General features: G+C 38.6%; 49 protein-coding genes. 9 read left to right on the top strand and 40 right to left on the bottom strand.

Features of this window, described 5'->3' with window-relative positions; genetic code table 11:
- Window positions 1–166 precede the first annotated feature (166 nt).
- The 5 genes from N782_RS13160 to N782_RS13140 all read right to left on the bottom strand — a co-directional run bounded on the left by N782_RS13160 (window position 167) and on the right by N782_RS13140 (window position 3,522).
- Window positions 167–1,051, bottom strand: coding sequence for a superoxide dismutase (locus N782_RS13160; protein WP_036820815.1), 885 nt, complete (start codon window positions 1,049–1,051; stop codon window positions 167–169).
- A gap of 58 nt (window positions 1,052–1,109) precedes the next feature.
- Entirely contained in the window at window positions 1,110–1,616 is a 507-nt protein-coding gene (locus tag N782_RS13155; RefSeq protein ID WP_036820804.1) for a DUF3907 family protein, read from the bottom strand.
- Between the two features lie 77 nt (window positions 1,617–1,693).
- Window positions 1,694–2,107: a hypothetical protein gene (locus tag N782_RS13150; RefSeq protein ID WP_036820801.1), complete on the bottom strand. Its 414-nt coding sequence runs from the start codon at window positions 2,105–2,107 to the stop codon at window positions 1,694–1,696.
- A gap of 70 nt (window positions 2,108–2,177) precedes the next feature.
- Window positions 2,178–2,777 carry an SMC-Scp complex subunit ScpB gene (gene scpB / locus N782_RS13145; RefSeq protein WP_036820798.1) on the bottom strand — a complete coding sequence of 200 codons (600 nt, stop codon included), beginning with the start codon at window positions 2,775–2,777 and terminating at the stop codon, window positions 2,178–2,180.
- A 1-nt stretch (window position 2,778) separates the two neighbouring features.
- A complete protein-coding gene (locus tag N782_RS13140) occupies window positions 2,779–3,522 on the bottom strand; it encodes a segregation/condensation protein A (RefSeq protein ID WP_036820796.1) in 744 nt (247 codons plus the stop codon).
- Window positions 3,523–3,730: 208 nt separating this feature from the next.
- Here N782_RS13140 and N782_RS21065 point away from each other — a divergent pair, with 208 nt between their 5' ends.
- Complete coding sequence (locus N782_RS21065; protein WP_084103087.1) at window positions 3,731–3,820, top strand: YjcZ family sporulation protein; 90 nt, start codon at window positions 3,731–3,733, stop codon at window positions 3,818–3,820.
- Window positions 3,821–3,941: 121 nt separating this feature from the next.
- The gene (locus N782_RS13135) at window positions 3,942–4,466 is read left to right on the top strand and encodes a DUF309 domain-containing protein (RefSeq protein WP_036820793.1); all 525 of its coding nucleotides are present in this window, start codon (window positions 3,942–3,944) and stop codon (window positions 4,464–4,466) included.
- Between the two features lie 72 nt (window positions 4,467–4,538).
- Here N782_RS13135 and N782_RS13130 read toward each other — a convergent pair whose 3' ends face one another.
- The 24 genes from N782_RS13130 to N782_RS13015 form a co-directional block, all read right to left on the bottom strand.
- Window positions 4,539–4,898: a GNAT family N-acetyltransferase gene (locus N782_RS13130; RefSeq protein ID WP_036820791.1), complete on the bottom strand. Its 360-nt coding sequence runs from the start codon at window positions 4,896–4,898 to the stop codon at window positions 4,539–4,541.
- Between the two features lie 368 nt (window positions 4,899–5,266).
- Window positions 5,267–5,728 (bottom strand): site-2 protease family protein, encoded by a 462-nt coding sequence (locus N782_RS13125; RefSeq protein ID WP_036820789.1) that lies wholly within the window; start codon window positions 5,726–5,728, stop codon window positions 5,267–5,269.
- Window positions 5,729–5,845: 117 nt separating this feature from the next.
- Window positions 5,846–6,280, bottom strand: a complete 435-nt coding sequence (locus N782_RS13120; protein ID WP_036820786.1) for a peptidylprolyl isomerase — start codon at window positions 6,278–6,280, stop codon at window positions 5,846–5,848.
- A 19-nt stretch (window positions 6,281–6,299) separates the two neighbouring features.
- Window positions 6,300–7,601 (bottom strand): diaminopimelate decarboxylase, encoded by a 1,302-nt coding sequence (lysA, locus tag N782_RS13115; RefSeq protein WP_036820783.1) that lies wholly within the window; start codon window positions 7,599–7,601, stop codon window positions 6,300–6,302.
- Window positions 7,602–7,772: 171 nt separating this feature from the next.
- A complete protein-coding gene (locus tag N782_RS13110) occupies window positions 7,773–9,239 on the bottom strand; it encodes a spore germination protein (RefSeq protein WP_036820780.1) in 1,467 nt (488 codons plus the stop codon).
- Window positions 9,223–9,798: a stage V sporulation protein SpoVABEA gene (gene spoVAEA, locus N782_RS13105; protein WP_036820778.1), complete on the bottom strand. Its 576-nt coding sequence runs from the start codon at window positions 9,796–9,798 to the stop codon at window positions 9,223–9,225. The genes N782_RS13110 and spoVAEA overlap by 17 nt, the downstream gene beginning before the upstream one ends.
- 6 nt (window positions 9,799–9,804) lie before the next feature.
- Entirely contained in the window at window positions 9,805–10,155 is a 351-nt protein-coding gene (gene spoVAE, locus N782_RS13100) for a stage V sporulation protein AE (RefSeq protein ID WP_036820775.1), read from the bottom strand.
- Window positions 10,155–11,174: a stage V sporulation protein AD gene (gene spoVAD, locus N782_RS13095; protein ID WP_036820772.1), complete on the bottom strand. Its 1,020-nt coding sequence runs from the start codon at window positions 11,172–11,174 to the stop codon at window positions 10,155–10,157. The genes spoVAE and spoVAD overlap by 1 nt, the downstream gene beginning before the upstream one ends.
- A gap of 11 nt (window positions 11,175–11,185) precedes the next feature.
- On the bottom strand, window positions 11,186–11,641 hold the full coding sequence (gene spoVAC, locus N782_RS13090; RefSeq protein ID WP_036820769.1) for a stage V sporulation protein AC: 456 nt from the start codon (window positions 11,639–11,641) through the stop codon (window positions 11,186–11,188).
- A 15-nt stretch (window positions 11,642–11,656) separates the two neighbouring features.
- Window positions 11,657–12,073, bottom strand: a complete 417-nt coding sequence (locus N782_RS13085) for a stage V sporulation protein AB (RefSeq protein ID WP_272913647.1) — start codon at window positions 12,071–12,073, stop codon at window positions 11,657–11,659.
- A complete protein-coding gene (locus N782_RS13080) occupies window positions 12,054–12,686 on the bottom strand; it encodes a stage V sporulation protein AA (protein ID WP_036820764.1) in 633 nt (210 codons plus the stop codon). Before N782_RS13080 ends, N782_RS13085 begins: the two co-directional genes overlap by 20 nt.
- A 569-nt stretch (window positions 12,687–13,255) precedes the next feature.
- Window positions 13,256–14,011 (bottom strand): RNA polymerase sporulation sigma factor SigF, encoded by a 756-nt coding sequence (gene sigF, locus N782_RS13075; RefSeq protein WP_036820762.1) that lies wholly within the window; start codon window positions 14,009–14,011, stop codon window positions 13,256–13,258.
- A gap of 12 nt (window positions 14,012–14,023) precedes the next feature.
- Complete coding sequence (spoIIAB, locus tag N782_RS13070) at window positions 14,024–14,467, bottom strand: anti-sigma F factor (protein WP_036820760.1); 444 nt, start codon at window positions 14,465–14,467, stop codon at window positions 14,024–14,026.
- Window positions 14,467–14,820, bottom strand: a complete 354-nt coding sequence (gene spoIIAA, locus N782_RS13065; protein ID WP_036820754.1) for an anti-sigma F factor antagonist — start codon at window positions 14,818–14,820, stop codon at window positions 14,467–14,469. Before spoIIAA ends, spoIIAB begins: the two co-directional genes overlap by 1 nt.
- A gap of 104 nt (window positions 14,821–14,924) precedes the next feature.
- Window positions 14,925–16,091, bottom strand: a complete 1,167-nt coding sequence (locus tag N782_RS13060) for a D-alanyl-D-alanine carboxypeptidase family protein (protein ID WP_036820751.1) — start codon at window positions 16,089–16,091, stop codon at window positions 14,925–14,927.
- Window positions 16,092–16,580: 489 nt separating this feature from the next.
- Window positions 16,581–17,888: a pyrimidine-nucleoside phosphorylase gene (locus N782_RS13055; protein ID WP_036820748.1), complete on the bottom strand. Its 1,308-nt coding sequence runs from the start codon at window positions 17,886–17,888 to the stop codon at window positions 16,581–16,583.
- Between the two features lie 39 nt (window positions 17,889–17,927).
- The gene (locus N782_RS13050; protein ID WP_036820745.1) at window positions 17,928–18,743 is read right to left on the bottom strand and encodes a purine-nucleoside phosphorylase; all 816 of its coding nucleotides are present in this window, start codon (window positions 18,741–18,743) and stop codon (window positions 17,928–17,930) included.
- Between the two features lie 13 nt (window positions 18,744–18,756).
- Window positions 18,757–19,932: a phosphopentomutase gene (gene deoB, locus N782_RS13045; protein ID WP_036820742.1), complete on the bottom strand. Its 1,176-nt coding sequence runs from the start codon at window positions 19,930–19,932 to the stop codon at window positions 18,757–18,759.
- Between the two features lie 92 nt (window positions 19,933–20,024).
- A complete protein-coding gene (xerD, locus tag N782_RS13040; protein WP_036820812.1) occupies window positions 20,025–20,912 on the bottom strand; it encodes a site-specific tyrosine recombinase XerD in 888 nt (295 codons plus the stop codon).
- Between the two features lie 6 nt (window positions 20,913–20,918).
- On the bottom strand, window positions 20,919–21,137 hold the full coding sequence (locus N782_RS13035; RefSeq protein WP_036820740.1) for a YqzK family protein: 219 nt from the start codon (window positions 21,135–21,137) through the stop codon (window positions 20,919–20,921).
- A gap of 322 nt (window positions 21,138–21,459) precedes the next feature.
- Window positions 21,460–21,915: a ferric iron uptake transcriptional regulator gene (fur, locus tag N782_RS13030; RefSeq protein WP_036820738.1), complete on the bottom strand. Its 456-nt coding sequence runs from the start codon at window positions 21,913–21,915 to the stop codon at window positions 21,460–21,462.
- Between the two features lie 117 nt (window positions 21,916–22,032).
- Window positions 22,033–22,671, bottom strand: coding sequence for a stage II sporulation protein M (spoIIM, locus tag N782_RS13025; RefSeq protein ID WP_036820735.1), 639 nt, complete (start codon window positions 22,669–22,671; stop codon window positions 22,033–22,035).
- Between the two features lie 92 nt (window positions 22,672–22,763).
- On the bottom strand, window positions 22,764–23,930 hold the full coding sequence (locus tag N782_RS13020; RefSeq protein ID WP_036820732.1) for an endonuclease Q family protein: 1,167 nt from the start codon (window positions 23,928–23,930) through the stop codon (window positions 22,764–22,766).
- Between the two features lies 1 nt (window position 23,931).
- The gene (locus N782_RS13015) at window positions 23,932–24,480 is read right to left on the bottom strand and encodes an NUDIX domain-containing protein (protein WP_036820809.1); all 549 of its coding nucleotides are present in this window, start codon (window positions 24,478–24,480) and stop codon (window positions 23,932–23,934) included.
- A gap of 147 nt (window positions 24,481–24,627) precedes the next feature.
- On the opposite strand from N782_RS13015, the gene N782_RS13010 reads away from it, so the two are divergent.
- Complete coding sequence (locus N782_RS13010; RefSeq protein ID WP_036820729.1) at window positions 24,628–25,548, top strand: aldo/keto reductase; 921 nt, start codon at window positions 24,628–24,630, stop codon at window positions 25,546–25,548.
- A 275-nt stretch (window positions 25,549–25,823) separates the two neighbouring features.
- On the opposite strand, the gene N782_RS13005 is transcribed toward N782_RS13010, so the two are convergent.
- Both N782_RS13005 and N782_RS13000 read right to left on the bottom strand, forming a co-directional pair.
- The gene (locus tag N782_RS13005) at window positions 25,824–27,179 is read right to left on the bottom strand and encodes a cytochrome P450 (protein ID WP_052111334.1); all 1,356 of its coding nucleotides are present in this window, start codon (window positions 27,177–27,179) and stop codon (window positions 25,824–25,826) included.
- A 185-nt stretch (window positions 27,180–27,364) separates the two neighbouring features.
- Window positions 27,365–28,819 carry an aldehyde dehydrogenase family protein gene (locus N782_RS13000; protein ID WP_036820726.1) on the bottom strand — a complete coding sequence of 485 codons (1,455 nt, stop codon included), beginning with the start codon at window positions 28,817–28,819 and terminating at the stop codon, window positions 27,365–27,367.
- 226 nt (window positions 28,820–29,045) lie between these two features.
- Here N782_RS13000 and N782_RS22100 point away from each other — a divergent pair, with 226 nt between their 5' ends.
- Window positions 29,046–29,159 carry a putative holin-like toxin gene (locus N782_RS22100; RefSeq protein WP_337193957.1) on the top strand — a complete coding sequence of 38 codons (114 nt, stop codon included), beginning with the start codon at window positions 29,046–29,048 and terminating at the stop codon, window positions 29,157–29,159.
- Window positions 29,160–29,329: 170 nt separating this feature from the next.
- Here the strand turns inward: N782_RS22100 and N782_RS12995 are convergent, their stop codons facing one another.
- Genes N782_RS12995 through N782_RS12985 form a run of 3 tightly spaced genes read right to left on the bottom strand, consistent with a single transcriptional unit; the run spans window position 29,330 to window position 30,421 of the window.
- The gene (locus N782_RS12995) at window positions 29,330–29,851 is read right to left on the bottom strand and encodes a GrpB family protein (RefSeq protein WP_036820724.1); all 522 of its coding nucleotides are present in this window, start codon (window positions 29,849–29,851) and stop codon (window positions 29,330–29,332) included.
- Window positions 29,848–30,090: a YqkE family protein gene (locus tag N782_RS12990; protein ID WP_052111333.1), complete on the bottom strand. Its 243-nt coding sequence runs from the start codon at window positions 30,088–30,090 to the stop codon at window positions 29,848–29,850. The genes N782_RS12995 and N782_RS12990 overlap by 4 nt, the downstream gene beginning before the upstream one ends.
- Window positions 30,074–30,421: an iron-sulfur cluster biosynthesis family protein gene (locus tag N782_RS12985; RefSeq protein WP_036820719.1), complete on the bottom strand. Its 348-nt coding sequence runs from the start codon at window positions 30,419–30,421 to the stop codon at window positions 30,074–30,076. Before N782_RS12985 ends, N782_RS12990 begins: the two co-directional genes overlap by 17 nt.
- Before the next feature lie 215 nt (window positions 30,422–30,636).
- Between N782_RS12985 and N782_RS12980 the strand changes: the two genes are divergently transcribed.
- Window positions 30,637–30,885 (top strand): HPr family phosphocarrier protein, encoded by a 249-nt coding sequence (locus N782_RS12980; protein WP_036820718.1) that lies wholly within the window; start codon window positions 30,637–30,639, stop codon window positions 30,883–30,885.
- 123 nt (window positions 30,886–31,008) lie between these two features.
- Here the strand turns inward: N782_RS12980 and N782_RS12975 are convergent, their stop codons facing one another.
- From N782_RS12975 to N782_RS12960, 4 genes are all read right to left on the bottom strand, one after another.
- Window positions 31,009–31,428 (bottom strand): VOC family protein, encoded by a 420-nt coding sequence (locus N782_RS12975; RefSeq protein ID WP_036820715.1) that lies wholly within the window; start codon window positions 31,426–31,428, stop codon window positions 31,009–31,011.
- 75 nt (window positions 31,429–31,503) lie between these two features.
- Window positions 31,504–32,775, bottom strand: a complete 1,272-nt coding sequence (locus N782_RS12970; RefSeq protein ID WP_036820712.1) for a Y-family DNA polymerase — start codon at window positions 32,773–32,775, stop codon at window positions 31,504–31,506.
- 637 nt (window positions 32,776–33,412) lie between these two features.
- Window positions 33,413–34,195 (bottom strand): SDR family NAD(P)-dependent oxidoreductase, encoded by a 783-nt coding sequence (locus N782_RS12965; RefSeq protein WP_036820709.1) that lies wholly within the window; start codon window positions 34,193–34,195, stop codon window positions 33,413–33,415.
- Between the two features lie 18 nt (window positions 34,196–34,213).
- Window positions 34,214–35,176 (bottom strand): MBL fold metallo-hydrolase, encoded by a 963-nt coding sequence (locus N782_RS12960; RefSeq protein ID WP_036820706.1) that lies wholly within the window; start codon window positions 35,174–35,176, stop codon window positions 34,214–34,216.
- Between the two features lie 276 nt (window positions 35,177–35,452).
- Here N782_RS12960 and N782_RS12955 point away from each other — a divergent pair, with 276 nt between their 5' ends.
- Complete coding sequence (locus N782_RS12955; protein ID WP_036820704.1) at window positions 35,453–36,991, top strand: AbgT family transporter; 1,539 nt, start codon at window positions 35,453–35,455, stop codon at window positions 36,989–36,991.
- Between the two features lie 81 nt (window positions 36,992–37,072).
- On the opposite strand, the gene N782_RS12950 is transcribed toward N782_RS12955, so the two are convergent.
- Complete coding sequence (locus tag N782_RS12950) at window positions 37,073–38,692, bottom strand: M20/M25/M40 family metallo-hydrolase (protein WP_036820701.1); 1,620 nt, start codon at window positions 38,690–38,692, stop codon at window positions 37,073–37,075.
- Window positions 38,693–38,905: 213 nt separating this feature from the next.
- Between N782_RS12950 and N782_RS12945 the strand changes: the two genes are divergently transcribed.
- The 3 genes from N782_RS12945 to N782_RS12935 all read left to right on the top strand — a co-directional run bounded on the left by N782_RS12945 (window position 38,906) and on the right by N782_RS12935 (window position 41,052).
- Window positions 38,906–39,649 carry a glycerophosphodiester phosphodiesterase gene (locus N782_RS12945; protein WP_036820698.1) on the top strand — a complete coding sequence of 248 codons (744 nt, stop codon included), beginning with the start codon at window positions 38,906–38,908 and terminating at the stop codon, window positions 39,647–39,649.
- 133 nt (window positions 39,650–39,782) lie between these two features.
- Window positions 39,783–40,199 carry a universal stress protein gene (locus N782_RS12940; RefSeq protein WP_036820695.1) on the top strand — a complete coding sequence of 139 codons (417 nt, stop codon included), beginning with the start codon at window positions 39,783–39,785 and terminating at the stop codon, window positions 40,197–40,199.
- 292 nt (window positions 40,200–40,491) lie between these two features.
- Complete coding sequence (locus tag N782_RS12935; protein ID WP_036820693.1) at window positions 40,492–41,052, top strand: DUF7010 family protein; 561 nt, start codon at window positions 40,492–40,494, stop codon at window positions 41,050–41,052.
- A 238-nt stretch (window positions 41,053–41,290) separates the two neighbouring features.
- Here N782_RS12935 and N782_RS12930 read toward each other — a convergent pair whose 3' ends face one another.
- Window positions 41,291–41,854, bottom strand: a complete 564-nt coding sequence (locus tag N782_RS12930; RefSeq protein ID WP_036820690.1) for an NUDIX hydrolase — start codon at window positions 41,852–41,854, stop codon at window positions 41,291–41,293.
- Between the last annotated feature and the right edge of the window lie 866 nt (window positions 41,855–42,720).

The raw sequence follows: 42,720 nt of genomic DNA, 5'->3' as shown, positions 1-42,720 counted from the left end.
CCCAACCCTAATGATTTTAAAGTATCGGACCTATCCCAATATATCTCGAATCCAAGTCTTCAACATAATGGGGCTATAGTTAAATAAGTTACTACACCTCTAATAGGCTCAGAACAATATATCCTGAGCCTGTTATGTGCCACTAGTCTTATGTTTTTTTTAGAACCTAATACAAACTCCAGATTAAGTCCTTTACACTATTATAACGATTAGCTACATCATCCCAATTAACGATATTCCACCAATTCTTCACATACTCCCCACGTTTGGTTTGATATTGAAGATAATAGGCATGTTCCCATACATCTAATACAAGAAGAGGTACTACGTCCCATAATGAAAACATTTGGTGTTTTTCAACGGTTTGAATAGCTAATCTACCAGAGCGCATCTCCCAAACTAATATTGCCCATCCTACCCCTTCAACCGACTTGGCAGCATCTGAGAATTGTTTCTTAAAAGCTTCAAAACTACCAAAGTCTTTATTGATTTGCTTCAGCAGATCTCCCTTTGGTTTACCGCCACCATTTGGCTTCATATTAAACCAAAATATCGTGTGTAGAAAATGACCTGACCCATTAAATGATTGTTCCCGTAACCAATGCTTGATTAAGTCATCTTTATTGGTCTTTCTTAGTTCAGCTAACTTCTTTTCAGCCTTGTTCAACCCATCAACGTACGATTTGTGATGCACATCATGATGTAGACGCATTATTTCTTTTGAAATATATGGTTCTAGTGCATCATAAGCATATGGCAAAGGAGGAAGCTTATGCTCTCCTATGGGAACTGATTTCGTTGCTCGCTCTTTATTATAATAGGTAGCCAAGCTTTGTAGTAACTTTTGTCCCTCCGCTTGAAGGTTGTTCATTTCCTCTTTGGATATCTCATCTTGTTCTAATGCTTCCTGAATCCCTTTTTTCCACTGTTTCATTTGTTTATTCCATTTTGTTTGATTTTCTTCAGACATGTGAGTGCTGTTTACTTTTTCTTCAACTTCATCAGCCCAATTTAACAACGAATGTAGGTATTGTTTTTTTGCTGTTAGCATACCATCACCTCGCCCTATCGTATGCCCATCGCCCACTAAAAGTGAAAACGCTCCTCATCTAAGATGAGGAGCGTTTGTTCTTATCATTCTTTTGATTAAAATAGTCTGCTTCATAGAACGCTAAAGCTTCTCTAATTTGTTGAAAACCACCTTCTAATTCGTTCATTAATTTTCTTAATATATATGGTGGTTGATGGAAATATGTTATCGCATTCTTACCTGTATAAGCTGCTCTACTATCCTCTCTCCATGCATCACTCTTCGGAGAGAAAAATTCCATAATACATTGGTGATAGATCCCATATAACGTTTTCTCCGCGGCAGGTCTATGAAAAGATTGGGAATTCAAAAGGCGTTGCACTTTCTCATAAGCTTCATCACAAAAGACCTCTAATCGTCTTAAAGATTTTAACAATAAAGCGTAATAACCTTTGTTATGACTGCCCTCTTCCTTCAGCAATTGTTGAATAGAATATTGATTAAGGAAATCACTAATTTTTCGGAGAGAAGTATCCATCACATCTCTTACTTCCTCCAATTGAGTGAGAACCAATTGGTCATTCATCATTAAACCTCCCAAAGGGTTTCATATTACTATTATTATATGGCTTTTCACAGAAAAATACAGGGTTTTTGCACAATTTATCCTTGAATAAATTCTAATGTAGATTCTAAATCAAATCGATTCCCTTCCGATAGCGTCACACAAACGCTTTTAAGGTTATCCCAATGAATACCTTCAAAAAGGGCATTAAAATCTTCTTCTTGATTAATGTAAACTCGATTTCTATTTTTGTATTCAGGATATTTAATAAGTGCGACTAAAGCTACAATATCCCTCAAGTAAAAAGTAGCATGCTCTAAAGTTAGAATAGGGTCTGTTTCAAATGGTGTTAATGTAGATAGATTCGTTTCAAAATATCGGACATATAATATACGAAGCGAATGTTCTTTTCCTTTATCTACATACGTTATCTCCGATTGATTAAAAAAGTCTTCTGGTGAATTTGGTTTTTCTTTCTCTAATTCAATTCCGTTACATGCAATAATTTGCATTCAATCATTCCCCCTATTCATGACAAACTTTGTACATACTTATTCTTCCCGAAGTGAAAAAATCCTTTATTTAGAAAGGTTCTTTGTCAGAATCTACATTTTCTTGAAATGATTCAAAGAAGAGATCTGCTTCATCTTCCACATCTTCATTTTCTTGTCCTTCTGGTAGGGGAGGAAGCTCCTCTAATGAGGTCAATCCGAAATATGTCAGGAAGTCAGTAGTTGTCCCATATAAAATAGCACGACCTAACCCCTCTTTTCGACCTCTTTCTTCTACTAGAGACCGATTTAATAAAGTTTGTACAGGTCCATCACTTTTCACGCCTCGAACTTCTTCTATCTCCGTTCGAGTAATAGGCTGGTTATACGCTACAATAGCCAACGTTTCTAAAGCAGCCTGGGATAGTCTAGAAGCATGAGGAGAATCGATTAGTCGTTGATAATAGGCTGCATGTTTAGGCTTTGTGGTTAAATGATAATAGGCTTTCGATTGCATAATCGTTATGCCTCGACTATCTTGTTCATAGTCTTGTTTCAACTCATCTAATACCAACTGAACCGTTTCCATCTCTATTTCCATCACTTCTGCAAGCTGTTTTTGAGTCATTCCTTCATCCCCGGAAACAAATAACAAACCTTCAGCAATTGCTTTATATTGCTGTGTGTCCATATTACTCCTCCAATTTATATACAACTAGTTCTTCAAAATGTTTAGACTGTTCACATAAAATTTCTCTATTTTTCATTAGTTCCAAAATAGCAATGAACGTTACCACAATATGAGACCTTGTGGGTTGAGGAAACAAGTCAAAAAATCGAAGACCATGAGGAGTACTCTTTATTTGTGACATTACCTCATCCATACGCTCTTGTATTGGGATTTCTTGACGTTGTACTCTCGTCTCTAGTGGTTGCTCCCATTTCTTTTTGTTGAGTAGCTTTTGCATGGCGCCAATCATATCATAGATTGTGATATCACCTTGGGTCATAACAGGTTTTGCTTCTTTATCCTCGGTTTCTATTTGTTGAGGAGGTCTTGTATAAATCTGGTTTGCTTCCTCTTCTTTATCTTTAAGTTCTTGTGCCGCTTCCTTATATTTTCGGTACTCAATTAAACGCCGCATTAATTCTTCTCTTGGATCTTCTTCCTCATATTCTTCATCTTCAACCTCTAGCTCTTGATTAGGTAAAAGCATTTGACTTTTTATGGCAATCAATGTCGCAGCCATTACTAAATATTCACTAGCTATATCTAATTCTAATTGTTGCATTGTATGGATATATGCCATGTACTGTTCAGTAATTTCGGCTACTGGTATGTCATAAATATCGATTTCATAATGGTTGATTAAATGAAGCAACAGATCCAAGGGACCTTCAAAGGCGTCAATTTTAACCGTATAACTTTGGTTCATATGCCTTTCCTTTCTAGCTTCTTTCTAGCGAATTATACCGTTTTACACCTCTTATGATAAAACAGTTTTATCTACTTAGAATAAAAAAATCACTTTATTAGTGGAAACGCCCATACACATATGACGTTTCCCTCATATGGTAATACCGTAAGATAAATGTTATCAAAAAAACATTTATCCGTTAACAGAAAAAAGGAGGAATTCAAAGATGAGTGGATACGGTTATGGTGGCGGATTCGCGCTAATCGTTGTATTGTTTATTCTTTTGATTATCGTAGGTGCAAGCTGGTTATACTAAGTAACACCATGCGCGTTAAGCTTTGCTTAACGCGCATTTTATTTTGACGGTTCTTTGCCTATGTATGATAAACTATAAAATGATTCTATCAAATGTACTTTAGTAAAGGGAGCTTTTTTTTATGTATGATCAAGCCTATGTGGACTACCTTGCACATTTTCATGGAACAAGAGATTATTTCGAATGTCATGAACTTTTAGAGGATAGATGGAAGGAAGAAACCCCTTTAGATAGACAGGCTGTCTGGGTAGGCCTGATTCAGTTGGCTGTAGCAATGTATCATTATCGCCGAAACAATCATAAAGGGGCAATGCGTACAGCTCAGAAAGCTCAAACCATTCTTCTTAAGAAACAGAATCTCCTTGATAAATATGGGTTAGACCAACACAAAATGAAGGAGTTCCTCGAAAACCTTATGCACAAACTTGAATTAGACAAACCATATGAAAGTATGAATCTCCCCATTAAAGATGAACATCTTTTATCTGCTGTGCACGAGCGATGCACCGAGTTAGGTTGTACCTATGGAGCACCAAGTCCCCTTGAGGATACAGAGCTTATCCATCGTCATTCACAGAGAGATCGTTCTGATGTAATTGAAGAACGGAAGCGTCAATTACAAAAAAGAGAAGAAAACCGATCATAATCATTTAGTCTAAGGTGAAAAAAATGCCAGTTCCTATCGGATAGGAGCTGGCTTTATTATAGTACATTTCATTTATTTAGCTTTAGCATCACAGTGTTCAATAAATGCCTCTGTTCTTGTGTTTGAGCATACTGAATATTTGGTTCCTAGTTGATTATTCACAGCTTCAACCATCTTCTTTCCAATTCCCATATTCCGATGAGATGGATTAACTGTGATGTGTTGTATAACTGCTTGTTCTTGATTTTCATCAACTTGAACACCAATAGCACCTAGTATATCTTCTTCTTTCCATAAAAACAATTGCCATCTCTCATTGGTCTCATACTCTTTTATAGTGCCGATCAACTTTTTTACATCTTTTTCTTCCGGCATAAATGATAAAAGACCCATGGCAATTTTTTCAAAACTCTTTTTATATCGAATTAACATATTTACCCCTCGCTATGAAAAAAACTTCCCTATCATGGAGAGCAGAAAAATAATGGCAACTGCAGCCATTAACCAGAAGAGCTTTTTTTCTTAATTCTCGCTATTAATAACGTAACAACCTTACCAAAAATAAGAGGTACCAACTGTACTTTACGAGTCGTTTTATAAACTAGATTATACTCTTCAGTGTCTTCCTATTCAATGACAAAGAATATCCAGTACAGAATTCCCCACGTCATACTTATACTTAAGAGTATGAGAAAGAGTATCCAGTTTTTCTTCTTCACCCTCATCACTCCTCCCTTATTATAACGACATTTACACATAATGCAAGCCCTTTTATCCTATCTCAAAATGAGTAGAAAAGGTTACCTGTAAGAAGAGAAAATTCGTTTCCATAAAGCTTCAGCTATTACATAGCCGTCTGATTTTTTTTTAGCAAACTTAAACGGAATCAAGTTCATTGTTGTAAGCCATAGATTGAATGCAATAAATAGTGAGAGATATGGATGTTCGACAACATAAAACATTAAATAACCAAGAAGTACAAGTAGGGCATTAATAAGTGGCCCTGCCCCAGATATAATAGCACGTTCAGACAGAGTATGTTCAGGATCACGCTCATAAGCTGCTAAAGCTCCTAAGAAGATAAACAAATTAATAGTAATGGTAAAAACACCTTGTTTGCGCTCCCATAAACTTGGACCTAAACCAAGTTGGATGTATATATAACTAGATTGAAAGAAATAAGCAACAATTCCATGTGCTAACTCATGTAAGAACAAGCTTAGAGGAGCAATGACAAATAAGAGTAATACAAAAAAATCCATGCTTCTCTCCTTCCACATATAAAATCAAGTCCTAGGTATGTAGCTTGGGATTTCTTTTCATAAAAGCATTAATCCCTTGAGAATGCAAAGAAAAAGAGTAAGTCACAATGACTTACTCTACTCTTCTGCTACCGTGACTTTATTCATAACATCGCCGACGCGAACGCGGTCAATAATGTCTAAGCCTTCTGTTACCTGACCAAAAACGGTATGTCTTCCGTCAAGATGTGGTTGAGGAGAATGAGCAATAAAGAACTGGCTTCCACCAGTATCCTTACCAGCATGCGCCATAGATAAGGCACCTCGTTGATGCTTATGTGGATTTCCTTCTGTTTCACATTTTATAGTGTAACCAGGTCCACCACGACCTGACCCTTCTGGGCAGCCTCCCTGAATAACAAAATCAGGTATTACACGGTGAAAAGATAATCCATTATAGAAACCAGAATTAGCTAGTTTCTCAAAATTCTCAACTGTACCTGGTGCAGCTTCCTCATACAAATCAAAAACAATTTTTTCTCCATTTTCGAACTCTATTGTTCCTTTTTTCATAGTTATTTCCTCCTCTTTACTAGGGACGTTCATAGGATAGATCGAGTCTAGTCACCTCTTGGTATGATTCACGTTGTATAACTAGTTGATGATGACCATCTTCTACGAATACTACAGCGGATTTCGGAAATCGGTTATAGTGATTACTCATTGAATATCCATAGGCACCTGTACTAAAGGTAGCCAATACATCTCCGCTTTCTATAGCTGGAACGTCTACATCCCATATTAACATATCTCCAGATTCACAGCACTTTCCAGCAATAGATACAGTTTGGTGTATGGGTGCATCCATCTTATTCGCAACAGCAGCTTCATATCTAGCGTGATATAAAGCAGGTCGAAGGTTGTCCGTCATCCCACCATCTACCGATACATACGTTCGCACATCTGGGATATGTTTAATCGCACCCACAGTATATAGGGTAACACCTGCATCTCCAACAATTGCTCGACCAGGCTCTATCCAAATCTCAGGCAGTGTGAAGCCATACTCCATTGATTGCGACTTCACTTCCTTTACTAGCTCTTTCACATATGTTGTAAGTGGTAATGGTTCATCTTCGTCCGTATATTTTATACCAAATCCTCCGCCAAGATTTAGAACGTCTGGAGTATATCCGTGCTTTTCTTTCCAGTTCCCCAATGCTTCAAACAGCTTTTTTACCGCCATAATAAAACCATGCGTCTCAAAGATTTGCGATCCGATATGACAATGAAGTCCTTTTACATGAATACGATCACTTGCTTGCAACTGTAATAATGCTTGTTCAGCTTGACCATTCCAAAGATCAAACCCAAATTTGGAATCTTCTTGACCAGTAAGAATATAATCATGGGTATGCGCTTCAATACCAGGTGTAACACGAAGTAGCACATCCATTTGTTGCTCATATTTGGTTAACAACTCTTTTAGTAATTCAATCTCAAGGAAGTTATCTACTACGATACATCCAATGCCTTCCTTTATAGCCATTTCTAGCTCATCCATACTTTTATTATTTCCGTGTAGGTGTATGCGTTCCTTAGGAAATTCTGCCTGGATGGCAGTATGCATTTCTCCTTGTGATACCACATCTAGGCTTAAGCCTTCTTGTTGAGCAACTTGCAGCATAGCTACGGAAGAGAAAGCTTTTGAGGCATACGCCACTTGTGCTTGAACACCTAACTCCTTAAATGTTTGAACGAAGCTTTGAGCGTTCTTTCTTATTTGTTCTACATCATAGACAAAAAGAGGTGTCCCATATGTATTAGCTAAATCTACAGCATCAACACCCGCTATAGTTAGATGCCCTAGTTCATTGCTTTCTGTTCGATTCATGCTTACCCACTCCCATTAAACGATCTAATCTACATTATTCTCTCTATATTATATAAAGAAACACGTTTATACTACAAAAAGAAGGCAGTCCTCCTGCCTTCTTTCCTTTTACGCACTGAAAGATTAAAATCAATTTATCATACCATGCGTTTTTATTCAATATGGAATTACCTATTTGCGGTAATCGTTTCGAGGGTGAACGATACTTGGTCGTTTCTTCGATAACGGTACTGATACTCTAAATAATATTTGCATCAATGCCATGAAATTAAATGGTATAAACGGCCAAAAGTATGGAGTATTTAATGAATTTGTTCTAGTTAACATTAGGATATAAAGTGTACATCCAATCATAAATCCTTTTACTCCAAAGAGCGCAGTAATGGTGATCAACAATAGTCGACTAATTTTATTTGCAACACTAAGTTCATAACTAGGTGTAGAAAAGGAACCAATTGCCGCAACGGAAACGTATAAAATAACTTCAGGAATAAACAATCCCACATCAATCGCAATTTGACCGATTAACACCGCTGCTATTAATCCCATAGCAGTTGAAAGTGGTGTTGGGGTATGAATCGCAGCAATCCTTAAAAACTCTATACCTATATCAGCTAAGATTAATTGTATGATAACCGGCACATTGCTTTCATCTTGAGGTCCAATATACTGTAGGTTAGCTGGTAGTAGCGTTGGATCCATAACAAACAACATCCATAATGGCAAAAGAAATAGGGACGCAAAAATTCCAAAATAACGGATCCATCGAACAAACGAACCGACAATTGGTGTTTGTCGATACTCCTCTGCATGTTGTACATGATGAAAGAACGTTGTAGGTGTTATAATCATACTTGGACTTGTATCCACCATGATTAACACGTGGCCTTCAAAAAGGTGGGCTGAAGCAACATCTGGCCTTTCTGTGTACCGTACTAATGGAAAAGGAATCTTTCCTTGTTTTACGATAAATTCTTCGACCGTTTTATCAGCCATGGAAAGACCATCTGTATCAATTTGTTTTATTTCATGTTTGATTAGATCAATTAAACCAGGGTCTGCAACATCTTTTAAATAGGATATACATATATCTGTCTTAGAGCGTTCTCCAACTTGAAAAATTTCATGCCGTAAACGTTCATCTCGTACTCGTCGTCTTGTAAGAGCAGTGTTTTCAATTATGTTCTCTGTATATCCGTCTCGACTACCACGTACTACTTTTTCTGTATCCGGTTCACTTGGAGAGCGACCTGGATAGGAACGAACATCAACGATGAAGGCATCTGTGCTTCCATCAATAAAGATAACAATTAAGCCCGAAAGCATTTGAGTAATGGCATCATTCATGGAAGTAGCTTTTCGAACTTGTTGATGAACAAGCCTGTTTTCTATGATAGAAACCAATTTAGAGCGGTTATGTCTCTCTACATCATTGATCTCAACCAACTTTTCCATTATTTCTATGATGTATTCCGTATCACATAACCCTGTTAAGTAAAATATATCAACTTCGCGTTCGAATATAATTATTTTTCGAAAACCCAAGTCAAAAGAAACACCTACACCAGCATGTTCCTTCATGAATTTTTCGGTATCTTTTAGATTTTTAAAGATGGGAGTATCACTCTGAGATTTCATTTTCCTCAGCCCTTTCCAGAATTAACTCAATTGCTTTTCTCGTAATGGGGGCCCCTTTTTTTATATCATCTTTACCTCTCATCTTCCCTATATCACCAATGGCAACGATGGTAGGGATTGATAATTGGTCCAAACAGTAAACCGTATCCCCGCTTATCCTCCCCACTTCCATTTCAGGTATTCCTTCTTTATCAACACCAAAAGGAACTAATTCCCCGTCACCATCAATAGCGAAATCAAAACGAGACCATTCTCTAAATTTTGTATGAGATGCGACAGCGATTGCACCAATAATTTGAACGGACTCGTTAGTTGCTATTTGCTCTAATAGTTTCTCTCCTGGCCCTATACCAGGAATACCAGCATCATCAAACAAAACATAAACTGGTTCACTTTTAGCAGATTTTATAGAAGCAAGTATCTCATGTTCAGAAGCCGTAGTTGGATTAGCGGAAAGATGGGCTAAACAGGTGCCGCCTAAAGTTTCCGACAAGGAAAGAAGTACCTTCCGAGCATATTCATCTCCATCTGTAACAACAATTACTTTTTTGGCATGCATGTCCATCTACCCCTTTGGTTTAAAAATAACAGCCACTAGGAAACCAAATAAGATTGCAGAGGCAATACCTACAGATGTTAAATGAAAGATACCCATTGCGATTCCCATGAATCCATTTTCCTCAGCCTGTTCCATCGCCCCGTGAAGTAAAGAATGACCAAAGCTTGTTATCGGAACCGTAGCGCCAGCTCCAGCAAACTCAATTAACTTATCGTATATATCAAAACCATCTAATACAGCACCAGCTACAACAAATGAGGACATCACATGTGCAGGGGTTAGCTTAAAGATATCGAAAAGAATTTGCCCAATAACACAAATACCTCCCCCTACAACAAAAGCCCATACATAATCCATTATTGTCCGCCTCCTTCTGACCTCATCAGTACCACACCATGAGCAATGGTTGGAATCGTTTCCTTTTGCTGAACCATGGTTGGACTCATAAGAGCACCTGTTGCAACAACAAAAATCTTGTTATAACGTCCCTCTTTTAGAGCTTGGACAAGGTGACCGTAAGTCACAACTGCTGAGCAGGCACAGCCGCTTCCTCCTGCAAATACTTGTTGGTCACTGTTATACACCATTAATCCGCAATCATTGTAGAGTTGATCTATTGTGTAGCCATCTTCTTTCAACATATCCTTTAGTATGACACTACCTACTCCTGATAAATCTCCTGTAACAATTAAATCATAGTCCTCTGGTTTTCTTCCTGTATCTTCAAAGTGTGTTTTGATTGTGTCATATGCAGCAGGTGCCATCGCTGACCCCATATCAAATGGATCCTTTGTGCCATAATCCATTACTCTTCCTATCGTTGCACATTCAATTCTTATTTCAGATTTCACTTTTGAAACTAAAGCTGCACCAGCACCGGTAACAGTGGAAGTTGCTGTTTTCGGTTTTTGTCCGCCATACTCTGTTGGATATCGAAACTGTCGCTCTGCAGTAGCATTATGACTGCTCACTGCTGCAATAACATGATTTGCAAATCCCGCATCAATGAGGGCACTTCCTACAGCTAACGTCTCCATCGAGGTCGAGCATGCTCCAAACATACATAAAAAAGGAATGGATAAAGATCTAGCGACATAATTGGACGTCACATTTTGGTTAAGTAAGTCCCCTGCTAAAAATAAATCAATTTGATCTTTCGACATATTTGCCTTTGATAAACAAACATCTATAGATTCACTCATCAATCGTCTTTCAGCTAGTTCCCAGTTCGCCTCTTCACAATGTAACTTATCATGGCTAATATCGAACGTATCCGCAAGCGGTCCTTCCGCCTCTTTAGGCCCAACCGCCGTCCCAGTTGAATTTAAATATAAATAATTCTCATACATCCAAGTTTGTTTTCCAGCTTTGCGCATCACCATTCCTCCTACATGATTGCTTGAAATACATATCTAATAATACCTACGATATAAGCCGCCACAACTCCAAATACGATAACAGAGCCTGCAAGCTTGAATAAATTTGTAGCCACACCTAGAACTAAACCTTCACTTTTATGTTCCAAGGCCGCACTCGTTATAGAATTAGCAAATCCCGTAACAGGAACAGCTGAACCTGCTCCTGCAAATTGAGCAATTTTGTCATACACTCCAAACCCAGTTAATAATGCTGATAATAAAATTAGAGTAGTAACAGTTGGATTCCCTGCTTCTCGTTCTGTCATATTAAACAAATCCATGTATAGACCCGTTAAGAACTGTCCAAGTAAACAAATACTTCCGCCCACTAGAAATGCTCTTAGACAATTTCCAATTAAACTCGGCTTAGGTTGGTATTCTTTAACCGTTTTGTCATACTGCTGTTGATTGAATTTTTCACTCATATGATACACCTCAATTTAGTTTACAAAGATAGTCCATTGAAACAAGGAACCGAAAATCTTTCCTAGTACAATCGCCATTAAAAACCATAATAGACTTTTTTCCATTCCAATCCGTCTCGCTAAAATAGGAAATACATTTAATACTTCCGTTAAAGCAGCCGCTAACATTCCAATAAAAACTCCATGGAATCCACCCCAAATTGCTAGTATGATTACCGGAAAAGAAACGGGAATATCATCGAAAGATAGAAGAGTACCAAATAATACACCTAGAACCACACATAGTTCATACAACCTTGTGTACCTAGCACTCTTACTTAGTTGAACAAGCCTTGGTATAATACCTAACACAGTAAGAAATGCTACGAAGCCAGCTCCTACCGCTAACCCAGAGGCTAAGCCGATAAAAGATTCAATTAGTGGATGAATCATCATAATCGCTATCCTTCGTAATATGATTTTCATGATAAACAATGTATTGATCTAAATCCTGTTGATACTTATGCATTTCTACTTCCAGAGGACTTGGTTCCTCATTAATTCGTTTCTTAAATAGATGATTAAAGAAAAGGATCATACCAAGACCTAGTCCAAGAGAATAAGGTATTTGAATCCATAAAGGGTGCTCCTTTTGTTCACCTGTCAGCAGGAAATGCAATTTCTGTTGTACTTCCTCCATGCTGACATCATAATGAAAATTCATTATTGCCATCGCTGCACCAACGAATAACAATAACCATATGACACACACCAATAAAAGGGAAGGCTGTTTCTTATTACTTGGTATCGTTACGATGGTTTGATTAGGACCAAGCGCTTGAATTTCTAAGTTCTTATGAAGTTGGTGTAGCATGTAAATCACTCGAAAGACATCTAAAATGACAATGTTTCGATCGGTTCCTTTTATACGATAAAGCTCAATTTCATTTAATTTTTCCTTCCATTCCTCTTCACCAGAGATATAGGCAACATCGGATAAGTATAAGGTTTGATTTCTTTTCGCTTGTATTTTGCTTTTCATTCTGAGATAAACAGTCGTACTCATCTACACCCCTCCTTATCTAGAGAAGTTTATGGTTAGTATGAGTAACATGAAGGTTTATCATGCGTGGTCTATTTATTTCCATGTTATTTCCATCTTAAGGGTTGAATTTGTAATTTGAGTACTTGTTACAGTTTGGTTTTTATAGTCGTTAATGGCCCTATTATGTTGAAGGTTTACTGAATGGTGGTATTAATGGAGCGAGGGATAGTTTAGGACAAAAAGTGATGCTATGCTAACGGACATATAGTATCTTATTCTACGGTTTGAAGGCTATTTTGCATTCGCAACGGACATACAGTGCGCTATTTAGCCTAAATCACTTTAATGTAGTGTGTTTTTTCACAAATAAGGAACTGTATGTCCTTTAGCCTCTCCAAAAGAGGGTTTTCACAGAAAACAAGAGACTATATGTCCGTCAAAATAGGTTCCTACGTAGTGCCGATTCCGATAACAACATATCCGACCCACTCCTTACCCATTAAATATTTCGAATGCCTCTATACCTGAATAAACTTATTATCCTTCATAAAACAAAAAAAAAAGACTCCCCAATATGGGAAGTCTTATATTTATTCTTTCATTTGATCCTTAATAAAGCTGAGAATTTTCTTCTCAAGTCTTGATACTTGGACTTGGGATATGCCTAGTCTTTCTGCCACATCAGATTGTGTCTGATCTTTATAATATCGTAGATAGACAATCAACCTTTCTCTTTCATCCAATGAACGAATAGCCTCTTGAAGGGCTATTTTATCAAACCACTTTGTATCTTGTTCTGCTATTTGGTCCAAAAGTGTAATGGGATCTCCATCATTTTCGTACACGGTCTCGTGAATTGAATGTGGTGATTTGGATGCTTCTTGCGCTAGTACGACATCTTCAGGTGAAATGTCTAATTCCTTGGCAAGTTCTTGTACTGTAGGGGTGCGCCCCAGTACTTTCGTAAGCTCATCCTTCTTTCTGCGAATCTTGTTGCCTGTTTCCTTTAAACTACGACTAACTTTCACACTACCATCGTCACGGATAAATCGCTGTATTTCTCCAATAATCATTGGTACAGCATACGTTGAAAATTTCACATCATAGGAGAGATCAAACTTATCAACCGATTTTAAAAGCCCAATACATCCAATTTGAAAAAGATCATCCGGATCATAACCCCGATTTAAAAATCGTTGAACTACCGACCAAACAAGACGCATATTTTTTTCTACCAAAATGTTTCGGGCTTCCTGGTCTCCCTGTTGACTTTGTGCAATGTACACTTTAACCTCTTCATCAGACAACTGTTCTTGTTTTTTAGATTGCTTTAATTCCACATCCATACGCATGTCCCCTTAATTACATAAGGTTTTGCTTTTTTTTAAGTGCTTGACCAGTCTTACGGTTGTCCCTTGACCCGGAATAGATGTGATATCTACTTCATCCATGAAATTTTCCATAATCGTAAAGCCCATTCCTGAGCGTTCTAATTCTGGTTTAGATGTGTATAACGGTTGTTTTGCCTCATCGATGTTGTCAATTCCCATACCCTCATCCCAAATAGTTAGCTCGACGGATCCTTCACAAAGGACACAGTCAATATGTACGAGTCCTTCGTCATGCTCCTCATAACCATGGATAATAGAGTTGGTAACTGCTTCTGATACAACGGTCTTCATTTCTGTCAGTTCATCCATTGTAGGGTCTAATTGCGTTACAAATGCTGCTACCGTAACACGTGCAAACGACTCATTCTCACTAAGAGCTGAAAATTGAATATGCATCTCATTTTTATTCATTAAGACGCCACCCCCAACGTTTCAAGTGCAAATGCCTCATTTTCTTCTAGACGGATAATTTTAAATAATCCTGACATTTCGAATAAACGCTGTACAGCTGGAGAGATAGAACATACAACCATTTCCCCTCCATTTTGCTTGACCTCTTTATATCTTCCTAAAATAACGCCAAGTCCAGAGCTGTCCATAAAACTGAGGGATTCAAGATTTAGCACTACATGCTTAAGCTCTTGTCTCGCCATTATCGTCTGCCACTCATTACGTAAATTCTCAGCTTCATGATGATCTAATTCTCCTGCTAGTCGAACTAACAGCACATGTTGTTTTGTTTCAAAGTGAACGGAAAGACTCACAGTTTCTTCCTCCTCAAAATTAGGTTAGTGAGTCTTTCTCCTTTTTTCATTCATTATCCTGCTAACTGACAAAAGAAGTGTTGATTCGATGAAACCTCTTACGATTATCGATGTTTCACCATTTCATTAAGAGATCTTTTGAATAACGTCCAAACTCCAGCTTCCTTAACGTCTTCTTTAACGATTAATGTAGATTCAGATAATTTCTTATCGTTACTTGTCACGGTCAATACACCAATCTCTTGCCCACTCTTTAATGGCAAAGATAGGTCTTTATGATAAGAGATATCCGCTTTTACATTTTCGATTGTCTCCCCTTTTTTCTTTAAGACAGACACAGATTCACTCGTAACTACATCAATAGTTGGTTGTTGAGCACGTATCATCCGCATTTGATCTACTGGCTGATAACGTTTGTATAAGGATTCCGTTTCATAATGATTAAATGCATAGTCTAGCATTGAGGAGATACTTGCATTACGGTTTTTAGGTGTATCCGCCCCCATTACGACTGCAATCACACGCATATCATTCTTTTTCGCTGTTGCAGTTAAACAATACATGGCTTCACGAGTAAAACCTGTTTTCAATCCATCAACGCCAGGATAGAACTTCACAAGTTTATTTGTATTTACAAGCCAAAATTCGTTATCCGTCCCCTTGCGAAGATAGTCGTCGTATTTGCTTGTATATTCTGTGATTCCTTCATGCTTTAATAACTCTTTTGCCATTAATGCCATATCCTCAGCAGTACTATAATGTCCTTCTGCTGGAAGGCCTGTCGTATTTTTAAAGTGTGTATTTTTCAATCCTAATTGCTTTGCTTTAGCGTTCATTTGCTTAACAAACTCTTCTTCACTGCCAGCTATTCGTTCCGCTAACGCAACAGAAGCATCATTACCTGAAGCAATGGCTACTCCTTTTAATAGTTCATTTACAGTCATTTCTTCACCAGGCTCAAGGAAGATTTGTGATCCTCCCATAGAAGCTGCATATTCGCTAGCACGAACTTTTTCATCCAATTTCAAAGAACCATCATTAATAGCTTCCATGACAAGAACCAATGTCATGATTTTAGTCATACTTGCAGGTGGAAGCTTCTCATCTGAGTTCTTGTTGTATAGGACTGTACCTGTATCTCTCTCAATTAGTATTGCAGATTTTGCTTTCTCAGCTAACTTAGGCCCCGTTTCCTCTGCCGCAAAGGAAGTTGGAGCAAAGACCGATAGCATAACAAATACAATGGTTATCCAGACACCAAACTTTTTCATCGTTGTCCCTCCAATCGTAATGTTAGCTATTTTTTCCAAGCTGAGACTGTTTTATAACATGGAATTCTATATTATTGAAAAAAAGAGAGCGGAGGTATATGCTTTATTTTTAGTTAATAGATGGAGCAAGTAATTTAAACTAACTTTTATTCAATATTAGAGGTATAGTTTTGAAGGCTTGGATTTGAGATAATTTTTGGATATAGAGTGGGTCCGATGCTCAAAGAGGTTTAGGGATGGGTGGGAAACGGCTCGCGTCCTGCGGGCGGCCCTACACGACGTAGGGTCGCCGGCAGGACGCGAGTTGTTCCACGGCCACCTTTATTCCATTTAAAACAACGGAAACATCTATCATCCCCAATTTATCTCGAATCCAAGTCTTCAAGATAATGGGGCTTTAGAGGAAGAAGGGAACAAAACTACTTCAATTTCCTACAGCCAAACATAAAAAAAGAGAGATGCAAGGTGGCATCTCTCTTCAATCAAGCATTATTCTCCTGTAACCATATTGTGAATAAGGGTTGGTGCTGAGACTTTTTCATCAGAGATAGTGATATTTGCGTAAAGCTTTTCTTTCACGTCTTCCACATCATCTTGATTTGCGTAAATCGTTAGAAGGGATTCGCCCTCTTCTACGTAGTCTCCCACTTTCTTGTTTAGGTAAAGACCAACAGCTAAATCAATTTCTGACTCTTTCGTCGCACGGCCTGCACCTAGCATCATGGCAGCAGTTCCTAGTTCATCTGCTACAATGTCGCTAACATAGCCAGATTTTTTGGCGTTTAGTTCAAACTGTTTTGAAGCTTTTGGCATCACAGATGGGTCTTCAACTACGCGTTCGTCACCACCTTGAGATTTAAGGAAAGTACCAAATTTCTCAAGAGCTTTGCCGTTTTTCATGTTTTCTTCTAATTTCTGACGAGCTTCATCAAGTGTGTCTGCTTTACCTGCAAGTACAACCATTTGACTTCCAAGGGTTAAGCATAATTCTGTTAAGTCCTCTGGACCGTTTCCTTTTAAGGTTTCGATTGCCTCTTCTACCTCTAATGCATTTCCAATTGCGCGACCTAGTGGCTGATTCATATCAGAAATGACAGCCATCGTGTTACGACCAACGTGATTTCCAATACGAACCATGGCTTCTGCTAATGCTTTAGAGTCTTCTAAACTCTTCATAAAGGCACCAGCACCAGTTTTCACATCAAGTACAATCGCATCTGCACCGGCAGCAATTTTCTTACTCATAATTGAACTAGCAATTAAAGGGATAGAATTAACGGTTGCTGTTACGTCCCGAAGACCGTATAGTTTTTTATCAGCAGGTGTTAAGTTACCGGTTTGACCAATTACAGATAGTTTGTTGCTGTTTACTAAATCGATAAATTGACTCTTATCGATTTCAACGTGGAAGCCAGGAACAGCTTCTAGCTTATCAATCGTTCCACCAGTATGACCTAATCCACGACCACTCATTTTTGCAACAGGTACATCAAGAGAAGCAACCAATGGTCCTAGAATAAGTGTTGTCGTATCACCTACGCCGCCTGTTGAGTGCTTGTCCACTTTGATGCCCTCGATTGGTGAAAGATCAATTGTATCACCGCTATTTACCATAGCTGTTGTGATATTTGCTCTTTCTTCATCGTTCATATCCTGGAAGAAAATCGCCATACATAGAGCACTAGCTTGATAATCCGGAACCTCTCCATTTGTGTAACCTTCAACGAAAAAGTCAATTTCTTCCTTTGTCAAAGCATAACCGTCTCTTTTTTTCGCAATAATATCATACATTCTCATATTCTCATCACCCTTATTTAAAAGTTAACAAAACAGTATTTATAGTGTCTTCAATGTCTCTTTTACGAAATTCAAGAAATCTTGACGTACCTGTTGAGTTGTTTCAATTACCTCGTCATGCGTTAGAGGCTGGTCTAGAATCCCTGCAGCCATATTGGAAATACAGGAAATACCTAAAACATTCATACCTGCATGATTCGCAACAATAACCTCTGGTACTGTAGACATGCCAACTGCATCTCCACCTAACGTACGAAGCATGCGGACCTCTGCACCTGTCTCATAGGAAGGTCCGGTATTGCCTACATACACACCTTGTTGCACTTTTAATCCTAATCGGTCAGCACACGCTTTTGCATGCGTTGCGAGTTGACCATCATATGCCTTGGACATATCAGGGAATCTTGCACCTAGTTTCTCATCATTAGGTCCGATAAGTGGATTGTCCCCCATGTTATTTATATGATCACTAATAATCATTAAATCACCAGCGTTAAAGTTCTCATTAATACCACCAGCTGCATTGGTTACAAATAATGTTTCCACGCCTAACTCTCTCATTACTCGTACAGGGAACGTCACTTGTTGCATGCTGTATCCTTCGTAATAATGAAAACGACCTTGCATAGCAATGACTTGTTTACCTTCAAGTGTACCTATTACAAGTTGTCCTTTATGACCCGCTACGGTTGATTCTGGGAAATGCGGGATATCTCCGTATTTGATCGTAACAGGGTTCTCAATTTCATCCGCAAGAACTCCTAGCCCTGAACCTAAAATCATGCCAATCGACGGTTGATTGGTACTTTGTTTTTGAATAAATTGAGCTGCGTCTTTAATTTGTGTAGCGTCCATTATTCCATCCCCCTTATTTAATATCTTTTAGAAAACTTGTTCCGTATTCTGGCATCTTCGTATTGAAATTCTCGGCTACAGTTGCACCAATGTCAGCGAATGTCGTTCGTAGAGGTAATTCTTTACCCTCGTTTCTTTGCTTGTTATAAACAAGTAAAGGAACCAATTCACGAGTATGATCCGTACCATGGTGAACAGGGTCATTACCATGATCGGCAGTAATGATTAGTAAGTCATCATCCTGTAGCTTCTCTAACACTTCTGGTAAACGTTGATCGTATGACTCAAGTGCTTCTCCATAACCTTGAGGATCACGACGATGACCATATTTCGCATCAAAATCAACAAGATTTAAGAAATTCAATCCTGTAAAATCTTCATCCATTGATTCTACTAGTTTGTCCATTCCATCCATGTTATCTTTTGTACGAATCTCCTTGGTAACTCCTTCACCATCATAGATATCAGATATCTTACCTAATGCAATCACATCATAATTGTCATCCTTTAGATCGTTCATAACAGTGCGACCAAATGGCTTTAACGCATAATCGTGTCGGTTAGATGTACGTTGGAAATTACCTGGCTCACCAACGAAAGGTCTAGCAATGACGCGTCCAATCATATACTTTTCGTCTTTCGTGATTTCACGGCACATTTCGCAAATTTCGTAGAGCTCGTCAATTGGTACAATATCTTCATGTGCTGCAATTTGAAGCACAGAATCTGCTGATGTGTACACAATTAGAGCACCTGTTTCCATATGCTCTGGACCTAACTCATCAATAATAGCAGTACCTGATGCAGGCTTATTCCCAATGACTTTTCGACCGGAACGTTCTTCAATCTCATCAATTAATTCTTTAGGGAACTCCTCAAAGGTTCTGAATGGCGTATCAATATATAACCCCATTATCTCCCAGTGCCCTGTCATCGTATCTTTTCCATTAGACATCTCCTGCATCTTTGTATAATAAGCAAGCGGATGTTCAGCTGGTTCAATACCTTTAATATGGCGAATATTACTCAAGCCAAGCTTTCCCATATTTGGCATGTTAAGGCCACCCATGTGTTCAGCAATATGACCTAATGTGTCTGCTCCTTTGTCATTGAATTGTTCCGCATCAGGTGCTTCGCCAATTCCAACAGAATCCATTACAACTAGAAAAATACGTTTATAATTGTTCATGATTCATCCCTCCTATAAATGTTACATTCCCTGGTTTGCTTATCTATATTCACCAGGTTGTAAGAGGTCAGACCTCTTAAAGAAAAAAAGAATTACGCCCGTGGATGATACGAGCGATAAATATCTTTTAACCTTGCTTTTGTTACGTGCGTGTAGATTTGCGTGGTGGATATGTCGGCATGGCCTAACATCTCCTGAACAGCTCTAAGGTCTGCCCCATTTTCTAATAAATGTGTGGCAAAGGAATGCCGAAGCGTATGAGGAGTAATTTCCTTTTGTATGCCAACCTCCTCAGCAACCGCTTTCAGTATCTTCCAAAACCCTTGTCTTGACAGAGCGTTACCATGATGGTTAACAAATAAATAGTCTTCTTTTTTTTGTTTCACTAAAGATGGTCTTGCTTCCTCTAAATACCGTTCGACTGATTGCTTAGCCATGTTGCCAAGTGGAATAATTCTTTCTTTTGAACCTTTTCCTAGACAACGAACAAATCCCATCGTAAGGTGTAAATCACTAACTTTTAGGGTTACAAGTTCTGTTACACGCAAACCTGTCGCATATAAAATCTCTAGCATCGCCTTGTTACGAATCTCGAGTGCTTCATTTGCTTGGATATTTAATAGTGCATCCACGTCACTCATGGAAAGGATCTTTGGTAACTTTCTTTCCTTTTTCGGCGTTTCCAAATGTAAGGAAGCATCTTTCTCTGCTAACCGTTCACGTACAAGAAACTGGTGAAAAGCCCTAATAGATGAAAGGGTCCGTGCTACTGTTGAAGAAGAACGATTTAAATCATTGAGATGATGTAGGTATTGCATAATGTTTACACGCGCAATCTGATTAACGTTCTCCAACTCACTTGTATTGCTTAAAAATTCTATATATTTTTGTAAATCTCTTCGATAGGATGAAAGAGTATTTTCTGATAATCCTCTCTCTACCTGTAAGTAATGAAAAAAGTCATTGAGTTCATGTTGCATGAACATTTACTCCCCTAACCGAAAAAATATAGATAAACGATCAATTAATCGTTCGTCCTCCCACTGAAAAACTTTGACGGCTTTACCTTCTGGTTGATCGTAACGATGGATTTGGTCATATTCTTCATTCATCATTCGTAAACCAAAGTAAAACAGCAACGTACAACCAGTAAAGATGATGAAAATCTTTACTGTATCTTTTAGTAAATGAAAAAAACGAGTCATCATCATGTCTCCTTTTTAACCCAATACGAGCTTGTATCATTACTAAAAGATATGCCAGATTTCCATTAAAATATACTAGAAAACTCAACTTGTCCTATATTTAAGTAAAGACAGCCTGCTATAGTTCTTTATATGTAACCGTTGCATCATAAAAATAGCCCAATATGAAGAATACAAAATAAACGTAACCGATTTCTTATCGTTTGTAAATAGAATTGTCTAGATTTGAAATTTTCCGAATAGGTTACCTGACACTATACTATGACTAAATGATTACAATGTAAAAAACCTTTCTCCCAACTGGAAAAAGGTTCTATCAACATTATGATGATTTTACAGTTTCAACTTGGCATTTTTTACAAACGCCATGGAACGTTAAACGATGATCTTTCACCTGAAAGCCCCAATCTTTCTCTACTCTACTTTCAACATCTGTAAGTAAATCTTCTACAATTTCTTCAACGGAACCACATTCCACACAAACTAAATGGTGGTGAAAATGCTCTGCACCCTCTTTACGAAGATCATATCGAGATACGCCATCACCGAAGTTGATTTTATCGACTATTTTTAATTCTGATAACAATTCTAGTGTACGATAAACAGTAGCTAGACCAATTTCCGGAGCCTTTTCTTTTACGAGGAGGTAAACGTCTTCTGCACTTAAATGATCCTCTTCATGCTCAAGCAACACACGCACGGTAGCTTCACGTTGCGGTGTTAGCTTATAGCTCTGGGAATGGAGCTGTTTTTTTATTTTCTCTATACGTTGTTCCATATCTGGTCCCTCCCTCGTATATCCACCTTTAATTATAAGCAGAGTCGAAACCAGTGTCAAATTGAAATCATTACAATCTATTATTTATAATTGTTATCATTTAAAATTCACTATCTCTTACTTATATATCATTTCAATCACTGACTTTAAGGCAATCGGTGATAGGTATGATTCAATAATTGCTGCTATACCTACAAACACGAGCAAAAATAGAAAAAGCATGCTATATCGAATGAAAGGAGGTAAGATGGGTTGATGAATTTTCTTAGCAACTAGCTTTTGAATCAGACCAAATGAAAAAATCATCGCCAAACTTCCAGCAACAATATAAACCGGAATAATAATCAGGTTTTGTGGGGCAATGGATACTGCAGCGGTAAGTAAGCCGTACCACCCCATTTGATTAACTAAGAAACCTACAGAAAATCCTACTACGACGCCCTTCATAAATAGTAAGATCCATATAACTGGCATGCCAATAATGGACAACCCTAATATGAAAATGAATAACAGATACTTTACATGGTAAAAGAAGCTACTTTTCAGTAAACTTTGCGAGCTAATGCTAGGCTCTCCAGGAAGTTGTTTAAAGAACCGATCTAAATAAAAGAATAAGTCTTCCTTTTGTATGAAGTTCATACTATTTACAATAACCGCCCCAAATATAATACCAATTAGGAAAAGTAAGCTTACGAAAACATAAATGCTAGCATATTCACGAACGTGTTGCGATGCTACGGAACCTTTTACATACATGAGAATCCTCCATTTCTACCGTATCTTTTTCTAGTAGTAATACAAATCTATGAAGGATTCGGATAAAATAGACCCGTAAGAGATAGAAATCATTATGTTTCTTTTGATAAGCTTCCGTAACGCCCTCCACCACCAGCTTTTATAGATAGTTCCCCGTTTCGATTAGCTAATATTCGATCAGCCAAACTAGGGGGAACAATCTCTAGTAAATCTTCTCTAGTAACATTATGAATAACATTCATCTCTGTACCAAACTCATTTAATAGTTTTCGTAACGTTTTAGGACCTAGATATGGCAAGAATTCAAGAGGTACTTGTGAAATATATGGTGGACGGTTAGTTGGAAACGTATTGGTGTCCTGTAGTTCATGTATTCGCTCGGATACCCCTTTTATGTATTGCTTTGAACCACACTCCTTGCAAGATTCTCCACGATATACAGGATGAAAACAATTAGCACAAGTCGTTTGAAAGTATTTCCCTAACCTAGGATTCAAGCCATAGTTAGCAACAACTCTTCTATCACCCTGGTTTCTCAATGCTCTTTTGAGTTCCTTGAACGTAGCTTTCTCTATACAAATTTGTTGATATTCTCTAGCAATTTTCGGTATGGAGTGTGCATCCGAGTTTGTTAAAAACGTGAATTCATGTAGTTCAGATAAACAATCAGCCATCTTTGTATCTGCACTTAAACCCAATTCTACCGCATCGATAAGTGCTGGATTGAGTACTTCAGCTAACCTGTACTGCACACCTTTTCCGTATAGACTCTTGAAAGGAGTAAACATATGGGCAGGAACAAACAGACCTTCAAGTTCTTGCACTTTCTTTTGCAAGTCTATTGCTTCTCCATAAAATCGTTGCGTACTTAAGGTAATATTTTTCATATGATTGCTTAGCCAGACCGTAAATTGTTGCATCCGCTCCAGTGTCGGAAAGTAGCACAATACATGAAGGGGACCATGGCAGTTTGTATCATAGATTTCAATTTCCGAGCCTAAGATTAAGGTGGTTGATTTGTATTGAATACCACCTTCCCCTAGTTCAATGGCTTCCCCATGGTCTAGCAGTTGTTGGATCTCTGCTTGCACATCTGGAACATGACTATCAATCACACCTACCATATCAATTCCTTTTCTCTCAGAACACTCATGTATGATATTTGTTAAGGTAAGTTGATCGGATGCCGTAATTTTGACAGGATCCCCATATATGGTACGACCTATGTGAACATGAAGATCGATATAAAAGGTATTCATGTTACTCTAGTAATCCTTTGGCACGAGCATATAACACCGCGTATGCTGTCTTGGCATCCCATATCCTCTCGTCTTGCTCGTATTGTTCAGCTTCATTTAACGTAAGTTCGATTAGCTCGACAAATTCATCTTCATCTCCATCTAACTTATTTTCAGCTAATTCGATATTCGTAGCTACATAAAGATGAATAACCTCATCCGCAAACCCTGGAGACGTGGCAAAAGACGTTACAAATTGCAAGTCATCAGTAGTGTAACCAGTCTCCTCCTCTAACTCTCTCATTGCTGTTTGTTTAGGTTCTTCTCCTGGTTCTAGTTTACCTGCAGGGATTTCTACAAGACTACGCTCTAAAGGTTTGCGATATTGCTCCACCATTACGATTTTTCCTTCTTTTGTTATAGGAAGTACTGCTACCGCTCCTGGATGCTTTACTAATTCACGTTTCGAGGTCTTACCATTTGGAAGTTGCACATCATCCACTTGAAGTGAAATCATGTTACCTTGAAAAATAGATTTTGTATGTAATGTTTTTTCTTCAAATTTTTTCATTATATCGTCAGCTCCAATCATCCTTCTATACTCTGTGCATTATTGTATCATATATTTTACCGTTTCTATTGAATATGATTTGAGTGAGCGGGTATAGACTTATACAATGAAGTTACTATTTCTAAGATGAAGAAAGGATGTAAAAACTTGAACAAACGCCAATTAGGTTCATCAAACCTCCATATATCTGAAATAGGATTAGGATGCATGACATTAGGAACAGAACAACAGAAAGCTACAGAAATTATTGATCGTGCGTTAGATTCAGGTATTAATTACTTAGATACAGCTGATTTATATAATTTTGGAACCAATGAAGAGATAGTAGGTAAAGCGCTGAAAGGACGTCGTGACGAAGTTGTTTTGGGTACCAAAGTAGGTAATCATTTCGATGCCCAAAAGGAAGATTGGTTTTGGGATCCTTCGAAAGCCTATATTAAAGAAGGCGTTAAAGAGAGCCTTCGTCGCCTTCAAACGGATTACATCGACCTTTATCAGCTACATGGTGGTACAATCGACGACCCAATCGACGAGACCATTGAAGCATTCGATGAACTAGTGCAAGAAGGTGTTGTCCGTTATTATGGCATCTCTTCTATTCGCCCAAACGTCATTAGACAGTTTGTTGAGAAATCGAATATTGTTAGCGTAATGATGCAATATAGCCTATTTGATAGACGCCCTGAAGAAGAAGTGCTTGATCTATTACATGAAAATCAAATCAGTGTATTAGCACGTGGTCCATTGGCAAAAGGGATGCTTAGTGATAAAGGGATGGAGAAGGTTGAAGAAAAGGCTCAAAATGGTTATTTAACGCACTCCTATGAAGAAATTAAAAACATGGTACATTCCTTACAAGAACATACAGGCCAAAACCGTACCCTTCAAGCTTTAGCCCTTCAGTATGTTTTAGGACACCCTGCTGTAGCTTCTGCTGTATTTGGAGCTAGCTCTGTAGAACAATTAGAGAAGAATGTTTCTATGCTAGACGCACCATCTTTATCTGAAGATCTTTACAAAACACTTCAAGAGCAAACACGCCCTATTGTCTATCAAAAACATCGTTAATATAGAATGCAGCCCCTCTCTCCTGATAGAGCGAGGGGCTTTTTTATTGGCTGGGGGACGGGTGGCGGTTGCGAGCAACTTTCGATAATCTGGAGCGACTCTTACCAAATTCCGAGCGACTTTTTCAAATTAGGAGCGACCGGCCTTTTGGTGATGTGTAGTGCCCCAATGCAGGATGAACCTGCGCTTGGCTGCGAATTCTATTCTTCAAAATTGTAAGGAGAATATAGCATAACCACATCAATGTTTAACAAAGCATCTATATAAATAAGAAATCAAACCCCACCAGGTCTTTCTTTCACCATTACTTTCAAACCATGTTTAGGTCGAAGTGTTATAAGAGGTTCCGGTTCCACTGGATGATCTGGTTTTAACTGTAGTGTCACCTTTTGATACATTGTAGCCAAAACGATCAATGCTTCTTGCATAGCAAAATGATTGCCAATACACACTCTCGCTCCTCCCCCAAATGGAAGATACGCAAAACGAGGAAGGTTTTTTAATGAATCATTTAAAAAACGATCAGGATTAAAACTGGTTGCATCTTTATAATATCTTTCTGATCGGTGGAGCAAATAAGGACTAATATGTACGATATCGCCCTTTTTAAGTGCAACTCCATTAAATAAAGTGACTTTCTCTTTCGCTTCTCTCCCAAACATCCAAGCAGGTGGATAGAGACGGATTGCTTCCTGAATGACAGCTTTTAAATAGGACAGACGCTCGATATGCTCTAATGATACTGGTTCCCCACCAATTTCATCATCCACTTCCTTCGTTACCCTCTCTTCTACTTCTGGATGTTGCGCTATTAAATAAATCGTCCACACCATAGCATTTGCTGTTGTTTCATGACCTGCTAAAAAAATGGTCATTAATTCATCCCGTAGTTGTTGAGAAGAAAGAACCGGGTTCCCTTCTGAATCCCTTGTATTCATCAGGATCGAAAGAAGGTCATCATGTTCTATCTCTGGATGTTGTTTGCGGTGTTGAATGATTTTTCCGATTACGTCATCAAGCGTTTTGACTGCATTCTCAAATTGTAGATTTTCCTTTGTAGGGATAACAGATGGAATTTTAATGGTAGAGCGAATCCGCTTCGTTGCAACGAACATGGCGGTATCGATTGATTCCCCTACTGTGTCATGCGTCTCATATACATCCATACTGAACATGGTCTTACAAATAATGGCGAGTGCTGTGTTCATCATATCTACATGTATATCTCTCGTCTCTCCATCCTCCCAGTTTCCCACTAGGGATTTGGCCAACACAGACATGGTGGGTGCATAGGACTGGATATGATGCTGAGTGAACGGAGGTTGCATTATCCTTCTTTGTTGCTTATGAAAGTCTCCTTCACTTGTCAAAAGCCCCTCTCCTACAAAAGGTTTGATTTGCTTAAATGCCCTTGCTTTCTGAAATGAGGAAGCCTGGGTTATTAAGATTTCTTTAATGAGATTCGCGTCTAGAATATGATAAATGGTTTGATGAGCGAATCGAATTTTAGCCATATCGTCATGTTCTTTACGAATCTTATCTAGAAAGGCTAAAGGATCTTGTTTAAAGGCTGGTAAATGGCCTCGAATCAGCTTACCTTTTGGGCCTTTTACAATCATCTTTTCTGTCATACCAAACACCTCTTCTCTATAGATTTCTTCTATAATATGTATGTAGGTATCACCATCCCCTTGCTATTTATACGCAACAATCTTGAGAGTCGCGCGCAACAAATAAAAAAATCAAACTTACTATCACCCTTGTTTATACTAAAAAACCGAGCCAAGAAGTTATGGCTCGGTTTGTTGCATCATTATTAAAATGGATATTGACGGTATTCAGATTGAACACTAATCCATTTGACGGTTGTAAATTTATCAAGTGCCCATTCTCCTCCGAAACGTCCAATACCTGATTGTTTTTCACCACCAAAGGCAACGTGTGCTTCATCGTTTACTGGCTGATCATTAATGTGAATCATACCTGTTTCGATTTTTCTGGCAACTTCCATACCACGATAGCGATCTTTCGTAAAAATGGAACCGCTCAGACCATATGGAGAACCATTTGCTACTTCAATCGCTTCTTGCTCATCCTTCACTTTAATCAACGTAGCTACAGGACCAAAAATCTCATTGTTGGCAATTGGCATATCATTGCTCACATCTGCTAACACAACAGGTTCCATAAGATTGCCATGGACTTCACCGGATACTAGTTTTGTTGCGCCTTGTTTTACACTCTCCTCTATATCCTGTTGAATACGTTCTACCGCATCATGATTAATAAGAGGACCTACTACTGTATCTTGTTCAGATGGGTCACCAGCTTTTAACTGCTTCACTTTCTCAGCGAATGCTTCAGTAAATTGATCATAAAGGGCTTCATGAACAATAATTCTGTTAAGGGACATGCAAATTTGTCCTTGATGTAGATACTTACCAAACGCAGCTGCTTGTATAGCTTGATCAATATCTGCATCCTCTAGAACTAACATAGCGTTGTTTCCACCAAGCTCAAGAGCCGTATCTTTAATATGCTTACCGGCAAGCTCTCCGATGTGACTTCCCACTTCTGTTGAGCCTGTGAAAGAAATTAGCTTTGGTGTTGGATGTGTTACAAACGCATCACCAATTTCCGATCCTCTTCCTACGACAACGTTGATAATCCCACTCGGAAAACCGACTTGTTCAAACAGGTCTGCAATCAATAAGCCTGAAGTCAATGGTGTCTCTGAAGCTGGCTTAACCACAACAGCGTTGCCAGTTGCGATTGCCGGTGCGATTGATCGGAGTGCTAAATGGAATGGAAAGTTCCATGGTCCAATAACACCTATCACGCCTTTAGGAGCACGTTCTACATAATTGTTCTTCCCTTGAACATTGGAAGGAAGGATAGCTCCTTGCATGCGTGTCGGAAAGGAAGATGATTCTTTAACAATCGCCAACGCTGCCTGAAACTCTACTTGAGCTTTTATTTTCGTACTTCCTGATTCTGCTACCAACCAATTTATGATTTCTTCTTTTCGTTCGGTCATTTTTTGTAAAAGGGCATCAAATTTTTGTTGCACTTGTGCTGGTGCCAATGCGGCCCACTCTTGTTGTGCTTTCGCTGCACTTTCATACGCTTGATTTAAATCATCTTGATTGGCTGAAGGAATTTCCTGCAACAATTCATTTGTGTAAGGGTTTAGATTTTTTACAGTTTTAGTACTAGAGCCTTCCACCCATTCCCCATTTATATATTGTTTTGTATAGTTTTGCGTTGTCATATATATGTCTCCTCCATTAGTTAAAATAATGTAGATACATTCTGCTACATTTCCAAGTTATTTCGATTTCAAACCAATGGGTATGCTCTCGAAAGGTTAGAGGATATACGAAGATACGTTCTATGGTCCTAAAGCTATTTTGTACCAATTTTAGTATAATAGAAGCAGAGTCGTGTTCCTCTTCTGACGTAAAGGGTGGTCGGCTAATCCCCTGTGAAAGGGGGTGATGCCTCTGGACGCTTACCAAATGTTTGTTATATTATTTTCGTTTGGTAGCTTTTTAGTTGGTTTGCTTGGCTTAGTTGTAAAGCTGATCTCTGAGTTTATCAACAAAAAATAGACCTCCCTTACACGCTTAAATGTTAAGGGGAGGTCTATCTTGTTTAGGATGGGCCGATCCTCTGTTTAAGAGAACACGGACTCGAGCGACCACAGTGCCAGCTGTGGTCGTTTTTATTGTTTTCATCTGATTGTATTATACCACATCTTATGCATTTCGAGCGAGGACTATTACAATTCACGCTTTGCCCACTCTACCGCAATTCGTTCGTGCTCTTGTATCCAGTTATGCTTTCCGTCCATATAAGCATCGATATCTTCAGGATTAGCTTCTGCCAGACGTTGCTTAAGTTCCATGTACTCCTGAGCTTTTTCAGGATGTGCAACTAGGTAATTGCGGAAACTCAAGTGACGGATTACATTCTCTGTGTCTCGTTCAAACACATGTATATGATGCGTTCGTCGCCCATCTTCATTTTTTAAGAAGAATCTTCTTTTTGGAATACCGTGTTCTCCTTTTGCTTCATAACCGAGCACTGCCATACCATAACTAAGTTGATCCACCTCATTGATGTCAAAAACCTCTATAAGAATATCAATGATTGGTTTGGCGGCAAGCCCAGGTACACTGGTACTTCCAATATGATGAATACGGCTATGGAGGGTGGAGAATATTGGTGCCAACAAGTTCTTTTCCTTTATATATTCCTTTTCCCATTCTGGTTTATATGGCACAACTTCCACTTTTCTCATTTGTCTTTAAATGCCTTCGGATCGTCCAAATTGCTTTCATTTAGTAGTTCTTCAAAACTTTTATTCGCTTCACGTCGCTTACGTTCTTCTGCTTTACGACGTTGTTCTTCCTCTTGGCGATCCTTTTCCTGCTTCTTTAAATTAGATTTCTTGGAACGAAGCTGTTCAAGCATATCTTCATTTAATAAATCCTTTAACGTTCCTTCCTGATCTTGTTGCTTCTTATTCGTCTTGCTCAACCAGGGCACCTCCTCTTTCAATATCCCTAGAAGAAATGGAAGCATTGAGCATGCCTTTTGGACTCTTTAACCGAAATAATTGGCCATTCCATTCTAGCGTCATATTATCATCAAAAAATAGCTTTTGTTGGTCATCAATTATAACAGTGTAATGGTCGTTCTCCACTTCCTCATCATAAAGTGTTCGCTGGTTTGTAAAATGGATAATCGGCATTCCATCCACTCCACACCCGCAACCATCTGTATCATAATATAATCTTAGCATAGAACAATTAGCTGGCTGTAGTTGTTGTAGTTGTTTTATTGCTTGCTCTGTTATGTGTAACCGCACGTTACCACCTCAATGTATTTCAATTCTTTTCAAGATTGTAAAAAAAGACTCTACATTATGCAATGAAAACGTTTCAGATAGAGTGCACAATTCTAGTCTGCCTTTTTCAGGCACTGTTAACAAAAATATAAAAAATAGGAACGTTACGCAGGGAAACTCGACCACTTATTAGTATAATGAAAGTAGAGTTTACTAATAAAGGAGGATTTTTTCTAATGGAATTAACTGTACAAAAACCGATATTCGCAGAATCAGCAAGTAACTTTGTAAACAAAATGAGTGAATTCCCTGATACGATTTTAGTAAAAAAGGAACAATGGGTCGTAGATGCAAAAAGCTTACTCGGGGTCCTTGCAGTATCCTTACAACCTGGTCAACAAATCACCGTTGAAGTTCAAGGGGATAATGAAGAATCCATCCGCCAAGCGTTGATTGACACTGGGTTGTTCACTTCTGCTTCTTAATATTTCCAAAATCACATCGTCTACCACCCTGACATGCATCACATATGTCAGGGTTTTCTATGAAATGATGGAACCATGAAATTCAAGCCCAACCTCTGTTTAGAAGTACGGGCTTGGTAAGAATTAAGTTGACTCTGGATAATCACAATATTCTATGATGGTGCCATCTGTATCTGCTGGATTTAAATAAATTAACCGTCGACCATGTTTGTTCGTACGTAAAGAGTCTGGCAAGGTACGAACCCCTTTTTCCTTCAATTCCTTCAAGGCTTCATCCAAGTCTCCCACATGATATGCCACGTGATGAACCCCTTTTCCATTCTGCTTGATAAAACGAGCAATTGGTGAGGTTGTATTATTTGTAGGAGCCAACAATTCTGTTCGGTCCCCGTCTATGTCCATAATCGCAATTTCACTTTCTACACCTTTTGCGTCACTTCGATAGTGATCAATTAGTGTGGCACCTAGCACGTTTTCGTAAAAATCAATGTTCATTTGCATGTCCCGAATAGCGACACCTATGTGATCTAATGTCTTTTTCATGTAACCTCTCCTAGTTCAGTTGTGCCATCAGTTTAACATACAATAAGTACTTACATTCCAGAGATGCTCTAAGCATTACTCGGCATAATGACCACCTACTAATTTACTTCGATGCTTAGCCGTACCAGCTTTCGTGTATGAAACGGCGCGCAGCAAAGCATCACTTCCGTATTTTTCACGAATTTCATCCATTACGTAACCAAGATCACGTTTTTTATCACGGTCTGGCTCAAACAAGCTCAACTGCATGCCCTCATCTTCCGTTATGTTTGATAACGTAATGGAAATCTTCCTCACCGTTTGATTACTGTAGAATTCATCGAACAATTGCATGCATACATCATATACCTCTTGGGTGATATTTGTAGGCACATCTATGGATTTGGAGCGATGGAATCCTCCTCCTTCATCTTGGCTATACCCTAGCCCAAGACTAATGGTTCGACCGGCTTTATGGCTCGTTCGCGCTCGTTTGGATACTTCCTCACACATTTCTAAAATCACATAGCGTACTTCATTTGGATCTGGATAATCCCGCATGAGAATCTGGCTTTTTCCGAAGCTAATCTGACCTTGCATAATCGGCGCACCAAGCTCTGATAAATCCACACCATTGGCGTGATAATAGAGCTGGTTCCCCATCACCCCAAAAATTTTCTCAAGTTGCTCAAGTGGGAAGTTGGCTAACTGGCCAACAGTCGTAATGCCTAATCGATTCAACCGCCTCTCCATACGTGAGCCAATCCCCCACATTTCACTTAAAGGAGATACAGGCCATAGTTTTTTTCTAATATCATTGTAGGTCCATTCTTCCACTCCTTTTTTCTTGGCATCTAAATCCAGACAAAGCTTCGATAATAACATGTTCGGCCCAATTCCAATCGCACAATGTAAATGAAATGTCTCAAATAGTTCCTTCCGAATCATATTTGCTACCTCTTGAGCACTTCCCCATAGCTTTTCTGTACCAGTTACATCGAGAAAGCTTTCATCCACACTGTACGTATGAATCGCCTCTTTAGGAACATAACGATGGAACAGCCTGGTTATTTCCGTCGAGATTTCCAGATACATCCGCATCTGCGCAGATACTAGATGAATCCGCGGATCTTCTGGAATTTCAAACAGCCTGTTCCCTGTGCGAATACCGAAATCTTTCTTCAAAGCAGGAGATGCCGCTAACACTACACTTCCTGGTCGATTGAGATCTGCAACGACTGCAATGTGACTCGTGATTGGATCAAGCCCTTTCTCTATCGCAGCACAGCTAGCATAAAAGCTCTTCATATCTACACATAAAATTTTTCGATCAGGAAAGGAGCTATAGTCAATCGTTGGGTTTACCATCTCTGTTGCCTCCTTTACGAAACACGTCGCTCACCAAAAAACGAATGTTTGTTCGTATATATATATTACTTCTATTATGCGAACTTTTGTTCGTTTTATCAAGAGGAGATGGTTTCCAAATTTCGACAGGGTAAGAACAAAAGCTCGGGGCGCCCGTTAAGCGACGTACAAATTGGACATGGAAGTTCGATTATAACCGCTGCCTCACGCAGCAACATAAAACCAACCTAAAAACATGGCCCGATTAGAGTGGGGCGTTTTCTGAATGATGGTATCCACAAAGCGAGGAATGGATTATAACACAAAGTGATGCTATGCTAGCGGACATACAGTCTCTTATTCTTCGATTTGAAGGCTATTTTGCATTCGGAACGGACATCCAGTACGCTATTTAGCCTAAATCACCTTAATGTAGTGTGTTTTTTCACAAATAAGATACCATATGTCCGTTACCCTCTCCAAAAGAGGGTTTTTACAGAAAATAAGAGATTGTATGTCCGTTAGCAGATTACCAAAGTATTTGCGCGGATCCGATTACAATACTTTGGTAGGGTACATCCTACTTTTTAAAAAACACACCCCTTCTACGTACCATTTCTCCATAGAAGGGGTGTGCTTTTCGATTAGGGGGAAAACGTTATTTTTTACTAAACTGGCTTCGAAATACTTTCTCCATCACTCCCGGCATAAGTTGATATAGCTTTGCACCAACTTCCATCCAACCAGGCATATTGATTTCTCGTTTTGATGTGTAAAGATGAGAAACGATTCGACTGGCAACATAATCTGGATCAAGCATGTAGCGTTCCACAGATGCTTGGTACTCCCCTCCTGGATCGGCCGTATCAAAAAAACTCGTACGAACGGGACCTAAATTAACACCAGTGACAAAAATGGAGTATGAGCTCATCTCCAACCGAAGGGCGTTTGTAAATCCGATAACAGCATGTTTCGTTGATGCGTACCCTGCGCTTTTTGGCGTCGACATCTTCCCTGCAAGTGATGCGATATTCACAATGTGTCCATGATTATGTTCTATCATATGTGGGAGCACTTCTTTCACACATTGTATTAAACCTAATACATTCACATTGAACATGGATTGGAATGCCTTCATATCTGTATCATTGATCGATTCGAATACGCCAAATCCGGCATTATTCACGAGCACATCAATCTGGCCGTGGTCTTTGTAAATAGATTGAAACGTAGTTCGAACATGTTCTGGATCTGCGAGATCACACGTGTACCAATATCCACGAACAGGTAGTTTTCCTACCAACTCTTCTAACTTTTCTTGCCTTCGAGCGATTACTATAGGTATGCCGCCAGCTTCAGCAACGTGCCAAGCAATTCGCTCCCCAATCCCACTCGAAGCTCCAGTAATTACAACTTGTTTGTCTTTTAATTTATTGTTCATCATGGACCACCTAATACACTAAATTGCTTGATAATAAACGACACCGTTTTGAAGTTCAACGTGGACACGATGAGTAGCTTCTAAATAATCCAATTGGCCAACTGTTTCTGACATGGTTAATCCAAATTCTTTCTTTATATGTTTTGGAAACAACTTTTGGCAAACCTCAAATGGAGATAACGGCTTATCAACGAGCATATCATACACTTTTTCTGCACGCTGCTCTTGCTTTTCAAATCGCGTATGAATGATATCATGCACACCCGTGAAAATGGGACCGTGACCTGGTAGCACTTCGCTAATAGGGTAGTGCAAACATTTCTCCATTGTTTGACGATAAGATAATAATGGTTTTGGTCTTTCTCCTCCAGGCTTGCGAGGTGGTTCCAATAAAGGATTGGAGGAAATGTGATAAAGCAAATGATCGCCTGAGATCATCTTTCCATCTTGTTTGCGATAGAACGACAAATGGCTTTCTGCGTGGCCCGGAGTTTCCAGCACCTCCCAATCCTCATGTCCCGGGAGACCATCCCCTTCTACAAGAGAGCCTGTTAATGTGCCGAACGGAACATATTTTAAAGGGTCTCGTAAATGCTTAAAAAACGATTTATACTCCTCGCTCACTCCGAACTTACTATATAAGTCGTAAAAGAATGAATGATAGCGATTCAAAAAAGCTTCATCTCTTTCAAGCCAACGACGATTGTCTTCATGACCATAGATGCCTTTCAGGTTCGAAAATCGATCCAACAAGCCGATATGATCCGGATGATGATGCGTTAACATAACCTGTTCCACATCTTCAGGAGTGTATCCTAGCTCTTGTAGTCCATGGACAAAAACCTTCCATGCCTCTTCGGTTTTAATACCAGCATCAACAAGAGTTAGCGTCTCCCCTTTTAGCACATACATATGAACATCTCCAACACCAAAAGGAGTAGGAACCGTTAGTTGATGGATGGTATCTGTTGTGTGTATCATAAGCGTCCTCCAATATAATGAATGATCATTCAGTCTACTTCTATTGTACCTTCTTTGGAATGTTTTGTCATACTAAAGTGAGCTTTAAACTAGATGAGTTTCTTTAAGAATGAAAAGTACTTCACACCAAATATTTCACTAGAAAAACTATTATTAATTTTCATTGTATTCCGGATTTTTGAATATTCCTTTCGTTGGTTGTGAGATTTTTATATAATGCTGTAGTGCTTTAATCACTAAAAATGTTTGAAAATTAGTTAAAAGGAGGTCCAATTCATGGATAACACCCAACAACGTGGTTGGATTATGAAAGCTTTAGACTTCATTGAACGGGTCGGAAATAAGCTTCCTCATCCAGCAACGATTTTTGCCATATTCGCAGTTCTAATCGTACTTGCTTCAGGACTTATGGCCGCGTTAAACGTTTCTGTGGAGGATCCGATTAAAGATGAAACCGTTGAAGTCTTTAATCTCATGTCCGCAGAAGGAATTAAATACATCTTTGAAAGTTTCGTCAGCAATTTCACAGGTTTCGCACCACTAGGTACGGTACTTGTAACAATGCTTGGTATAGGGATCGCTGAACGTTCTGGACTTATTGGGGCCATGCTACGAGGTATGGTAACATCTGTTCCAAGTTACCTCATTACCGCTTCTCTCGTCTTCGCAGGTATCATGTCTAGTATGGCCGCGGACGCAGGGTATGTAGTTGTGGTACCACTAGGAGCGTTGTTATACGCAGGGCTTGGGCGACACCCTTTAGCTGGACTAGCTGCAGCATTTGCTGGTGTGTCAGCAGGCTTCAGTGCCAACTTATCCTTAACTGCTCTAGACCCATTACTAGCTGAACTGACAGTGAAAGCTGTAGAGGGATCCATTTACGCATCTTACGCTAGTGAAATAACATACACGATGAACTATTTCTTTATGGTTGCATCTGTATTCTTGCTAACTGCAGTAGGAACTTGGGTAACAAGCCGCTTTGTAGAACCTCGTTTAGGTAACTATGAAGGGGAAGTAGAAGAAGAAATCAACTACCTTACGAAAACCGAGAAAAAAGGACTAATACTTTCTTTCCTTTCCTTACTTGTAACACTTGGTCTATTATCCTTATTAATTGTGCCAAGTTGGGGACCTTTACGAGGAGATGAATTTTTACAATCTCCATTCTTCTTTAATCTTGTCCCTAGTATTTTCATCGCCTTCTTTGTACCAGGTATAGTGTACGGGATGGTAACGAAAAACATTACAAACGATAAAGATGTAGCGAACCAATTGACGAAAACAATGGAAACGATGGGTTCCTTTGTGGTCCTTTCTTTCTTTGCAGCTCAATTTGTCGCTTATTTTAGTAAAACTAATATTGGCCGCATCATTGCCATTAAAGGGGCAGAGTTCCTGAAGACAACAGGAATGGAAGATTTCAGGGTTATTCTTCTATTTATCATTGTAGCTGCATTTATTAACTTATTTATGGGAAGTGCGTCAGCAAAATGGGCCATCATGGCACCCGTTTTCGTTCCCATTATGATGCGGATTGGCTACTCCCCTGAATTTACAACGTTAATTTATCGTATAGCAGACTCTACTACAAACGTCATTTCACCACTCATGACGTATTTTGCGATCGTGATAGCATTTGCGCAAAAATACGATAAGAATGTTGGTATAGGTACCTTAATTTCTACGATGTTACCTTATTCCATTGCATTCTTCATCGCCTGGGTTCTAATGCTAATCATTTGGGTAGCATTTGGTATTCCTATTGGACCTGGAACAGGAATTGAATTCAATCAAGACATGTGGTCTAATTAAAGAAAAGCTCCGGTCTCTTTCAAAAGAGACTGGAGCTTTTTTAAGTGTTTATGCAACTATAGGCTTGTAGGTGTTGCAACATTATTTCCTCAATAAATGATGAATCGTATCCGTTAAAATATGAGGTAGGTATTCAAAGCTATACGATAACTCCAACCTTTCCGTCCATTGGTGAGGGTCCTTCCCGCGGGGGCCAACATTTAAAATTGGCATTTGTAAAGTTTGAAGCATCCCTTCGGTAAGATCATATCCCTTCCCTTTTAAAGGCATGTTATCCATTAGAGTACCCAATGTGGTTTGGGAAGTCGTTGGTCCTATAAAGCTCAAGTCGGATAAACCTGGGAAAAATTCAATTTCCTCTAGTTCTACTTTGTAATGTTTCTTAGTAAATTTCATAACGTTATTTAATGTTTCTTCTATATATGGATCTTGTTTGGACGAAACAGCTGGATAAAATGGAGGACTATAAAACAACACAATCATTGGAGCTAAATCTTTGCACAATGATGCTAGTTCATGAACCAATAGTGTAGAAAATTCCCGGTCCCCTTTTTCTCGCTGATTCATTAATAAGTTCTCTCTTCGTTCCACTTCACGACGACCAAAACGGGAAACTGCTTCCTCAACTAACTCCTCATACATTAAGACTCGAACGTTCATCTCAGGAAATACGATCCCTGCTTTCTCTTTGTGGAAGGCTTTTGCTTTTGAATTATAATGAGAAGTTATATGTTCACTAGCCCTGTCAGCTGCTCGCAATAGTTTTTCATTAATGTCTTTTACTGACTGTTTTAAATAAAGGACATTATACATCGCTACAGCAGCTTGAGGTGTTTGTACGGAATATTCCTCTTTCAGGTCCCGTTGCATTAAACTGACTGGTGGTGGCGTTGTTTCCTCCCCTACCGTTTCAATAAATGCCTCATTTAACTCAAGCTCTTGAGCTAGATAGCTCACCATTAAGTTGGCATTCAACCCAGCGAACGGTTCCCCCACATGTGTTTCTTTCCCATAGCAGAAAAAGCCTGGTAATACTTTTCCTATAGATCCTGAGTAAACATAATTATGAGGGTCACCTGGATATTGACTAAACATCGGCTCCCCATTCAAGCAAGCTCGAAATGTTAAATTCTCTTGTTCCTTCATTTGTTGAAGAGCAGGTAATGCACTTAGCATGCCGAGTGAATTCGCCTCTTCATCTGGAACTGTAAGCAATAGTATATTCCCTTCGAATTCTCCATCCATTGCTTTTTCAAGCATGGACATATGCAACGATAAACCAGCTTTCATATCCATAACACCTCTACCGAACAACCACTCTCCATCTTCCAAATCGCTTTGTACGGAATCGGGAAGTTCATCACGATATCGATGATAATCAGCTGTTAATGCTTTTGGATGAAAGGATAGATTCTTCTTTGAGCCAAAATCGTCTACTCCTACTACATCAAAGTGACTAAGCAATATGATGGTGTCAGATGTATTGCCTTTCTTGACTAATCCTGTTAACAACCTTCTTCCATCCTTTAGAGGATGCAACTTCAGATGCTCAGGATTGGATTGGAAATAAGTTCGTTCTGATAGCTGATGGTACAAGTATTCTACTAGTGCAATTTCAGCTTCACTTCCTGTAATACTTGGGTACTCCACTAACGAGCACAATAGGTCAACGAGTTCTTCTTTTGTTTGCCACTGTTTCATCACAGCCACCTCACTTCACATGCTTACTTCATGGTATGATGAAAGAAGTCACATTACTTCTTTATCACGATTAAATTTTCAGACATTTTATATCCTATCACATCTTGTCACTTTTTGCTGATTAGGTTTATAAATATAAGTATGCGTCAAAATTGACAAATATTGATAGATGACAGAAAATCAAAATGGATTTATAAGTTGGAGGTGCCCCAAATGAATACATCGATATTCGCTCATCGAGGAGCAAGTCACTTCGCACCAGAAAATACAATGCCAGCCTTTGAATTGGCCATCAACGTAGGTGCTGAAGGTATAGAAACAGATGTACAGTTAACCAAAGATAACATCCCAGTCCTCATTCATGATGAAACATTGCATCGTACAACAAATGGGTCTGGCTATGTAAAGGACCATACATATAACGAATTAAAAACTTTAGATGCAGGCTCCTGGTTTGCTCCTAAATACCAAGGTACCTCTCTCGTAACATTAGAAGAGTTTTTAACATGGGCTCAAGATCAATCCATCTATATAAACATTGAACTTAAGAATAATATTATTGATTATAGCAATATAGAATCGATTGTTTATGAGTACATTAAAGCATTTAATTTACAATCCCGAGTCATCATCTCTAGCTTTAACCCTAATAGTGTGAAACGTTTTGGAAAATTGACAAATGAAATAGAAACAGCTTTATTGTTATCACAGAGATCCAGAAATGCTCTATCTTATGTGAAACAAGTTGGAGCAAGTGCACTTCACGCAAAGTATTCGCTTCTTACAAAAAAATTAGTAGAGGATTGTCAGGACCAAGACCTTTCTCTTCGCATTTATACTGTAAATCGTCCATCAAGAATCATGCGATGTTATAAATTAAAATGCGATGGTATTTTTACAGATGTCCCTCATTCAGCAATTGAATATCAAGAATTATACCGACACAAGCATAGTTAACGCATAAAGCAAAAGCTATAACCTTCACACAACTGTCATTATCTATTGTCTGAATTCTACGAAAAATGAAGTGATTTATGTTAGAATAATAGTAAGGAAATAAAACTTTGCTACTAGAAAGGTGGAATATACAATGCAAAAAATTCTAGTTGCTTATGATGGCTCAGCTTTAAGTAAACAAGCATTACAAGAAGCAAGAAAAAAAGCAGAAGAATTCCACGCAGATGTTCATATCATCACCGTTATTAACCCAACTGGACCATTTACAAATAAGGCCGTTTATAAAAGTATTGAAGAAGACCTTGTAAATGAATCCAGACTAGAGCTCGAAAAAGTAGAAAGTGAATTTCATGGATTCACAGAAAACATTACAACAGAAGTGTTAGTAGGAAATGCCGGAGCTGAAATTTGCAAGTATGCAAAACAACATGACATAGAGTTGATTATCATCGGAAGTCGAGGACTGGGAAATGTCAAAGAATTATTCCTAGGTAGTGTAAGTCATAATGTAGTACAGCATTCTCATTGCCCTGTCTTAGTTATTAAATAAAAAGGATATTTTGGTAAGGGAATTCTATTTTGATAGGATTCCCTTTTATTTATCTGTATTCTGTTCGCTCAACTTTGAAAGAGCCTCTATACAAAAGGGTGATTTAAAAACACGGTACGCAAATTGGGAATTTATTTAAGGAATCACAATATATTTTAGTAAAGCTCCGTACACCATGGTAACCTTGAGAAAGACTTACATAAAGTTTGAGAGCCTATGGTTAAAGCTAAATATAACATTAAACACACGTCGTTTATTTTTAATTAGGATAAATAATGGAAGGAGAGTTTTTGTGGAAATTAACAAGATAAGAAATGAGCTATCCATTAGGGGGAAAAATGGGATAGGTTTTTTACTATCCGCTGTTATCATTTGGTTAATCATTACCGCAATTTTTGCTCAATCCATCGAAATCAACCAAAAAAATATATACATGTTGTATGCAACTGGTTTAATGTTCCCATTGTCCGTTGCTATTTCCACATTCATTAAAGCAGATTGGAAGCTTAAAGATAACCCGTTGGGAAACTTAGGTTTACTTTTAAACATTGCACAGATCATCTATTTTCCTATACTTATTTGGGGAATCACCAAAAGTCCAAGTGAGGCTGTCATGTTATTTGCTATTATAACAGGTGCTCATTTTTTCCCTTACGGCTGGTTTTATAATTCTATCCCCTATTATGTAATGGCTCCTGTTATTTCAATTGTCATAATGGTTTTGGGGGTGAATGTAAATGTGAGAAATTTGTGGTTAGAACCATTGACTATGGCGGTTCTTTTGAGCTTACTAGTTTTATGGCTTTATATAGATTACAGGAATAAGCATTCAAAGATATCTGCTACAGATTAATCGAGTGATAGTTTGATTAATTTGTATGGTAACAAATGCTCAGGGAACCCCGCTAGCGACGTACAAACTGCTGCCCATACGACGTGGGTTGGTTCGATGTTTCTACGTGACGTAGCGTCGAGCCGTTAATAGTTACGCTAGACGATAAAAAAGAACTTCCACAAAACGGAAGTTCTTTTTTATGCCAAAACATAAAACCTACCTATTAACTTATTCATATATTGTTTTCTATGTAGGATTATAGATTAAACTCTTTGATTTTAGACATAATTTTATTATACAAATAATTCATATGCTCTTCGCTAGAAAAGGTGGTAACTTCATCAAAAGGAATCCATCGTACATCGCTATTTTCATCTGGCTTGATGGTTACTTCTTCATCCTCCCTAGCTTCTACTATATAAGCGATTGACATATGCAAATGAGGAGCTACATACATACCATTTTTCCTATGCCCTAGTACTGGCAGCATATCTATGGACGCAAAATCTTCACTAACTACTTTTATATCCTCTAGTCCCGTTTCCTCCATGACTTCTTTTTTCGCCACGTATATTAAATCTTTATCCCCATCAGCATGTCCACCAGTCCAAGACCATGAGTTATAAATATTATGATGTACCATCAATGACTTGTCCCTATCTCTATTTACAACAAAGGCAGAGCTCGTTATATGAATAAGTTCATTCTCTCTTGTATAAAGATCATCATATTGCTCCAAACATTGCAGCATAATTTTTTTATCTTTCTCTTCTTGTTCATTGTAAGGCTCGTATTTTGAAAGAGATTGATATAAATTCATTTTGCACCTTCCTTCTATTAAATGTTGAAACATCTACCATTACTCATTACTCTACTCCTTGGTAGAATCGTAAGCAATGAAAACAATTAAGTGTGTTGTGTACTGTCTATTGTTACTTGTGTTCTATTATGCTTCCCTTCATCCTACGTTCACCCAGATAATTAAACCTATCATACCAATGGTAACGGTTAGTAGCGTTATGCCTGATATCCATAACATAATATTTATAAATTTCATTTATCTCACCACCCTATTGCTTATGTAAATCTTGGTTAGTACGATGCATATCCTACTAATCTATTACCCATATTTTAAGAAAATCTATCATATTCTTACATTTTAAATGGTGAGTCCATATTTTAACAATTACAATATTCCTATAATGTCATTATTTCTAACTAAAAGGCTGTGTTAAAGTTTGTTGTTGATATAAACTTGAAATAGATTTATGTGCTTCCATATAAGCACCATTATGTTGAAGACTTGGATTCGAGATAGTTTTGGGAGGATGGGTCCGATCCTTTAACTGGGAATAGGGTTGGGTTGGAAACAACTCGCGTCCTGCGGGCGAGCTGGTGAGCCTTCTCAGTCGCTTTGCTCCCTCCGGGGTCTCACCTACCTCTTTCTCCCGCGGGAGTCTCGCCGTTTCCAACCCAACCCTGCTGATATGTTGCAATCGGACGTACGGCCTAAATTGCCATAAAATTGATCGAGTTTGCTTTGCGTAGTAGCGACCTTTTGCCATAATTATGGGCTCTGGAGCGACTTTTTGATTTTTGGAGCGAATCTCGCCACATTCAGATCAACTTTTCTAAAATAGGAGCGACAACCTAAAACTCCCTTTTCTGGCCATGTTTCCGTCCCTC

Origin of the sequence: Pontibacillus yanchengensis Y32, from assembly GCF_000770635.1 — a bacterium.
Classification (GTDB): domain Bacteria; phylum Bacillota; class Bacilli; order Bacillales; family BH030062; genus Pontibacillus; species Pontibacillus yanchengensis.
This window is presented reverse-complemented; position numbering and strand designations above follow the sequence as displayed.

Excerpts from the sequence above, each read along its gene's own strand:
- N782_RS13160 (WP_036820815.1), bottom strand. The coding sequence starts at position 1,051 with ATGCTAACAGCAAAAAAACAATACCTACATTCGTTGTTAAATTGGGCT.
- N782_RS13155 (WP_036820804.1), bottom strand. The coding sequence starts at position 1,616 with ATGAATGACCAATTGGTTCTCACTCAATTGGAGGAAGTAAGAGATGTG.
- N782_RS13150 (WP_036820801.1), bottom strand. The coding sequence starts at position 2,107 with ATGCAAATTATTGCATGTAACGGAATTGAATTAGAGAAAGAAAAACCA.
- scpB (WP_036820798.1), bottom strand. The coding sequence starts at position 2,777 with ATGGACACACAGCAATATAAAGCAATTGCTGAAGGTTTGTTATTTGTT.
- N782_RS13140 (WP_036820796.1), bottom strand. The coding sequence starts at position 3,522 with ATGAACCAAAGTTATACGGTTAAAATTGACGCCTTTGAAGGTCCCTTG.
- N782_RS21065 (WP_084103087.1), top strand. The coding sequence starts at position 3,731 with ATGAGTGGATACGGTTATGGTGGCGGATTCGCGCTAATCGTTGTATTG.
- N782_RS13135 (WP_036820793.1), top strand. The coding sequence starts at position 3,942 with ATGTATGATCAAGCCTATGTGGACTACCTTGCACATTTTCATGGAACA.
- N782_RS13130 (WP_036820791.1), bottom strand. The coding sequence starts at position 4,898 with ATGTTAATTCGATATAAAAAGAGTTTTGAAAAAATTGCCATGGGTCTT.
- N782_RS13125 (WP_036820789.1), bottom strand. The coding sequence starts at position 5,728 with ATGGATTTTTTTGTATTACTCTTATTTGTCATTGCTCCTCTAAGCTTG.
- N782_RS13120 (WP_036820786.1), bottom strand. The coding sequence starts at position 6,280 with ATGAAAAAAGGAACAATAGAGTTCGAAAATGGAGAAAAAATTGTTTTT.
- lysA (WP_036820783.1), bottom strand. The coding sequence starts at position 7,601 with ATGAATCGAACAGAAAGCAATGAACTAGGGCATCTAACTATAGCGGGT.
- N782_RS13110 (WP_036820780.1), bottom strand. The coding sequence starts at position 9,239 with ATGAAATCTCAGAGTGATACTCCCATCTTTAAAAATCTAAAAGATACC.
- spoVAEA (WP_036820778.1), bottom strand. The coding sequence starts at position 9,798 with ATGCATGCCAAAAAAGTAATTGTTGTTACAGATGGAGATGAATATGCT.
- spoVAE (WP_036820775.1), bottom strand. The coding sequence starts at position 10,155 with ATGGATTATGTATGGGCTTTTGTTGTAGGGGGAGGTATTTGTGTTATT.
- spoVAD (WP_036820772.1), bottom strand. The coding sequence starts at position 11,174 with ATGCGCAAAGCTGGAAAACAAACTTGGATGTATGAGAATTATTTATAT.
- spoVAC (WP_036820769.1), bottom strand. The coding sequence starts at position 11,641 with ATGAGTGAAAAATTCAATCAACAGCAGTATGACAAAACGGTTAAAGAA.
- N782_RS13085 (WP_272913647.1), bottom strand. The coding sequence starts at position 12,073 with ATGATTCATCCACTAATTGAATCTTTTATCGGCTTAGCCTCTGGGTTA.
- N782_RS13080 (WP_036820764.1), bottom strand. The coding sequence starts at position 12,686 with ATGAGTACGACTGTTTATCTCAGAATGAAAAGCAAAATACAAGCGAAA.
- sigF (WP_036820762.1), bottom strand. The coding sequence starts at position 14,011 with ATGGATGTGGAATTAAAGCAATCTAAAAAACAAGAACAGTTGTCTGAT.
- spoIIAB (WP_036820760.1), bottom strand. The coding sequence starts at position 14,467 with ATGAATAAAAATGAGATGCATATTCAATTTTCAGCTCTTAGTGAGAAT.
- N782_RS13060 (WP_036820751.1), bottom strand. The coding sequence starts at position 16,091 with ATGAAAAAGTTTGGTGTCTGGATAACCATTGTATTTGTTATGCTATCG.
- N782_RS13055 (WP_036820748.1), bottom strand. The coding sequence starts at position 17,888 with ATGAGAATGTATGATATTATTGCGAAAAAAAGAGACGGTTATGCTTTG.
- N782_RS13050 (WP_036820745.1), bottom strand. The coding sequence starts at position 18,743 with ATGGACGCTACACAAATTAAAGACGCAGCTCAATTTATTCAAAAACAA.
- deoB (WP_036820742.1), bottom strand. The coding sequence starts at position 19,932 with ATGAACAATTATAAACGTATTTTTCTAGTTGTAATGGATTCTGTTGGA.
- xerD (WP_036820812.1), bottom strand. The coding sequence starts at position 20,912 with ATGCAACATGAACTCAATGACTTTTTTCATTACTTACAGGTAGAGAGA.
- N782_RS13035 (WP_036820740.1), bottom strand. The coding sequence starts at position 21,137 with ATGACTCGTTTTTTTCATTTACTAAAAGATACAGTAAAGATTTTCATC.
- fur (WP_036820738.1), bottom strand. The coding sequence starts at position 21,915 with ATGGAACAACGTATAGAGAAAATAAAAAAACAGCTCCATTCCCAGAGC.
- spoIIM (WP_036820735.1), bottom strand. The coding sequence starts at position 22,671 with ATGTATGTAAAAGGTTCCGTAGCATCGCAACACGTTCGTGAATATGCT.
- N782_RS13020 (WP_036820732.1), bottom strand. The coding sequence starts at position 23,930 with ATGAATACCTTTTATATCGATCTTCATGTTCACATAGGTCGTACCATA.
- N782_RS13015 (WP_036820809.1), bottom strand. The coding sequence starts at position 24,480 with ATGAAAAAATTTGAAGAAAAAACATTACATACAAAATCTATTTTTCAA.
- N782_RS13005 (WP_052111334.1), bottom strand. The coding sequence starts at position 27,179 with ATGACAGAAAAGATGATTGTAAAAGGCCCAAAAGGTAAGCTGATTCGA.
- N782_RS13000 (WP_036820726.1), bottom strand. The coding sequence starts at position 28,819 with ATGACAACGCAAAACTATACAAAACAATATATAAATGGGGAATGGGTG.
- N782_RS22100 (WP_337193957.1), top strand. The coding sequence starts at position 29,046 with ATGCCTCTGGACGCTTACCAAATGTTTGTTATATTATTTTCGTTTGGT.
- N782_RS12995 (WP_036820724.1), bottom strand. The coding sequence starts at position 29,851 with ATGAGAAAAGTGGAAGTTGTGCCATATAAACCAGAATGGGAAAAGGAA.
- N782_RS12980 (WP_036820718.1), top strand. The coding sequence starts at position 30,637 with ATGGAATTAACTGTACAAAAACCGATATTCGCAGAATCAGCAAGTAAC.
- N782_RS12975 (WP_036820715.1), bottom strand. The coding sequence starts at position 31,428 with ATGAAAAAGACATTAGATCACATAGGTGTCGCTATTCGGGACATGCAA.
- N782_RS12970 (WP_036820712.1), bottom strand. The coding sequence starts at position 32,775 with ATGGTAAACCCAACGATTGACTATAGCTCCTTTCCTGATCGAAAAATT.
- N782_RS12965 (WP_036820709.1), bottom strand. The coding sequence starts at position 34,195 with ATGAACAATAAATTAAAAGACAAACAAGTTGTAATTACTGGAGCTTCG.
- N782_RS12960 (WP_036820706.1), bottom strand. The coding sequence starts at position 35,176 with ATGATACACACAACAGATACCATCCATCAACTAACGGTTCCTACTCCT.
- N782_RS12955 (WP_036820704.1), top strand. The coding sequence starts at position 35,453 with ATGGATAACACCCAACAACGTGGTTGGATTATGAAAGCTTTAGACTTC.
- N782_RS12950 (WP_036820701.1), bottom strand. The coding sequence starts at position 38,692 with ATGAAACAGTGGCAAACAAAAGAAGAACTCGTTGACCTATTGTGCTCG.
- N782_RS12945 (WP_036820698.1), top strand. The coding sequence starts at position 38,906 with ATGAATACATCGATATTCGCTCATCGAGGAGCAAGTCACTTCGCACCA.
- N782_RS12940 (WP_036820695.1), top strand. The coding sequence starts at position 39,783 with ATGCAAAAAATTCTAGTTGCTTATGATGGCTCAGCTTTAAGTAAACAA.
- N782_RS12930 (WP_036820690.1), bottom strand. The coding sequence starts at position 41,854 with ATGAATTTATATCAATCTCTTTCAAAATACGAGCCTTACAATGAACAA.